44 protein-coding genes and 6 tRNA genes (2 of these 50 only partly in view) are annotated in these 57,671 nt (G+C 67.5%); 23 read left to right on the forward strand and 27 right to left on the reverse strand.

All coding sequences use genetic code 11. The features are described from left to right. On the forward strand, positions 1-172 hold the 3' portion of the coding sequence (locus ACFOPH_RS10080; RefSeq protein ID WP_379735043.1) for a PEP-CTERM sorting domain-containing protein. 602 nt of this gene lie to the left of the window's left edge; only the last 172 of its 774 coding nucleotides appear in the window; its start codon lies off the left edge, out of view; it ends in the stop codon at positions 170-172. A 331-nt stretch (positions 173-503) separates the two neighbouring features. On the opposite strand, the gene ACFOPH_RS10085 is transcribed toward ACFOPH_RS10080, so the two are convergent. The 3 genes from ACFOPH_RS10085 to clpB form a co-directional block, all read right to left on the reverse strand. Beyond that, on the reverse strand, positions 504-1,703 hold the full coding sequence (locus ACFOPH_RS10085) for an MFS transporter (protein ID WP_312552840.1): 1,200 nt from the start codon (positions 1,701-1,703) through the stop codon (positions 504-506). Between the two features lie 118 nt (positions 1,704-1,821). Further along, on the reverse strand, positions 1,822-2,715 hold the full coding sequence (locus tag ACFOPH_RS10090) for a hypothetical protein (RefSeq protein WP_379735045.1): 894 nt from the start codon (positions 2,713-2,715) through the stop codon (positions 1,822-1,824). Positions 2,716-2,877: 162 nt separating this feature from the next. Further along, positions 2,878-5,490, reverse strand: coding sequence for an ATP-dependent chaperone ClpB (gene clpB / locus ACFOPH_RS10095; RefSeq protein WP_312552843.1), 2,613 nt, complete (start codon positions 5,488-5,490; stop codon positions 2,878-2,880). A 204-nt stretch (positions 5,491-5,694) separates the two neighbouring features. Between clpB and ACFOPH_RS10100 the strand changes: the two genes are divergently transcribed. Together ACFOPH_RS10100 and ACFOPH_RS10105 are read left to right on the forward strand one after the other, a co-directional pair. Then, entirely contained in the window at positions 5,695-6,108 is a 414-nt protein-coding gene (locus tag ACFOPH_RS10100; RefSeq protein ID WP_312552845.1) for a tellurite resistance TerB family protein, read from the forward strand. A gap of 4 nt (positions 6,109-6,112) precedes the next feature. After that, positions 6,113-7,093, forward strand: coding sequence for a TerC family protein (locus ACFOPH_RS10105; protein ID WP_379735047.1), 981 nt, complete (start codon positions 6,113-6,115; stop codon positions 7,091-7,093). A gap of 135 nt (positions 7,094-7,228) precedes the next feature. Here ACFOPH_RS10105 and yiaA read toward each other — a convergent pair whose 3' ends face one another. Beyond that, positions 7,229-7,654 (reverse strand): inner membrane protein YiaA, encoded by a 426-nt coding sequence (gene yiaA, locus ACFOPH_RS10110; protein ID WP_379735049.1) that lies wholly within the window; start codon positions 7,652-7,654, stop codon positions 7,229-7,231. Between the two features lie 218 nt (positions 7,655-7,872). On the opposite strand from yiaA, the gene ACFOPH_RS10115 reads away from it, so the two are divergent. Genes ACFOPH_RS10115 through ACFOPH_RS10125 form a run of 3 tightly spaced genes read left to right on the forward strand, consistent with a single transcriptional unit; the run spans position 7,873 to position 10,642 of the window. Beyond that, positions 7,873-8,418: a PAAR domain-containing protein gene (locus tag ACFOPH_RS10115; protein ID WP_379735051.1), complete on the forward strand. Its 546-nt coding sequence runs from the start codon at positions 7,873-7,875 to the stop codon at positions 8,416-8,418. Then, on the forward strand, positions 8,419-9,474 hold the full coding sequence (locus ACFOPH_RS10120; RefSeq protein WP_379735053.1) for a DUF2515 family protein: 1,056 nt from the start codon (positions 8,419-8,421) through the stop codon (positions 9,472-9,474). Continuing rightward, positions 9,461-10,642, forward strand: coding sequence for a hypothetical protein (locus tag ACFOPH_RS10125; RefSeq protein ID WP_379735055.1), 1,182 nt, complete (start codon positions 9,461-9,463; stop codon positions 10,640-10,642). The genes ACFOPH_RS10120 and ACFOPH_RS10125 overlap by 14 nt, the downstream gene beginning before the upstream one ends. Here the strand turns inward: ACFOPH_RS10125 and crcB are convergent. The 6 genes from crcB to ACFOPH_RS10155 all read right to left on the reverse strand — a co-directional run bounded on the left by crcB (position 10,639) and on the right by ACFOPH_RS10155 (position 17,469). Then, the gene (gene crcB, locus ACFOPH_RS10130) at positions 10,639-11,013 is read right to left on the reverse strand and encodes a fluoride efflux transporter CrcB (protein WP_312552805.1); all 375 of its coding nucleotides are present in this window, start codon (positions 11,011-11,013) and stop codon (positions 10,639-10,641) included. The two genes, ACFOPH_RS10125 and crcB, sit on opposite strands and share 4 nt — an antisense overlap. 10 nt (positions 11,014-11,023) lie before the next feature. Then, positions 11,024-11,482, reverse strand: a complete 459-nt coding sequence (gene moaE / locus ACFOPH_RS10135; RefSeq protein WP_312552806.1) for a molybdopterin synthase catalytic subunit MoaE — start codon at positions 11,480-11,482, stop codon at positions 11,024-11,026. Beyond that, positions 11,479-14,130, reverse strand: a complete 2,652-nt coding sequence (locus ACFOPH_RS10140) for a DUF349 domain-containing protein (RefSeq protein WP_379735057.1) — start codon at positions 14,128-14,130, stop codon at positions 11,479-11,481. The genes moaE and ACFOPH_RS10140 overlap by 4 nt, the downstream gene beginning before the upstream one ends. A 288-nt stretch (positions 14,131-14,418) precedes the next feature. Next, positions 14,419-15,012: a hypothetical protein gene (locus ACFOPH_RS10145; protein ID WP_312552808.1), complete on the reverse strand. Its 594-nt coding sequence runs from the start codon at positions 15,010-15,012 to the stop codon at positions 14,419-14,421. A 241-nt stretch (positions 15,013-15,253) separates the two neighbouring features. Beyond that, complete coding sequence (locus ACFOPH_RS10150; protein WP_379735059.1) at positions 15,254-16,234, reverse strand: DUF2804 domain-containing protein; 981 nt, start codon at positions 16,232-16,234, stop codon at positions 15,254-15,256. Next, on the reverse strand, positions 16,231-17,469 hold the full coding sequence (locus tag ACFOPH_RS10155) for a winged helix-turn-helix domain-containing protein (protein WP_379735061.1): 1,239 nt from the start codon (positions 17,467-17,469) through the stop codon (positions 16,231-16,233). The genes ACFOPH_RS10150 and ACFOPH_RS10155 overlap by 4 nt, the downstream gene beginning before the upstream one ends. Positions 17,470-17,601: 132 nt before the next feature. Between ACFOPH_RS10155 and ACFOPH_RS10160 the strand changes: the two genes are divergently transcribed. After that, positions 17,602-18,843 (forward strand): exonuclease SbcCD subunit D C-terminal domain-containing protein, encoded by a 1,242-nt coding sequence (locus ACFOPH_RS10160; protein WP_312554031.1) that lies wholly within the window; start codon positions 17,602-17,604, stop codon positions 18,841-18,843. Continuing rightward, the gene (locus ACFOPH_RS10165) at positions 18,840-22,607 is read left to right on the forward strand and encodes an AAA family ATPase (RefSeq protein WP_379735063.1); all 3,768 of its coding nucleotides are present in this window, start codon (positions 18,840-18,842) and stop codon (positions 22,605-22,607) included. Before ACFOPH_RS10160 ends, ACFOPH_RS10165 begins: the two co-directional genes overlap by 4 nt. Positions 22,608-22,633: 26 nt before the next feature. Here ACFOPH_RS10165 and ACFOPH_RS10170 read toward each other — a convergent pair whose 3' ends face one another. Continuing rightward, a complete protein-coding gene (locus tag ACFOPH_RS10170; RefSeq protein WP_379735065.1) occupies positions 22,634-23,395 on the reverse strand; it encodes an SDR family NAD(P)-dependent oxidoreductase in 762 nt (253 codons plus the stop codon). Positions 23,396-23,621: 226 nt separating this feature from the next. On the opposite strand from ACFOPH_RS10170, the gene ACFOPH_RS10175 reads away from it, so the two are divergent. The 8 genes from ACFOPH_RS10175 to ACFOPH_RS10210 all read left to right on the forward strand — a co-directional run bounded on the left by ACFOPH_RS10175 (position 23,622) and on the right by ACFOPH_RS10210 (position 29,607). Beyond that, on the forward strand, positions 23,622-24,206 hold the full coding sequence (locus ACFOPH_RS10175) for a hypothetical protein (protein WP_379735067.1): 585 nt from the start codon (positions 23,622-23,624) through the stop codon (positions 24,204-24,206). A 98-nt stretch (positions 24,207-24,304) separates the two neighbouring features. Then, entirely contained in the window at positions 24,305-24,514 is a 210-nt protein-coding gene (locus ACFOPH_RS10180) for a hypothetical protein (protein WP_312553681.1), read from the forward strand. 7 nt (positions 24,515-24,521) lie between these two features. After that, positions 24,522-25,661: a class I SAM-dependent methyltransferase gene (locus ACFOPH_RS10185; protein ID WP_312553678.1), complete on the forward strand. Its 1,140-nt coding sequence runs from the start codon at positions 24,522-24,524 to the stop codon at positions 25,659-25,661. A gap of 73 nt (positions 25,662-25,734) precedes the next feature. Continuing rightward, positions 25,735-25,811 (forward strand) — tRNA-Met (locus ACFOPH_RS10190). A gap of 104 nt (positions 25,812-25,915) precedes the next feature. Then, positions 25,916-26,164: a hypothetical protein gene (locus tag ACFOPH_RS10195; RefSeq protein WP_379735070.1), complete on the forward strand. Its 249-nt coding sequence runs from the start codon at positions 25,916-25,918 to the stop codon at positions 26,162-26,164. An 11-nt stretch (positions 26,165-26,175) separates the two neighbouring features. Continuing rightward, positions 26,176-27,591 (forward strand): ATP-dependent RNA helicase DbpA, encoded by a 1,416-nt coding sequence (gene dbpA / locus ACFOPH_RS10200; RefSeq protein ID WP_379735072.1) that lies wholly within the window; start codon positions 26,176-26,178, stop codon positions 27,589-27,591. Positions 27,592-27,694: 103 nt separating this feature from the next. Then, positions 27,695-29,128, forward strand: a complete 1,434-nt coding sequence (locus ACFOPH_RS10205; RefSeq protein ID WP_379735074.1) for a hypothetical protein — start codon at positions 27,695-27,697, stop codon at positions 29,126-29,128. A gap of 2 nt (positions 29,129-29,130) precedes the next feature. Then, positions 29,131-29,607 (forward strand): TssQ family T6SS-associated lipoprotein, encoded by a 477-nt coding sequence (locus tag ACFOPH_RS10210; protein WP_312553625.1) that lies wholly within the window; start codon positions 29,131-29,133, stop codon positions 29,605-29,607. Positions 29,608-29,620: 13 nt separating this feature from the next. On the opposite strand, the gene ACFOPH_RS10215 is transcribed toward ACFOPH_RS10210, so the two are convergent. The 12 genes from ACFOPH_RS10215 to ACFOPH_RS10270 all read right to left on the reverse strand — a co-directional run bounded on the left by ACFOPH_RS10215 (position 29,621) and on the right by ACFOPH_RS10270 (position 43,105). Then, entirely contained in the window at positions 29,621-31,219 is a 1,599-nt protein-coding gene (locus ACFOPH_RS10215) for an amidase (protein WP_379735076.1), read from the reverse strand. A 134-nt stretch (positions 31,220-31,353) separates the two neighbouring features. Further along, positions 31,354-31,929, reverse strand: coding sequence for an elongation factor P (locus ACFOPH_RS10220; protein WP_312553630.1), 576 nt, complete (start codon positions 31,927-31,929; stop codon positions 31,354-31,356). A gap of 66 nt (positions 31,930-31,995) precedes the next feature. After that, positions 31,996-33,165, reverse strand: a complete 1,170-nt coding sequence (earP, locus tag ACFOPH_RS10225; RefSeq protein ID WP_379737897.1) for an elongation factor P maturation arginine rhamnosyltransferase EarP — start codon at positions 33,163-33,165, stop codon at positions 31,996-31,998. Positions 33,166-33,305: 140 nt separating this feature from the next. Then, positions 33,306-33,381 (reverse strand) — tRNA-Glu (locus tag ACFOPH_RS10230). 43 nt (positions 33,382-33,424) lie between these two features. After that, positions 33,425-33,500: transfer RNA gene (locus ACFOPH_RS10235), tRNA-Glu, on the reverse strand. A 44-nt stretch (positions 33,501-33,544) separates the two neighbouring features. Next, positions 33,545-33,620 (reverse strand) — tRNA-Ala (locus ACFOPH_RS10240). Positions 33,621-33,708: 88 nt separating this feature from the next. After that, a tRNA-Glu gene (locus tag ACFOPH_RS10245) sits at positions 33,709-33,784 on the reverse strand. A gap of 29 nt (positions 33,785-33,813) precedes the next feature. Continuing rightward, positions 33,814-33,889 (reverse strand) — tRNA-Ala (locus tag ACFOPH_RS10250). Between the two features lie 99 nt (positions 33,890-33,988). After that, positions 33,989-35,380 carry a glutamate--tRNA ligase gene (gene gltX / locus ACFOPH_RS10255; protein WP_379735078.1) on the reverse strand — a complete coding sequence of 464 codons (1,392 nt, stop codon included), beginning with the start codon at positions 35,378-35,380 and terminating at the stop codon, positions 33,989-33,991. Positions 35,381-35,461: 81 nt separating this feature from the next. Beyond that, the gene (locus ACFOPH_RS10260) at positions 35,462-39,148 is read right to left on the reverse strand and encodes an AMP-binding protein (RefSeq protein WP_379735080.1); all 3,687 of its coding nucleotides are present in this window, start codon (positions 39,146-39,148) and stop codon (positions 35,462-35,464) included. Then, on the reverse strand, positions 39,141-40,535 hold the full coding sequence (locus ACFOPH_RS10265) for an aminotransferase class I/II-fold pyridoxal phosphate-dependent enzyme (RefSeq protein WP_379735082.1): 1,395 nt from the start codon (positions 40,533-40,535) through the stop codon (positions 39,141-39,143). Before ACFOPH_RS10265 ends, ACFOPH_RS10260 begins: the two co-directional genes overlap by 8 nt. Positions 40,536-40,567: 32 nt before the next feature. Continuing rightward, a complete protein-coding gene (locus tag ACFOPH_RS10270) occupies positions 40,568-43,105 on the reverse strand; it encodes a bifunctional diguanylate cyclase/phosphodiesterase (protein WP_379735084.1) in 2,538 nt (845 codons plus the stop codon). A 230-nt stretch (positions 43,106-43,335) separates the two neighbouring features. On the opposite strand from ACFOPH_RS10270, the gene ACFOPH_RS10275 reads away from it, so the two are divergent. Further along, positions 43,336-46,254, forward strand: coding sequence for a response regulator (locus tag ACFOPH_RS10275; RefSeq protein ID WP_379735086.1), 2,919 nt, complete (start codon positions 43,336-43,338; stop codon positions 46,252-46,254). A 24-nt stretch (positions 46,255-46,278) separates the two neighbouring features. Here ACFOPH_RS10275 and ACFOPH_RS10280 read toward each other — a convergent pair whose 3' ends face one another. The 3 genes from ACFOPH_RS10280 to apbC all read right to left on the reverse strand — a co-directional run bounded on the left by ACFOPH_RS10280 (position 46,279) and on the right by apbC (position 49,680). Continuing rightward, positions 46,279-47,325, reverse strand: coding sequence for an SDR family oxidoreductase (locus ACFOPH_RS10280; protein WP_312553296.1), 1,047 nt, complete (start codon positions 47,323-47,325; stop codon positions 46,279-46,281). A 221-nt stretch (positions 47,326-47,546) separates the two neighbouring features. After that, a complete protein-coding gene (locus tag ACFOPH_RS10285) occupies positions 47,547-48,575 on the reverse strand; it encodes an RNA methyltransferase (protein ID WP_379735088.1) in 1,029 nt (342 codons plus the stop codon). Between the two features lie 16 nt (positions 48,576-48,591). After that, positions 48,592-49,680, reverse strand: a complete 1,089-nt coding sequence (gene apbC / locus ACFOPH_RS10290) for an iron-sulfur cluster carrier protein ApbC (RefSeq protein WP_312550566.1) — start codon at positions 49,678-49,680, stop codon at positions 48,592-48,594. 163 nt (positions 49,681-49,843) lie between these two features. Between apbC and metG the strand changes: the two genes are divergently transcribed. From metG to ACFOPH_RS10320, 6 genes are all read left to right on the forward strand, one after another. Continuing rightward, on the forward strand, positions 49,844-51,991 hold the full coding sequence (metG, locus tag ACFOPH_RS10295; RefSeq protein WP_379735090.1) for a methionine--tRNA ligase: 2,148 nt from the start codon (positions 49,844-49,846) through the stop codon (positions 51,989-51,991). 189 nt (positions 51,992-52,180) lie between these two features. After that, positions 52,181-53,497 (forward strand): enoyl ACP reductase FabMG family protein, encoded by a 1,317-nt coding sequence (locus ACFOPH_RS10300; protein ID WP_312550564.1) that lies wholly within the window; start codon positions 52,181-52,183, stop codon positions 53,495-53,497. 72 nt (positions 53,498-53,569) lie between these two features. Beyond that, positions 53,570-53,770 (forward strand): DUF3460 family protein, encoded by a 201-nt coding sequence (locus tag ACFOPH_RS10305; RefSeq protein WP_312550563.1) that lies wholly within the window; start codon positions 53,570-53,572, stop codon positions 53,768-53,770. Positions 53,771-53,782: 12 nt separating this feature from the next. After that, entirely contained in the window at positions 53,783-54,694 is a 912-nt protein-coding gene (locus tag ACFOPH_RS10310) for a segregation and condensation protein A (protein ID WP_312550562.1), read from the forward strand. A gap of 36 nt (positions 54,695-54,730) precedes the next feature. Beyond that, positions 54,731-55,570, forward strand: coding sequence for a pantoate--beta-alanine ligase (gene panC / locus ACFOPH_RS10315; RefSeq protein WP_312550561.1), 840 nt, complete (start codon positions 54,731-54,733; stop codon positions 55,568-55,570). 122 nt (positions 55,571-55,692) lie between these two features. Continuing rightward, entirely contained in the window at positions 55,693-56,457 is a 765-nt protein-coding gene (locus ACFOPH_RS10320) for a PilZ domain-containing protein (RefSeq protein ID WP_379735093.1), read from the forward strand. 206 nt (positions 56,458-56,663) lie between these two features. Here the strand turns inward: ACFOPH_RS10320 and ACFOPH_RS10325 are convergent, their stop codons facing one another. Further along, on the reverse strand, positions 56,664-57,671 hold the 3' portion of the coding sequence (locus ACFOPH_RS10325) for an EAL and HDOD domain-containing protein (RefSeq protein WP_312550559.1). Its footprint extends 198 nt past the window's final position; only the last 1,008 of its 1,206 coding nucleotides appear in the window; its start codon lies off the right edge, out of view — the gene reads right to left on this strand; the stop codon is at positions 56,664-56,666.

Here is a 57,671-nt window from a genome sequence, read left to right on the forward strand (position 1 = left end):
GCCCGACCCGGCGCTGGTGCCCGGCAGCGGCAGCGCGCCGGTGCTGGTCGACGTGTCGGCGCCCACCCTGCCGGCCACCGACACCCGCTCCGAGGTGCCCGAACCGATGAGCATCGCCCTGATGCTCGGCGGCCTGGCACTGATGTCGCTGACGCGCAATAAGCGAAAATAAGCCGCAAACAAGCAACAGGCACGCTAGCCGAGGAAGGCGATTTGGGTTTGCCTGGAGCGAGCCTTCAACGTAGGGTGGGCACGCTGTGCCCACGCGTTACGTGCGCATGCTTTTTGCGATAGCTGATACTGATTGCTCGCCGACTTCAAGCTCGGCCCCGTTGCGTCCATTGCATACTTTGCGAGCGCCCCGTCGCCGCCTTTGACGACCGGCCACGTCCGTAACGCGTAGGCACGGAGTGCCCACCCTACAGCTCTGGTCGCTGCGGACACAAAAAACGCGCACTCGCGGTGCGCGTTTTCATTCACCGAGCCTGCCGAGACCCGCCGTCTCAGGCCTTCTGCGGCACGCTGGCGCGCGCGTTGCCGGCGCCGATCGCGGTGGCGATCGCCAGGGTCTGGAACAGGGCCACGCCGATGAACACCGCGGCCGGGTGGCCGCCGTCCATCAGCGCGCCGAACAGCAGCGGGCCGACCGACATGCCGGTGTCCAGGCCGGAATAGACCACGCCGAACACGCGGCCGGTGGCGTTCGGCGGCGCCGCGGCGCGGATCAACAGGTCGCGCGAGGGACCGGCGACGCCGGTCGCCAGGCCGATCGCGCCCATCACCACCACCACCATCGGCCCCGGCACCACGGCGGCGGCCAGCAGCAGCGCCAGTGCCGCCGCGAACAGGAAGGCGACCGCGATGGTGCGGTCGTGGTTGTGGGCGCGCGCGGCCAGGAAGCCGCCGGCCACCATGCCGGCCGCCGAGGACAGCATGAAGGTGGTGTAGGCGGTCGCCGCCGTGCCCAGCGTGATGCCGTACAACGCCACCAGGCTGGTCGAGGAAAAGGCCTGGATGCCGCCCAGCGCGATCGAGGTCAGGAAAAAGAAACCGAAGCACATCCACACCGGCGGCAGGCGCAGGAAGGCAAAGGAACTGCCCTGCTGCTCGCCCGGCTTCGCAACGGTCGCCCGGTTCGGCAGCACGGCGCGGTTCAGGAACAGGACCAGCAGCATCAGGAAGGGAATCGCACTGGCCGCCAGCAGCGCCGTGCGCCAGCTCGACAGGGTGGCGACGCCGGCCAGGAAGATCGGCGCCGTCGCCCAGCCGATGTTGCCGGAAATCCCGTGCACCGAGAACGCATAGGCCAGCCGCTCCTTCGACACGCCGTGGTTCAGCAGCGTATAGCCGGCCGGGTGGAACACCGCGTTGCCGCAGCCGGCAACGAAGGAACCGGCCAGCAGCACGGCGTAGTTCGGCGCCGACGCCAGCACCAGCGCCCCCAGGCCCAGCAGCGCCTGGCCGGTAAACAGCACGCGGCGCGCCCCGACCCGGTCGACGATGAAGCCCGACAAGGCCTGGCCGATGCCCGAGACGACGAAGAACACCGTCATCAACAGGCCCAGCTCGGAATAAGAAAGCGTGAAGGCTTCCTTCAGCCAGGGAAACAAGCCGGCCAGGATCAGGTGATAGAAGTGCGACACCCCGTGCGAGGTGCCGACCAGGGCGATGACGCGGGCGTCCTGGCGCAGGCTGCTTGTCATTTTATGTTTCCCGGAAATCAAGACAGCAGCCAGTGTAGTCAAATGCGAACAAGTTTGCTGGGGACCAGCTCCCCACTTTTTCTTCCACGCAAATGCGACGGCGAGAGCGATTCAAGCGCTAGCGCTTTGACCCTGGCTTGGCAGCCCCGATTGTCTTCGCCGGTTGCTGCTTCGCTTCGGGCTGCTTGGAGCTGCCGCGTGGGCCGCGGAAGTGTTCCTTCACGAAAAGCGAGAACTCTTCCAGCAGCTCGTCCCCTTTCTTTTTTGTGTTCTTCGCTTCGTCCTCGTCCTTCGACGTCGATGAGCTTTCCACCGCAAAACTCTGAATATATGCGGCAATGGCAGGGAAGGCGTTCGCATCGATCTGTTGCGGCGTTTCAAGCATCTGCCGCTGAAGCACACCCAATTGTGCGGCGCTCAGCGCCGTGATGCCGGAATCCGGAGCGAATGCCAGCACCAGCGTGGAATTGGAAAGGGGAGCGGTCAGAAAGCCGAGCAATGCGATGGCAGCATCTTCGCTGCCGCGCAACTTGTCGCTCCTGATATATTGAAACAGGTTGCAGGCCACTTCAGCGACTTTCCCGTCTGAGCTGACGGCGCTCGGCTTGGCCAGGCCGATCTCGGACAAAGTCTGCACACACATGAAGGGGCTGAACGGCGCCGGGGTTGCGTGTGCCAGCGTCTCGACGGTATTGAACGCATAATGCACGGGAACCTTCAGTTCTTTTTCAAAAAACCGATAACTTTTCCACTGATGCTCAACCTTCTTGAACGCACCGAGGACAGTCTTCTCGGCTGACGTAGCCGCAGCCTTTACTTCGAGGATCAAGAGCGTATTGTTGGACAGCACGGCCGCCATATCGGCACAGACACGACCCGGTTTGAAGCCCTGCTGATTCGAATAAGGCAAGGTATGCCGGAAACGCAGCCGCTCCGCATAGCAGTATTCCGCCAGCGCGGCAACGATTGCGTCCTGTACCGCCGATTCTCCCTTCGCGATTGCCTGGTCCATGCTTGCTCCGCCCAAAAGAAAATGTCGTTATACCTTTCCAATAGAAAAATTTCAAAAATATTATTCAACCCGCTTGCGCCACTTGCAGAAAAAACGAGACGCCAGGCGGCCAAAGAAAAAGGGACGCAATCCGCGTCCCTTCTTGGTGAGTAAAAACCTGGCTTACTTCGCCAGCTCCACCTGCGGCTCCTCGCCGAACACCAGCTGGCCGCCGCGCACGCGCACCGGAATGGTGTCCTTCGGCCCGAACTTGCCCGCCAGGATGGCCTTCGACAGCGGATTCTCGATCTGCTGCTGGATCGCGCGCTTGAGCGGGCGTGCGCCATACACCGGATCGAAGCCGGCCTCGGCGATCTTCTGCAGGGCCGCGTCGTCGATATCCAGCGCCATTTCCATCTTCTCGAGGCGCGCTTCGAGGTTGCGCAGCTGGATGCGGGCGATGTCGCCGATGTTGCGCTCGTCCAGCGCATGGAAGACCACGATCTCGTCGATGCGGTTGATGAACTCGGGGCGGAAGTGTCCGCGCACCTCGGCCATCACGGCCAGCTTGACCACCGCCGGCTCGTCGGTGTCCATCGACTGGATCTTGTGCGACCCCAGGTTCGAGGTCATCACGATCACCGTGTTCTTGAAGTCGACGGTGCGGCCCTGGCCGTCGGTCATGCGGCCGTCGTCCAGCGCCTGCAGCAGCACATTGAACACGTCCGGGTGCGCCTTCTCGATCTCGTCGAGCAGGATCACGCTGTAGGGCTTGCGCCGCACCGCCTCGGTCAGGTAGCCGCCCTCCTCGTAGCCGACATAGCCCGGCGGCGCGCCGATCAGGCGGGCGACCGAATGCTTCTCCATGAATTCGCTCATGTCGATGCGGATCAGGGCTTCCTCGGTGTCGAACAGGAAGGCAGCCAGCGCCTTGCACAATTCCGTCTTGCCGACGCCGGTCGGGCCCAGGAACATGAAGGAACCGTAAGGACGGTTCGGGTCCGACAGGCCGGCGCGCGAACGGCGGATCGCGTCCGACACCGCCTCGATCGCCTCGTCCTGGCCGACGACACGCTCATGCAGCTTCTCTTCGATGTGCAGCAGCTTGTCGCGCTCGCCCTGCATCATGCGCGACACGGGGATGCCGGTCGCGCGCGAGACCACCTCGGCGATCTCCTCGGCGCCGACCTGGGTGCGCAGCAGCTTCGGCTTTTCGAGTTCGCCGTCCTTGCCCGCGGCCGCTTCCTCGGCATGCTTCAGTTGCGCCTCGAGTTCCGGCAGGCGGCCGTACTGCAGCTCGGAGACCTTCTGCCAGTTCGACTGGCGCTTGGCTTCCTCCATCTGGTGACGGATGCGCTCGATCTCTTCCTTGATGTGGGTGGTGCCCTGCACCGCCGCCTTTTCCGACTTGAGGATTTCCTCGTAGTCGTTGTACTCGCGCTCGAGGCGGGCGATCTCTTCGTCGAGCAGTTCGAGGCGGCGCAGCGAGCCCTCGTCGGTTTCCTTCTTCACCGCTTCGCGCTCGATCTTCAGCTGGATCAGGCGGCGCTCCAGCTTGTCCATGACTTCCGGCTTGGAGTCGATCTCGATCTTGATTTTAGATGCGGCCTCGTCGATCAGGTCGATCGCCTTGTCGGGCAGGAAGCGGTCGCTGATGTAGCGGTGCGAGAGCTCGGCCGCGGCGATGATCGCGGGATCGGTGATCTCGACCTTGTGGTGCAGCTCGTATTTCTCCTGCAGGCCGCGCAGGATGGCGATCGTCGCCTCCACGCTCGGCTCGTCGACCATGATCTTCTGGAAGCGGCGCTCGAGCGCGGCGTCCTTCTCGACGTACTTGCGGTATTCGTCCAAGGTGGTGGCGCCGACGCAGTGCAGCTCGCCGCGCGCCAGGGCCGGTTTCAGCATGTTGCCGGCGTCCATCGCGCCTTCGGCCTTGCCGGCGCCGACCATGGTGTGGATCTCGTCGATGAAGACGATGGTCTGGCCCTCGTCCTGGGCCAGCTCCTTCAGCACCGACTTCAGGCGCTCCTCGAACTCGCCGCGGTACTTGGCGCCGGCCAGCAGCGCCGCCATGTCGAGCGACAGTACGCGCTTGCCCTTGAGCGAATCGGGCACTTCGCCGTTCACGATGCGCTGGGCCAGGCCCTCGACGATGGCGGTCTTGCCGACGCCCGGTTCGCCGATCAGTACCGGGTTGTTCTTGGTGCGGCGCTGCAGCACCTGGATCGCGCGGCGGATCTCGTCGTCGCGGCCGATCACGGGGTCGAGCTTGCCCATGCGGGCGCGCTCGGTCAGGTCGAGGGTGTATTTCTTCAGCGCCTCGCGCTGGCCTTCGGCGTCCTGCGAATTCACGTTCTCGCCGCCGCGCACGGCGGAGATCGCCGACTCCAGCGACTTGCGCGCCAGGCCGTTTTCGCGCGCTAGGCGGCCGGCCTCGGATTTGTCCTCGGTCAGCGCCAGCAGCACCATTTCGCTGGACAGGAACTGGTCGCCGCGCTTCTGCGACTCGCGGTCGGCCAGGTTCAGCAGGGCCACCAGGTCGCGCCCCGGCAGCACTTCGCCGCCGGTGCCCGAGACCTTGGCCGAGCGCTCGAGCGCGCTGCGCAGGGCATTGGTCAGGCCGCCGACGTTCACGCCGGCACGCTGCAGGAGCGAGCGCGCGCCGCCGTCGTCCTGGTTCAATAGCGCGCTCAAGAGGTGGACCGATTCGATGTACTGGTTGTCGTTGCCGACCGCCAGGCTCTGGGCATCCGCCAGTGCTTCCTGGAGCTTGGTCGTCAATTTATCTTGCCGCATGTTGTTGCTCCCTAGTGAGTGTAATTTAACTGGGAAGAACATGTGGGAGATGCCCTGAATTTTCAAGATCGTCAAGGCGGCGACGCACCACCAACCTGCAATCCTTCGAAAAAACCTGAGGATTCCTCAAGGTTTTATCGGTTTCTCAATGTCCCGTGCTCGCCTAAGCTGACATTCATCAACCACCACCCAAGCGAGGACACCATGCGACTGTATGCCACCGATAGCCCCGACGCCGTTTGCCGCCTGCTGGCGCTGTCGATGATCGTCGACGGCCACCAGGCGCCGTCGGAAATGAAGGCGCTGGAGCACAGCGCGATCCTGGAGCGGCTCGGCGTCGATGCCGAGCGCTTCGACGACGCCGTCGTCGCCCTGTGCGACGACCTGCTCGACGCCGCGCGCCGCCGCGACGCCGCCGACATCGAGATCGACAACGCGACGCTCGACCGCCTGCTCGACGACGTCGCCGACCCGCTGCTGCGCATGCACGTGCTCAAGGCGATGCTCGACATCGTCCACGCCGACCGCCTGATCGACAGCCGCGAAGGCCTGCTGATCCGGCGCGCCCAGCGCCGCTGGTCGGTGCCGGCGAACGGCGAGGCCGTCACGGAGGGCTGATGCCATGGACTTCTTCAGTATCGTCTGGCTGGGCGCACCGGTGTGGATGTGGCTGGTGTTCCTGGCTGTCGTCGTCCTGCTGCTGGCCTTCGACCTGGGGGTCCTGAACCGCGATGACCACGTCATCGGCGTCAAGGAAAGCCTGAAGCTGTCGGCACTCTACCTGAGCGCCGGCCTGGCCTTTGGCCTGTGGGTCTGGCACGGCTTCGGCAGCGAAAAGGCGATGGAGTTCTACACCGGCTTCCTGATCGAGAAGAGTCTCTCGCTCGACAACATCTTCATCATCTCGTTGATTTTCGCGACGCTGGCGATCCCGCCGCTGTACCAGCACCGCGTGCTGTTCTGGGGCATCCTGGGCGTGATCGTCACCCGCGGCATCATGATCGGCGCCGGCGCGGCCCTGGTGGCCAGCTACTACTGGGTGCTCTACATCTTCGGCGCGATCCTGGTCGTCACCGGCATCAAGATGCTGTTCGTGTCCGAGAACCCGGACAGCGTGCGCGACAGCGCCCTGCTGGCCTGGCTACGGCGCCGCCTGCGGGTGAGCGAAACCACCCATGGCCACGACTTCCTGGTGCGGCTGCCGCACCCGTCGCAGCCTGGGCGCAAGCTCTGGTACGCGACCCCGCTGCTGCTGGCGCTGATCATGGTCGAGTTCACCGACGTCATCTTCGCGGTCGACAGCGTGCCGGCGATCTTCGCGATCACCAGCGACCCGTTCATCGTCTACACCTCGAACATCTTCGCGGTGCTGGGCCTGCGCGCCCTGTACTTCGCGCTGGCGGACGTGGTGCAGCGCTTCCGCTACCTGAAGTACTCGCTGGCGGCGGTGCTGGTGTTCATCGGCTCGAAGATCTTCCTGGGCGACTTCGTGTTCGGCGGCAAGGTGCCGGCCTGGCTGTCGCTGGCGGTGACGGCAATGCTGATCGCGGCCGGTATCGCGTACTCGCTGTGGCGCAGCAGGACGGACGCGGCGCCTGGGTAACGAAGATCGCGAAAGGCAAGTAGGGTGGGCGCCCCGTGCCCACGCGTAAACGATGAGCAGACGCTGCGTTTTATAGGCGCCAACACGATGCAGGCGTCACGCGTGGGCACGGGGCGCCCACCCTACGGGTATCGCTCACGCCTCGTTCGGACGAACCGTGGGCGCGGCAGCGATGGCGCCCACGTCGCGCACGTTTTTCTGCACCGCAACCACGGCAAACAGGCTGAGCAGGAAAGACATCGTGTAGAAGCCCTTCTCGCTGCGTTCGAGCGTGGCGTTCCACAGGCCCACCGTCAGCAACAACAGGGCCGCCAGCAGCGATACCCAGCACAGGCCGGCGTACAGGTTGGTCACGGGAATGCCTTCGCTGCGGTCGCGCACCATCTTTTGCAGCGAGACGGCGGCGAACAGGCCGTACATGAGCAGGGTCAGGTAATAGCCTTTCTCGTTGAGCTGCATCTGGGCGTTCCACAGGCCGATCAGGTAGGCGATCGCACCGATCAGCAGTGCACCCCAGGAAGCACCGACGAAGGCGGCGGTCGGGCGGTAGGCATCGGTCATGGCTGGCTCCGGTTATTGTCCAGCCGAAACTTTGCCAGCGAAGCTTGATGCGTCATTGAGAAATAACAGTCCGCTGCGAGCAAGCAAGGACGCTTCTTGAGGATGACCGCGCTCGCGCGTCCAGGTTTTATACGAATGTGCGGCATCAATCCGCGTACGACCAGGCACGCTACATTTTCCTTCTCGCTTGAACAGCTCATTTCAAGGCAGGAGGCGCAATGCGGCGGTATCACATTACCCTGGGGGCAAAGACAACGGTCGGCGGCGTCGTTACGACGGCGACGTCCTTCTGTTCCATCAATGGTGTCCGTATGGCACTGGAAGGCGATACCGTTGCCTGTCCTGCCTGCCACGCGGATGGCAAGATCCTCTGCGACGGACCGCGCCTTTCCGACAAGTGGAACGGCAGGCAGGCAGCGCTGGAGAACGACCTGTGCGTGTGCCGTTGCAATCCACCGCCACGCCTGATCGCAGTGCAAACGCACAGGTCGCAGCTCATCACAGCGGAGGAAGACCAATTGACCGGGCCGGCCGCGATGAAAGCGGCGCAAGCACGGCTACCGAAGAGCATGGCGACCACGGACGAGCTTCCCCTGCGTCTTGTGGACGAGGCGACCCAACAGCCGCACCGGCACCGTCCCTACCGCCTGGACTTCGCCGACAAGCAGATCGAGGGGGTGACCGATGAAGACGGACTCACCCGGCCCTTGAGCCGTGCCGACCGCGCGGCACTCCTGGCCTGGCATATCGCCGACCCGTCCTAGATGAACGGCCCCTTCATCCTGCACGGCAACGACGCGGTTCCCCTCGATTGCAACACGACGCCCCTACCCGAATGCACGATCCGGCCAGTCCTCAAGAATGGCGAAGTGATCAAGGCGGTCGAGGTTCCGGTGAAAGGCTGTGCCAGCCTGTGGCTACGCTGTCAGGCGGAGGCGGAAAAATGGCTGACCGATGCCAGAACGGGCCGTTTGGTCGACGATCCGGTCCGCATCAACCGGCGCATCAACTCCGCCTACGCGTTCCTATGGCTGACGGACCGGCGCTTCCAATGGGCGGGACTGGCGGCCTTCGCCTCCAAGCAGGTCGGCTGCGGTTTGCTGCATGCGGCGCGCACCATCGCCGACACGGGCGCCGAGATCCGAAAACGTCCCGGACAGGACAGCTTCGAATTCCTCAGCAAGAACTTGTACGAACTCGGCGCGGGGATGGGATCCGAGCAGATGTACGCGGAACTGGCGCTCGGAAACTTGCACCTCTTCCTGGATATTTATCCGCTACACCGCTTCTTCATGCTGGCAAGCGACAAGTCGGACCGGGAACGCCTCGCCCACCTCGGACGGTGCCTGAAGGACAGGCAAAGCATCGAACACAAGGTGTTATGGAAGCTGAAGCCGGGTATGCTCCGCTTCGGGACAGCGCAAGATGACATCATCAAAGGATTCACAGCACTTGTCGAAGGCAGGATCGAGGAGAGCGTGCAGGCGCTGGCACATCATGAGCAGGTGAATATCCTGCAAAAAATCATTTACGATAATCCGGCAACCCAAGCTGCCCTGGCAGGCAACCAGTTCGCCTGGGTAACCGGCCTGCCCTCAGGCCGTCATGCCGAGATCAAGCTCAGCTTGTCCGCGCACTGCAACACACAGCCCGGGCTGACAACCTGGTTCACGAAGAAAACGGCTGCGCGGCTCTGGGACAAGGACGAACGAATGCAATTCGTGCTCGCAGCGGCCAAGCAGTTCCACAAGCTGTTGCAGGGAAGGGAAAGACTGGCCGTCGAACGGTCCATTACGGAAATCTACCATGGTGGGGCCTGAGGTGAAAAAAACCTCTGTCGTCATCGTGATCTCGATCGGCGCCGTGGGCATGGGCTGGTGGCTGGACGAGCCCGATCCGACCCTGCTGTCCTTGCGGATTGGGCAGCACTACGACGAAGTGGTCAAGGGATCGACGTATCCGGTCGTGAACGGCTACGGCAATCCCCATGACGACGAGAGTGGCGCCGGATGGACATTCATCGACAAACCGGCAGTCGTCATCGAGTTCAATGATCCGCAGCACGGCTTCCTCTTGCCCCCCACAAAATTCGCGTCCGTAGCCTATGAAAGGGAAAAGGTCAGCAGCCTGACGACTTCACCCATGCTGGAAGCCCTGCCATTCGAGGAAACGGTCGACATGGTCGAGCGTTTGCAGGCCCAGTTCCGGCATCGCGGCTGGACGCCCTGGCAGGAAGACGGAAGCGACTGGTTCGACACGTCGCCGGCAGGCCGGCGCCGCTTGTCCGAACAACTGGCAGCGGACTATTCCGTGATAAACACGCTGCAGATCCCCAGCCGGTATTGGATGAGCGTGACGATCAAGTGCGCGCTGCATTGCGGCGAAACGCAAGAAGCAGCGCGCTTTCTCATCGACATAGGCGTCATTTCCGATCCCGGCATATCGAATAGCCGGCTTGGAAACAGGGGCCGCGATATTTTGGCTGAATCCACAATCCTGGCGAGCTGTGACGTTGGCGTGGATGGGGCGCGTGAAGTCAAGCTCATCAGTCAATCGGAAGCGGACGGGCAGTATTCGTTCTACCTTCAGGAGGGAAGCAAAAACAAGAGGCCGCTGTTCGACATGGATGACGCGATCGGCGACGCCGTGCACTCGAACTGCGTGGGCAACACGGTCCGGGTACTGAACGTCTTTTTACCCGGCAAGATGAAACGCGGCGTCCTGGTGTACGACGATCCTGTGCTGAAAAAGCTGACGAAGCTCGAATGGACGAACGAAACGGCGCCGCGGTACATCTATGTCGCCAAGGACACCGTCATCATGGCCTTTTCCGGCGCGGCGAAGCCCACACCCCACACCCTTCGCTACTTCTTTTACCGTATCAACGCAGGCAACGACACGATATTCCAGTACTGGGAGAGCGACGAACTCTTCCCTGGCACGGGATTCCAGGTGTTCAAACCGAGCGGAAATCCGGACGGACCCTAGCCGCGCAGCGCGCGCCAGGTCGCAAAGCCGGCGATGCACAGCAGGATGGAGCCGCCCAGGTGCAGCAGCATATGCGCCAGCGCCCAGCCGTACTCGCCGCGCTGCATCAGCGCCACCGATTCGCCCGAGAAGCTGGAGAAGGTGGTCAGGCCGCCGAGGAAACCTGTGACGACGAACAGGCGCCACTCGGGACTCAGGTGCGGATGATGCGAGAAAAAGCCGAGCGCGATGCCGATCAGGTAGCCCCCGACCAGGTTGGCCGCCAGCGTGCCGGCCTGGATCGAGGCGTGCACATTGGTCAGCCACAGGCCCAGTCCCCAACGCAGCCAGGCGCCGATCGCGGCGCCCGCCCCGACCGCGAGCCAGCTCAAGCGCGGGTCCTCATGCGCTCTTCCACTTGGCCTTGGCGCTGTCATCCGACAGGCGTGCATCGACCCAGCGCGCGCCTTCCGGGGTCTGCTCCTTCTTCCAGAACGGCGCGTCGGTCTTCAGGTAGTCGATGATGAATTCGCAGGCGGCAAAGGCTTCGCCGCGGTGGGCCGCGCTGACGGCGACCAGCACGATCTGCTCCAGCGGCGCGAGCGGGCCGACGCGGTGGATCACCAGCGCATTGTAGAGCGGCCAGCGCGCTTTCGCCTGCTCGACGATGTCTTCCAGCGCCTTTTCCGTCATGCCCGGGTAGTGTTCCAGCTCCATCTCGGAGACCGACGACCCGTCGTTCATGTCGCGCACGGTGCCGACGAAACTCACCACGGCGCCGACGCGGGCGTCTCCCTCGCGCAGGCGCGCCAGTTCCTGGCCGAGGTCGAAGTCCCCGGCCTGTACCCTCACCTGGCTCATTTGCCCTCCCGTGCGGTACGCATGACGAGCTGCTCGATGCGCAGCGCGGTGCGCCCGTCGACCAGGGCCGGCAGCGCGATCAGCTGGCGCAGTCCGCCGCCCTTGCTACCGTGGCTGTCGCCATGCTTGTGGCCGTGCCTGTCGCCGGCCTGCAGACTCGACTGCAGCGCCTCGACTTGCAGCTTCAGGCGCTCGCGCGCGAACTCGGCGCCGCTGTCGATGCCGTTTGTCACTTCCTGGCGCAGCAGTTCCTGCAGCAGCGTGGCGCGGTTCTCTTCCAGCAGGCGCGCATAGCCGGCGCGGTCGCCCTCGAGGGCGGCCAGGGCCGCCTCGAAGCGCGCGTCGAGCACGGCGTCGTCGTCGGCGCCGGCCGGCAGCAGGGCTGCCCAGCGCCTGCGCCAGTCGTCGGCGGACACCTGCTGGCCTGGCTGCGCCAGCGAATCCTCGAGTTCCTGGCAGGCGCGCAGCTTGTCGCGCAAGGCACCGGCGAGCGCCAGGCCGGCGGCGCGGCGCGTCACGTCCGCATGGTGCTGGACCCTGGCAACGGCCTCGTGGTAGCGCTTCTCGACCCGTGCCTCGTGGGCGCGCGGCACCGGGCCGATGGCGTGCCACTCGGCCGCGGCTTCGCGCAGCAGTTTGCCGGCGGTGGCGGGCGTGGCTTCGGGCGCGGCAGCTTCCAGGCGGGCGCTGATCGCTTCCTTGGCAGCCTCGTGGGCGCGGCGTTCGGCGTCCGCCGCATGCGCGCTTTCCTTGCGCCGGGCGAACAGCTCGTCGCAGGCAGCGCGGAAGCGCTGCCACAGCGCCTGCTCGGCCTTGCGCTCGAGCGGCAGCGCACGTGCATGTTCCTGCCAGCGCGCCTGGATGTCGCGCAGGCGGTCGACTGCATGGCGGTCGTGCGGGTCGATGGCGGCGACTTCGTCGATCAATTCCTCGCGGCCGGCCATCTCGCTCTTGCGCTGTTCTTCCAGCGGGCCCTGCAACGTGGTGAGTGCGGCGGCGAACTGCTGGTCGAGGCGTTTCTTGTCCTTGCGGTCGATCGCGCCCAGGTGGCTCCAGGCCAGGCGCAGGCGCTGCACGGTGCCGGCCACGTGCTTCCAGTCGGCTTCGCCCGACTCCAGGCGCGCGATCTCGGCATTGGCCTCAAGCACGATCGCCTCGCCGCGCGCGGCGTTCGCGTGGCGCTCGTCGGCCAGGTGCTTGAAGTGGGCGGCCGCCGGCGCATAGGCCACGCTGCAGGCGTGGTCGAAGCGTTCCCACAGGCTCTTCGGGGCCGCGCCGGACAGGCTGTCGAGTGCCTTCCAGCGCTCGCGCATGCTGCCGACCTTCTTGGCCAGTTCGGCCATCGGCAGGTTCTGGGTGGACAGCGCCTCGACGGTCTTGATCAGTTCCTCGCGCGAGACGTTGCCGCCCCAGCGCGCCCAGTCCGACAGCCGCTTCAGTTCGGCGCGCAGGTGGTTCAGGCGCTCGGCCTGGGCGGCACTCAGGCGCATGCCCTTGCCCTTGCTGTCCTTTAACGTCTTGTCGAGTTCGGCGGCGGTGCCGAGCGAGCCCTGCTGCAGGGCCGCTTCCAGCGCGTCCATGGTGTCGATGAAGGCCTGGTCGGCGCCCTTCGGGGCAGGTTTCGGAGCACGCGTGGACGCCGCGGCGTCCGGCGCCGACGCTTCGCGTACCTTGCGCTCGGGCTGCGGCAGGGTCGCCAGCCAGGCCTCGAAGCGTTCCTGCAGCGCGCCGGCGGCGGCGCCCTGCGGCAGCGCCGGCAGCTTCAGCCAGGACTGGCGCAGCTTGTCGGCCTGCAGTTCGGCCACCGGCTGGGCCTGCCATTCGGCGAGTGCGGCTTCGCGCGCGGCAAAGGCGGCCTGGGCCTGTTCCAGCGTCGCCAGGCTGGCGCGCAGGCGCCCCAGCTCGGTGCCGAACTCGGCCACCAGGGTGCGCGGCAGCGAGGCCTGCTCGGGCGCGGCCAGGGCGGCGTCCTGTTCCTGGGCCAGGTTTTCCAGTTGCGCGGCCAGTTCGGGGGCGGCCAGGCCGGCCGTCCCGAGTGCGCGCAGCGCGCCCAGGCGGTCGATCATGGCGCGCTGCAGCTGCACCTGGGCTTCCAGGCGCGCGCCGAGCTGGGTGCGCAGGGCCGCGAATTCCTCGGCCAGTTCGGGGGCGGCGATGACCGCCCATTTGCGGTCGAGTTCAGCCACGTGGTTGGGCGTGAGCAAGGCGTCCTGCAGCAGGCTGCGCGCCTGGGCCAGGGTAGCCTGGCCGCGCGCCAGCTCGGCGTCGTGGTGGCGGATCGCGTCCAGGCGCCCCTGCATCAGCTTGGCGACGCGGCGGTCCAGGTTGCGCATCGCCCCGTGCACGCGCTCCAGGGCCGCACGGCTGTGGACGTGCTCGGCGGCGGCCAGGCGCAGTTCGGAAAAGTCGGAGCGGAGGATGAATTCCACGGCGCGCGTTTCATCGCCGTCGAGCTGGCGCAATTGTTCGGCCTGCTGCTCGCGCACCTGCTGGGACGGCTTCGGCTGGGCCGGATTCTGCTGGGCGGCGCCCTGCCCGGCCTGCGCGTCGGCCGCGCCCTTCGCGCCCTTGCCGGCAGGCTTGGCCGCCGCCGCGGTCGGCGAATTGCCGGGCTTCTCGCCCTGGCGCTTGAATAGGAATTCGAACATGATGAAATCGCACTTCCAAAACCGCCATCATAGCAAAGAACGATGGCGGCCTTTTCGAGCGCACCCGACAGGCGCGCGCCGGTCAACGCGCCTTCGGATCGGCCTTCCGCTTAAAAACAAGGAAATCGGTAAAGGCTGCGTCGTGCTGGCGTCATGAAGCGCCGCGTCTGCGCATCTTTCTCGCATATGAAGCGCCGCGTCTGCTCATCGTTCACGCGTGGGCACGGGGTGCCCACCCTACGTTTAACATCCAGCGACAGTCCGCACGCTACAGGAAAAGCCGTCCCGCTAGTGCATGTAGGACGCCGGCACACCTTGCCGATGGGCATGCTCGGGACGTGCGGCGCGGCTGGCCGGCGGCGCCCCTGGCCGGCCGCGGTGCTCCTGGCGGTAGGCATCGTAGGCCAGCATCTGGTGCGCCATCGCGAACCAGGTTTCGCCTGCGATGGCCGCGCGCGCCACCGGGAACAGCTCGAGCTCCTCGCGTTCGAAACGCTGCATCAGCGCGGCGCAGAAGCGCTCGACGGCCGTGCAGAACGCCTCGACGCGCTCTTCGTTGTCGATGCCGCCCTGTGCCAGGCGCCGCGCGCTGCCCAGGGCTTCGGCCGCGTCGCGGCTGAGCTGGTCGAGCCCGGCCACCAGCGCCTCGGCGCCGCTGCTGGCGCGGCGCAAGGCCGGCAGCAGGAAGTTGTCGAGCTTGCGGCGCTGGCATTGCTCGTAGAGGCCGCGCAGGGTATCGCAGACGTACTCGGCCTGGCCATGGGTGAGCGCGGTCTGGCGCGCATAGCTCTTCTGGACGAGTTGCTGCACGGCGTGCAGGCTGACGCGCATATTCGTTTGCTCGACGGACAGCGCAACGAGCGTATAGGTCGCGGTTAGCATTCGGTCTCCTCTCGGCGCCCATACGCACGCCCATGCTTCGCGCGGAAGCATGCGGCCTGGCTGGACTTACTGGTTATGACAGGCTGGGCGGTGATTGCTTTGCTTCTCTTCAGCCTGAAGGAACTAGTAGTGTAAGGAGCCACTCCCGCATGGCGTTTGATCTGCCGCAAACTTGCTGGGATCGGGCCGGAGAATCCGGTCAACCGCCGCGCGGGCCATGCGTTCGGAATGCGTTAACTTTTCACCAACGCGCGCTATAGTCTTCGGCCAGTCCTGTCAGCCCGGAAATTTCACAGACTGGCGCATCGGGTGCGGCCTTGACCCAGCCGTCGAAGCGGCCCACGTGCTGGGTCAGGCGGCTTTCCGCCAGCAACAGGTTCTTGTCGTCGCGGCGCGTGCCTTCCGGCGTGAAGCGCAGGTCGAGCAGGCCGTCGCTTGTCGCCATGGTCCAGGCACCGCCGGGCTCGACGTCCGTGCGAACCGTGCCGAGGGGAACCAGTTCGCCGTCGATCCAGAGCGCATTTTCGGCGTCGCCGAAGTAGCCGCTCTGCAGGTTCAGGCCCAGCCGGCGGTCGTGCGCCGAGATCCAGCGCCAGGCGGTACGCCGCCCGAGCAGCCCGTTCGAGTAATCGAAGCTGGCCACCCCGCCGTCCAGGCCGAAACGCCGTCCGCCGGCCTCGGCGCATCCGGCCAGCAGCAGGCCGGGCGACTTCTGCGTCGTGTGCACCGTGCCGCCGTCGCGCACCTGGCCGACCGCCAGCAGGCGCGGCCCGGCGCTGCCATAGTCGGCATCGATGCGGAAGCGCCCGGCGCGCAGGCGCAGCCGATGGCCGCCGGCGCCGTCGGGCTCGATGGCGATGCGCCGTCCCGGCAGCGCGAACCAGGCGCCCTCGTCGGCCGTCGCGCCGACATGGCTCGTGAGGCCGGGCAGGCCGACCGGCGAGAAGGCGTCGACGATCGCGCCACGCGTCCGGTCGAAGGCATAGGCAAAGGCGCTGTTGCTCCAGCCGATGTCGATGATCGCCAGCCCGACGAACAGTTCGTCGGTCACGAGCGAGACGAAATGCCAGCGCTTGTGGTGCAGGCGGCGCCAGAAGCGGCCGCGCGCATGCGGCGGCGCCAGTTGCGCCCAGGCCGGCGCGCCGGGGGCGCCCTGGTAGCGCCCGAACAGGGGCTGGCCGCCGGCATCGACGAGCTGGCGCGGGGCGCTGGGCAGGCTCATGCGGCGACCTCGCTGGCCGGCGCACCCAGCGCCTGCGCCAGGCGCACACCGAGCGCCGCCGGCTCGGCGCGCCCGACCTGGACTTCCGCGCAGCCGTGCCAGCGCGCGCAGCGCAGCAGCGTTGCGGCGACCTCGCGCACCAGGGCCTCGCTGGCGCGCAAGCCCGGCTCGAACAGCGCGGCCTTGACTTCGAACACGCCGGCGCGGCGGTGCGCCTTGGCGTCGATGCGCCCGATTAGCGCGCCGCGGCGCAGGACCGGCAGCGTGAAGTAGCCGTAGCGGCGTTTCGGCGCCGGCGTGTAGCACTCGAGCCGGTAGTCGAAGCCGAACAGTTCCAGGGCGCGCCGGCGGTCCCAGACCACCGGGTCGAAAGGCGACAGGATGGTGGTGAGCGTGGGCGCCAGCAGGCCCTCGGAGGCCAGGCGCGCCTGCTCGGCATGGTCGGGATGGATGTAGACCGGCTCGCGCCAACCCTCGACCCGGGCGCGCAGCAGCAGGCCTGCGTCGACCAGCGCCTCGGGATCGACGTGGGGCCGCCGGGTGCGGTGGTAGTCGGGAATCCAGGCGGCGCGCGCCAGCCCGAGCGCGCGCACCGTGCGCAGGGCGCAGGTGCGCCTGACTTCGGGCAGCGGCGGCATGCGGGCGTCGTCCCAGCCGGGCAGCACGCGTTCGGCCAGGTCGTAGACGCGCTGGAAGTTGTGGCGGCGCGCGATCATCAGCGCACCCGAGGTGAACAGCACTTCGAGCGAGCGCTTCTCGGGCTTCCACTCCCACCAGCCGCCGACCTTGCCGTCGGTGCGCTCGAAGTCGGACGAACGCACCGGACCGTGCCCGCGGATATGCGCCAGCAGCGCCGCCACCTCGCCGGCGCGCTCGCGCATCCAGGTAGCCGAGTACTTCCAGCCCATCGCCGCCGGATCGAGCATGCGGTGCCGGTACAGGCCGTAGTCCTCGATCGGCAGGAAACAGGCTTCGTGGGCCCAGTACTCGAACAATTGCCCCTCGGCCAGCAGCTCGTCCAGCCACTCGGGCCGGTAATCGCCCAGCCGGCTCCACAGGACCAGGTAGGGACTGCGGGCGACGACGTTGATGGTGTCGATCTGCAACATGCCCATGCGGCGGATTGCCGCCAGGACGTCGTCCTTGACGGCCTTGCGCCGGCGCGGCTGCAATAACCCCTGGGCCGCCAGGTGCAGCGCACGCGCCGCGTTAATGGATAGGTGCAATTCACTCATGTAAATATTGTAATGAGATTCGAGCAAGACTTGCCGCCGGTCGTGGCGATTTTTTGCAGCCGGTTGTGAAGCTTGTCTCCAGCTGCGCTATAGTTCAGCCGATTCCCGACTTCCCTTTCCTCTCCACTCCCCATGCGGCTGTTGCACACCTCCGACTGGCATCTCGGCCAGACCCTGCACAATTACGACCGGACCTACGAACACCAGTGCTTCCTCGACTGGCTGCTCGACACCATCGTGGCCGAAGACGTCGACGCGCTCTTGATCGCGGGCGACATCTTCGACAACACGAATCCGTCGTCCGCCGCCCAGCGCCAGCTCTACGGCTTCCTGCAGCGGGCCAAGGCGCGCACGCCGCACCTGCAGGTCGTCGTCATCGCCGGCAACCACGATTCGCCGGGCCGGCTGGAAGCGCCGGGACCGCTGCTGGAAGCCCATGGCACGGTCGTGATCGGCAACGTGGTGCGCGCCAGCGACGGCGCCGTCGACCTCGAGCGCCTGCTGGTGCCGCTGCGCGACCGCGGCGGAGAGGTCAAGGCCTGGTGCCTCGGCATTCCCTTCCTGCGTCCGGGCGACGTGCCGCGCGTGGAGGTCGAGGGCGACGCCTATCTGAACGGCATCGCCGAACTCTACCGCCAGGCCTTCGCGCTGGCGCGCAGCCGCCGCGCCGAGGGCCAGGCGATCCTGGCGATGGGCCACTGCCACATGGTCGACGGCCAGTCCTCGAACGACTCCGAGCGCCGCATCGTGATCGGCGGCACCGAAGCCCTGCCCGCCTCGATGTTCGCGCCCGAGATCGCCTATGCCGCGCTGGGCCACCTGCACCTGGCCCAGCGCGTCGGCAAGAAGGAACACCTGCGCTATTGCGGCAGCCCGCTGCCGATGTCGTTCGCCGAAGTCGCTTATCAGCACCAGGTGCTGCGCATCGACCTCGAGGGCGCCATCGCGAAGGAAGTCACGCCGATTCTCGTGCCGCGCGCGGTCGAGCTGCTGCGCGTGCCGGCCAGGCCCGCGCCCCTGCCCGAGGTGCTGGCCGCGCTCGAAGCCCTGGAACTCGATCCTGACCTGCCGCCCGCCTGCCATCCCTACCTGGAGGTACGGGTGCTGCTCGACGGTCCGGAGCCGGGCCTGCGCGCCCAGGTCGAGGCGGCAATCGCCGGCAAGCCGGTGCGCCTGGCGAAGATCGAACCGACCCGCAAGAGCGTCGGTCCGGCTGAAGGTGCGGATGCGCTCACCCTCGACCAGTTGGCCGAGCTGAAGCCCGACGACATCTTCCGCCGCCTGTGGCGGCAACGCTACGGCGAGGATGCGCCGGATGAACAATTGTCTGCTTTTGCCGAACTTATGTTGAGCGACGGCAAGGAGGGCGCATGAGGATCCTGCGCATCGCCGGCCGCAACCTGGCCTCGCTGGCCGGCGACTTCAACGTCGACTTCGAGGCCGAGCCGCTGGCCTCGAGCGGCCTGTTCGCCATCAGCGGCCCGACCGGCGCCGGTAAAAGCACCCTGCTCGACGCACTCTGCCTGGCGCTCTACGGCAACACGCCGCGCCTGCCGAAGAGCGGCGGCCGCGGCGCGGGCAGCCTGCCGGACGCCGGCGGCGAGAGCGTCTCCACCTTCGATCCACGTAACCTGCTGCGGCGCGGCACCGCCGAGGGTTACGCCGAAGTCGACTTCGTCGGCAACGACGGCCTGCGCTACCGCGCGCGCTGGAGCGTGCGCCGCTCGCGCAACAAGGTCGGCGGCCTGCTGCAGCCGCCGACCATGAGCCTGCACCGCCTGCCCGAGCTGGCGCCGCTGGGCGCGACCAAGACCGAGGCGGCGCAGGAGATCGCCCAGCGCGTCGGCCTCTCCTTCGAGCAGTTCACGCGCTCGGTGCTGCTGGCGCAGAACGAATTCTCGGCCTTCCTGAAGACCGACGAGAACGAGCGCGGCGAGCTGCTCGAAACCCTGACCGGCAGCGCCGTCTACAGCGAGATTTCGAAGCGCGCCTACGAGCGCTACAAGCTCGAGCAGGAAGCCGTGCGCCGCTTGAGCGCGCGCCTGGCCGACCAGGCCCCGCTGGCGCAGGAAGCACGCGCCGAACTCGATGGCGCCCACGCGGCCGCCGAGGAAGCCCTGCAGGCGGTCGAACTGCGCCGCACCCTGCTGGAGACCCAGCTGCGCTGGCACCAGGAACGCGACCGGCTGCGCCGCGGCGAAGCCGAGGCCGAAGCCGCGCTGGCCGACGCCAGGGCCCGGCTGGAGACGGCCGGGGCACGCCGCATCCACCTGGCCACGCTCGACGAAGTGCAGACCGCGCGCCCGCTGATGACCGAACTGGCGCGGCTGGAAAAGGAACGCGTCGACACCGAGGCTGCGCTTGCCAACGGCCAGCGCGAAGTGCAGCGCGTGCAAGACGCGGCGCGCCAGGCCGTGCTCGAGGTGCAGGCGGCCCAGGATGCCCTGCAGACGCAGGAAGCGGCGCAGCTGGCGGCGGCGCCGCAGCTGGACGCGGCCAAGGCGCTCGACGCCACCATCGCCACGCTGGTCGACGCGCACCGGACAGCCACCCAGCAGCGCGACGAGGCCGCGGCGCAGTCGCAGGAAGCCCAGGCCGCGCTGGCGCAAGCGCGGGAGCGGCTCGACACCACGCGCGCGGCCGAGGCGCGCAGCGCCGCCTGGATCGACGCCCACCGCCGCCTGGAAGCGCTGGCGGCGCAATGGCCGCAATGGGACAAGCTGTTCGCCAGGGCCGAGGCAGCAGCCCAGCAGGAGCGCAGCAGCGCGGCGCGGCTGGCCCAGGCCGAGCGCACCCTGGTCGATGCCGCCGCCCGCGCAGCCGCCGCCCAGGAAGGCGTCGAGGCGGCCGCGGCGCGCATCGGGCAGCTCGACGCCGCCCGCCAGGCGGCGCAGCAGGCACTGGCCGGCTTCGACCAGGGCGCCCTGCTCGACGAGCGCGACGCCCTGGAAGGGCGGCGCGACGCCCTGTCCAGCGCCGAGAAGATCTGGCACGGACTGGCGGCCGCGCGCCAGCACCTGCAACGCATCGATGCCGAGCGCGAACGCAGCAGCGCCGCGCGCGAGACGGCCCGGGCCGCGCTGGCGGCCGCAAGCGACGCCGCGCCCGCCCTGGCCGCGGCCAGCGCCCAGGCCGAAGCGGCCCTGAGCGCCGCCGAACTGGCCTGCGCGGCCAAGGTCGAGGACCTGCGCGCCACGCTGGTTGAAGGCGACCCTTGCCCCGTGTGCGGCAGCGCTGAACACCCCTACGCCCATCCCGACGTGCGCCTGCACGCCGTGCTCGACGCCCTGCGCCAGCAGGTCGAACGGCAACGCACCGAGGTGCGCGCCAATTTGTCGGCCCAGGCCGCGCGCCGCGCCGAACTGGCCGCAAGCGAGGAACGCCTGGAAGCCCTGCTGGAAGAACGGCCGGGCCTGGCGGAAGACGCCGCCATGCTGGAACAGGCCTGGAACGACCACCCGCTGGCGCCTGAAGCACCTGGCGAAACACGGCGCGCCGACTGGTTCGGCGCCGAGCTGAACGCGGTGCGCGACGCCCTGCGCGCGATCGACCTGCGCCAGCAGGCGGCGCGCAAGGCTGCTCAGGCGCGCGACGCGGCACAGGCGGCCTTTGATGCCGGCCAGGCCGAGCACAAGCGCCAGCAGGACGGCGCCCAGGCGGCGCGCAGCGCGCACCAGGACGCGGTCCACGCACGCCAGTCGCTAGCCGAGGCGGCCGCACGCGATAGCGCCCTGCTCGCGGGACTGCTGGCCGAACTCGATCCGGTGCTGAGTGCAGCCTGCGGCGACGGCTGGCAGGACGGCTGGCGCGCCGATCCGGCCGCCTGCCACCGCGAACGCGGCGCCGAGGTGGCGGCCTGGCAGGCGCAATCCGAACAACTGGCCCGCCACCGCACCGCCCTGGCCGAACTCGACGCAGCCGCACGCGATGCCGGCCTGCGCGCGGAACACGCCGCCAAGGCCGCCGCCGCCGCGCAGGACGCCTGGGCGCGCAGCGAGGCAACGCTGGGCGAACGCCGCCGCGAACGCGCCGCGCTGTTCGAGGGCTGCCCGGTGCAGGAAGTCGAGGAAGCCCTGCGCCGCCGCCTCGCCGCCGCGCGCGACGCCCTGGCCGCGCGCCAGGGCGCTGCCAACGAAGCGGCCCAGCTGGAAACCCGCATCCGGACCGGCATCGTGCAGACCGGCGAGCGCATCGCCGCCCTGCAGGACGAGGCGCGCGATGCCGCGACGAAGCTGGCCGACTGGCTCGAGGACTACGCCGCCCACCACGACGGGCTGGAACCGGTCGAGAACCAGGCGGCGCTGGCCAGCCTGCTCGCGGTCGGCGCCCAGTGGATCGCGGCCGAGCGCACCGAACTGGCCGAGCTCGACGGGGCGGTGACAAAGGCGGCAACCGTGCTGGCCGAACGCGGCAGGGAGCGCCTGCGGCACGAGGAAAGCGCCGACCCGCAGGCGGCGGCGCGCGAACTCGACGCGGTGGCGGCCGAACTCGAGACTGTTTCGGCGGAGCGCAAGACGGCGCACGAGCAGGCCGCCGCGCTGCGCCTGCAGGTGGCCCAGGACGACGAGCGCCGGGTCAAGGCCCAGGCCATGCTGGCCGAGATCGAGCGCCAGCAGGCGATCGAGGCGCGCTGGGGCAAGTTGGCCGAGCTGATCGGCTCGGCCGACGGCAAGAAGTTCCGCAACTACGCCCAGCAGTTCACGCTGGAAGTCCTGCTCGGCTACGCCAACAGCCATTTGTCCCATCTCGCGAAGCGCTACCGCCTGGAGCGGGTCGACAATGCCGGCGCGCCGTCGCTGGCCCTGCTGGTGCGCGACCACGACATGGGCGGCGAGATCCGTTCGGTCAATTCCCTCTCCGGCGGCGAATCCTTCCTGGTCTCGCTGGCCCTGGCCCTGGGCCTGGCCTCGCTGTCCTCGAACCGGGTGCGGGTCGAGTCGCTGTTCATCGACGAAGGCTTCGGCTCGCTCGACAGCGCGACCCTGGGCGTGGCGATGGACGCGCTCGATGCCCTGCAGTCGATGGGCCGCAAGGTCGGCGTCATCTCGCACGTGCACGAGATGACGGAACGGATCGCGGCCAAGATCCAGGTGCGGCCAAACGGCGGCGGAAGCAGCGCGATCAGCGTGGGGGTGTAAGGGAGGGCGCGTGCCCGGGACGATGCTTACTGCGGCGGCTGTCCATTCGACGCCATTAACCCGGCGTCCACCGGCAGGTTGACGCCCGTGACCAGGCGCGCATCCTCGCTGGCCAGGAAGTCGATCGCCGCGGCGACGCCGGCCGCGTCTTCGGGCGCGCCGAGCGGCATGCGTTCCCTGAACTTGGCAACCAACTCGGGATCGCTCACCATGTCCTGGGTCATGCCGGTGTCCGTGAAGCTCGGATTGACCGCGTTCACCCGCACGCCGTCCTTGCCCGCATCCATCGCCATCGCGCGCACCATGTTGCTGACGGCGCCCTTCGAGGTGTTATAGGCGAACAGGTTCCAGTCCCCGCCCAGGCCCGAGACCGAAGAAGTCATGACAATCGCACCGCGCGTCTTCACCAGTTCCGGCATCGCCGCCTTGGCCATGTGAAAGTAGCCGGCCACATTTACCGACATCACGCGCGCGAAGTCTTCTTCGCTGGTCTGCATGATGTCGCCCTCGGTCGCCATGCCGGCGTTGTTGATCAAAATATGCAGGCCGCCGAAGCGCTCGACGGCCGCCTTGACGGCGGCAACGGCGGTGTCCTTGTCGGCGGTATCGCCGACCTGCACCAGCACCCGGTCCTGCGGCAGCTCCCTGCTAGCTTCCCTGAGGCTGGCTTCGTCGATGTCGAGCATCACGACGCGCGCGCCTTCGTCGAGGAAGCGGCGCGCGGCGGCCAGGCCGATGCCGGAAGCGGCGCCGGTGACGAGGACGGTCTTGTCTTTGAAACGGTTCATGCTTTCTCCTGATAGCCGCGCCGCTTCCCGCCCGCGCATCGCGTGCGGGAGACGGCATGGTGTCGATTCGCTCGTGACAGTCTGGCAACGACGATAGCACAGCCCTGCAAACGCGGTTTTCCGGTTCGGGAGCAGTAACAGATGCCCGGTCGCTTGGAATCGACTGCATCGGGAAGTTTCCGGTTTATCATGCTACTTTCGGTTTGTCTTGCTCGGGTGCGTGGCGATGGCAAAGAACATTGAATACCCTGGCGCGCACGGCGCGCGCCGCTTGCTCCAGAACGGTTTATTGGCCATGTCGATGCTGGCAAGCATCTCGCCGGCACGCGCCACCCCGGCGCCACCGCCGCTGGCGCCGCTGCTGCGCCAGGCCGACATGACGGTCACGGTGCGCCTGATCGAGGCGAAAAATGGTGTGATCAGCAAGTTCAGCACGCTGTGCAAGGTCGGCGGCAAGATTCCCGTGTATGCCGATAACGGTCCACCCGCTTCGTTCAACCCCGCGAAGATCGAGGGTTGCAGCATGCCCAGGAAGGGAGGGAACCTGGAGGTGTCGGTGTGGGGTGCAAAGGCCGTGTCCGCAAGCCGCGGCGCCTATGCGACCGCCGGCGTCGACGTCATCCCGCCCGGCGCCGCCCCAGCCTGCGCCCACCACCTGTGCGGTCCACAACCGCTCGCGGACTCCAGGGCCGAGATCCGGGTAAGCGGTACGCCAGAGCGGATGCAATTCAGCTTGCATCCGAACCCTGCGTCGGTGCTGAAAGCCAGGCCAAGCGTCTGGTTGGAGGCCGAGGTGGAGATCGTCGACTGATCCGACAGGGCCGTGCTGCCCGTCGTGAGTGTCCGGTCCGCCCGATGCCCGCCATCCTTGTACAATGCGCGCTTTGCATTCAATACGCTCGGACACCCATGAAACCCGCCCGCACTCTTACCTTCAAATGCGCCAAGTGCGCCAAGCCCGTCACCGTCTACCTGCAGAAGGTCTCGGCCTGCTCGCACATCCAGCCTTACCAGGGCATCTGCGGCTGCGGCGAAGTCAAGCTGCACGCGACCGGCAACGCGGACGCCGTGAAGTCCTTCCTGGCATCGAACGGCACCGACTGGCACCACCATCACTGATCACCAGATGACGCGCATAGAATGGACCGAAGGCGGCGAGCAGCGCTCGGCGCTGTGGCGCTCGGAGAGCGGCTGGCCGGCGCCGAAGAAAGTCGTGATCGCCGACGACACCATGGCCGCCGACACCGCTTACCGCCTGGCGCTGGACGGCACCGCCCTGCTCTGGCGCGGCGACTTCCAGAACGCGCGCCAGCTGGTGCAGGCGCTGGCGCGCCGCATCGATCACAAGGGCTCGCGCGCCAAGCGTGCCAAGGCAGGCAAGGCCCCGGCCACGCCGACCGAGCAGTTCCACCGCCATCGCCTGGCGCAACTGCAGCGCGCCCGCACGCTGGCCATGCTGCTGATTCCTTTCGACGCCGGCTACGGCATCCCGCTGCGCCGCGCGCCGGAGGTGCAGGAAGCCTGCCTGGAAGCCTGGGGGCCGTCGACCGAGCCTAGCGTCGCCTCGCTGCGCGAACTGCTGGGCCTGATCGGCGCCCACGAATGGCGCCGCAAGGGCGTGCCCATCCCGGCGCTGGACGACCGCATCCACCCCTGGTACGGCGTGTTCTCGCCGGTGCGCGGCGAATACGTCGAGCTGGTGGCGCAGGCGCCGCTGCCGCCGCATGCGAAGCTGGCCTTCGACATCGGCGCCGGCACCGGCGTGCTGTCGAGCGTGCTGGCGCGGCGCGGCCTGCCGCGCGTGGTGGCGACCGATATGGACGAGCGCGCGCTCGGCTGCGCGCGCGAGAACGTGGAGCGCCTGGGCCTGTCGAAACAGGTCGAGATCGTCAAGGCCGATTTGTTCCCGGAAGGCCAGGCCGACGTCGTGGTCTGCAATCCGCCCTGGCTGCCGGGCAAACCGAGTTCCGCCATCGAATACGCGATCTACGATCCGGACAGCCGCATGCTGCGCGGCTTCCTCGGCGGCCTGAAGGCCCACCTGGCGCCGAGCGGCGAAGGCTGGCTCATCATCTCCGACCTGGCCGAGCACCTGGGACTGCGCACGCGCGAGCAGCTGCTGGGCTGGATCGCGGCGGCGGGCCTGGCGGTGGCCGGGCGCCACGACGTGCGTCCGACCCATACGAAAGCCTTCGACGCCGAGGACCCGCTGCACGCGGCGCGCTCGGCCGAGGTGACCTCGCTATGGCGCCTGCGCGTCGCCTGAGCGATTCCTGCCAGGCGGCTTGAAGCTTCGATTTGCGTCAGGCCGCCAGACGCGGTACAATGCTTACCTCAGACGCGGGGTGGAGCAGTCTGGCAGCTCGTCGGGCTCATAACCCGAAGGTCACAGGTTCAAATCCTGTCCCCGCAACCAGACACTAGCAGTAATCAGTAAGTAACGAGTAAGAAAAACGAGCCCGACTCTTGTAGCCGGGCTTTTGTTTTCTGGGGCAGCCGCACTGCAATCCGTTGAGCCAGATGAGAGACAAGAAAGACAACGCGACGATCGACTTGCCGGGCTTCGAGCCGGCGGCACCATTGGTCGCTCCCGCTGTCGCTCCCCATCCTGAGCCCAAGCGCACTCCCCGTCCCCGTCGTGCCGCCATAAAGCAGGAGCAGCTCACCCTGCTCGAAGAAACCGACACCACCGGCCTGCCTGTCTGGCGCCGCGACGACAACCTCGATTTGACCGGCCTGCCGGTCTGGGCGCCGGCGACTCCGGCATAACGCCGGAAACCATGACCCATCCTTTCTCTTCGCTGGCGCTCGCGCCGCAATTCCTGTCCAACCTCGACATCCTCGGCTACCGCGAGATGACGCCGATCCAGGCCGAGAGCCTGCCCGCCGTCCTCGAGGGCCGCGACCTGATCGCCCAGGCCGCCACCGGCAGCGGCAAGACCGCCGCCTTCGGCATCGGCATCCTGCACAAGCTCAATCCGGCCTGGTTCGCGGTCCAGGGCCTGGTGCTGTGCCCGACACGCGAGCTGGCCGACCAGGTCGCGGGCGAACTGCGGCGCCTGGCGCGCGGCGTCGGCAACGTCAAGATCCTGACGCTGACCGGCGGCATCGCGATGCGCCCGCAGATCGCCTCGCTCGAGCATGGCGCCCACATCGTGGTCGGCACGCCGGGCCGGATCCGCGACCACCTCGGCCGCGGCACGCTCGACCTGTCGCGCGTGCAGACCCTGGTGCTGGACGAAGCGGACCGCATGACCGACATGGGCTTCTATGACGAGATCGCGAACATCGTGCGCGGCTGCCCCGAGCGCCGCCAGACCCTGCTGTTCTCGGCGACCTACCCGGACGACATCCGCCACGCCACCGCCGGCTTCCTGCGCGACCCGCTCGAAGTGGTGGTCGAGAGCCAGCACGACGATTCGACCATCGAGCAGCGCTTCTACGAAGTCGACTTCGGCGAGCGCGACGCGGCGGTGGCGCGCCTGCTGCGCCACTTCCGCCCGGTCTCGACCCTGGCCTTCTGCAACACCAAGGCGCACTGCCGCGAGCTGGCCGATTCCCTGCGCGAGCAGGGCTTCTCGGCGCTCGCCCTGTACGGCGAGCTCGAGCAGCGCGAGCGCGACGAGATCCTGGTGCTGTTCGCCAATCGCAGCTGCTCGGTGCTGGTGGCAACCGACGTCGCCGCGCGCGGCCTCGACATCGCCAACCTGGAAGCCGTGATCAACGTCGACGTCTCGAAGGACGCCGAGGTCCACGTGCACCGCATCGGCCGCACCGGCCGCGGCGGCGAGAGCGGCCTGGCGCTGTCGCTGTGCGCGCCGAACGAAAAGAAATGGGTGCGCCTGATCGAGGAATACCAGGATGCGCCGGTGACCTGGCACAAGCTGGACGAGCTTGACGATGAGGATGCAGCCGAGGCAACGCTACTTTCCGCGCCGATGGTGACCCTCGTCATCTCGGGCGGCAAGAAGGACAAGCTGCGTCCCGGCGACGTGCTCGGCGCCCTGACCGGCGACGCCGGCCTCGTCAAGGACCAGGTCGGCAAGATCAACGTCACGGAATTCCAGACCTATGTCGCGCTCGAACGCAGCGTGGCCGAGCACGCCTTCCGCCGCCTGAGCGCCGGCAACCGCCTGGGCCCGGAATTCGGCAGCTTCAAGGGCCGCAGTTTCAAGATGCGCTTCCTCGACGTGTAAACACACAAGCACACCCGGAGTCAGGGCCGCGCACGGTTGAGCCGAAAGCGGCACGCTCGCTCCAAATCTGGCATAGTTTTGCTAAAAATAAACGATTAGCAAAATGACCAGTCACAGCACAGCCATCTACACCCCGTTCGCGGACGGACGCAAGGTCCGCGATATCGTCGAGCACAGCCCTGCGCTCGTTACCGACGCGTGGTGCCGCCAGCTCCTGCGCCAGGTCCTGCAATCGCTCGAGCAGCAGTACGCCAGCGGCGCCCCGCACCGACCGATCACGCCGGACAGCGTCGTCATGCTCGATAGCGGCGAGGCCCTGCTGCTGCCGGCTGCCGACGCGCCCGAGTCCGCGACCGAAGCGACCCTCGGCGCCGACCTGCACGCGCTGGCGCTGGTGGTTCACTATGCGATCAGCGCCGAACTGCCGCCCGAAGGACCGCTCGGCCCGCGCCTGTACGACGACTACAGCGACCAGCTCACGCATACCATCGACCGCTGCCTCGGCCCGAACGGGCGCCTGCGCCCGAAGAGCATCGCCGACCTGCGCGCGATGCTGGGGATCGAGGCCGAGGCGGCGCCTGTCGCTGCCGAGACCGCGCCCGTCGGCGCGACCATGCCGGCCCCGGCCGCCGTCCACGCCGCGCCGAGCCTCGACGAGCGCGACCCGGACATCACGGCAACGCCGCAGCCCGTGGTGGAAGACGCCCTGGTCTTCCACGAAGCAGGCCGGGATGGCGCCCTGCAGCACGCCCCCGCGCCGGACGACGCCACGATCGCGCTGGACAGGGCCGCGGATGCGCCGGCCATGGCCGCGCCGGACGAGACCGCGGAGGCGCCGCCGCAGCCACAGCCGGCGCCGGATGCATACGCGCGCCCTGCCCTGGCGGCCACGCCGCTGAAACCGTCGTCCCATCCCGCCACGCCGGGCGCGGCCACGCCCACCATGCCCACCAGGCCACGCCAGCAGCCGCCGGCGCCGCGCACCAGGGGAGTACTGGAGCGCTGGGCCATGGTCGCGGGCGCCGCCGTCGTGCTGCTGGCGGCCGGCGGCGCGCTGTACGCGCACCTGAACCAGGACAAGACGACAGGGACGGCGGACGTGGCGGCCCTGTCCGGGCCGGCGCAGGAACAGGCCACGCGCGGCCTCGATGCCGGCGAAGCGCTGGTCACGTCGGCCGCCAGCCCCGCCCAGGCGGAAACGGCAGGCGAACTTGCCACGGCCGCACAAGCGTCCCGCCTCGATGCCGCGCCGCCTGGCGCACACCCGGCTGCCGCTGGCGCCGCGCGGCAGGCCGACGCCGTCGTCAACGGCACCACCTACAAATTGCTGATCAAGCCCTGGGGCATTGTCTACGTCAACGGCGTCGACCGCGGCGTCAGCCCGCCGGTCAAGCGCCTGACGCTCGGCGAGGGCCAGCACACGATCCGGATCGTCAACCCGAACTTTGCCGAGCACGTGATGACGATCACCGCCGGCGGCGCCGAGAGCGCCCTCATCGAACACGATTTCACGGCTCCGGCCGAAGGAGGCAAATAAGGATGCAGCATTTCCTGCAGCACCGTTTGTTATGGGCCGTGCTCGGCGCCAGCCTGCTTGGCGGCTGCGCCGAACTGGCGCCCCTGTTCGAACGCCAGCCCGAGCGCAACCACCCGAAGACCGATAGCCGTCCCGAAGCACGCAGCGAAAGCCGTCCGCGGGCCGAGCCGCGCAGCGAGGCATCCTCCGGGCGCGAGCAGGTCGCGCTGCGCGAAGGCATCCGCCTCTACAACGAAGGCGACTTCAACGGCGCCATCAAGCGCCTGAGCTCGAGCGACATCCGCGGCGGCGCACCGCTGCGCACCCGCACCACGGCCCTCAAGTACACGGCCTTCAGTTATTGCGTCACTTCCCGCCCGAAGCAGTGCCAGCAGGCTTTCGAAAAGGCGCTCAAGATCGACCCCGAGTTCAACCTCGAACCGGGCGAACAAGGCCACCCGCTGTGGGGCCCCGCCTTCGAGCGCGCCAAGAAGGGCTGACAGGCCTCCTCCATCAGGCCTTGACGTTGACCGAGACCGGGAAGGCCGGCGCGCGGCGGCGGCGCGAGGCCTGTTCGTAGGCGTAGGCCATGCCGATCAGGCTGGCCTCGGTGTAGGCGCCGCCGACGAAGGACAGGCCGATCGGCAGGCCATGGACCAGGCCGGCCGGCACCGTGATGTGCGGATAGCCCGCCACCGCGGCCGGCGACGAGAAGCTCATGCCGTAGTGGTCGCCCTTGATGTAGTCGGTGAGCCAGGCCAGGTCGTCGGTCGGGGCGACCAGCGCGTCGAGGCGCTCCTCGCGCAGGATGCGGTCGATCCCCTCTTCGCGCGCATAGCGCAGATTGTTGGCCAGCGCCTCGCGGTAGCTGCGGCTGTTCACTCCCGGCTTGGCCTGGGCGGCGATCAGGTGCTCCTGGCCGAAATGCGGCATCTCGCGTGCGGCGTGCTTTTCGTTGAAGGCGATGATGTCGGCCATGGTCTTTACTGGGGCGTGCGGCGCGTAGGCGGCAAGCCAGGCTTCCAGGTCGGGCCTGAACTCGTTGAGCAGCACCTCGAGCTCGGTCGCGCCGTACTTGTCGGTGTTCGGCAGCGTGACGTCGACCAGGACCGCGCCCTGGGCCCTGAGGATCTCCAGCTCCTTATTGATCACCGCGTCGACGGCCGGGTTGCCGCCAAAGAAATTGCGCGCGACACCGAGACGTTTTCCCTTCAGACCGTCCAGGCGCAGCGCCGCCGCGTAGTCGCCGACCTTGCCGGCGCTTTCCTTCGTCACCGCATCGTCGCCGTCGACGCCGGTCATGGCGGCCAGCATCAGGGCAGCGTCGGCGACGCTGCGCGTCATCGGGCCGGCGGTATCCTGCGAGTGCGCGATCGGGATGATGCCGCTGCGGCTGACCAGACCCAACGTGGGCTTGATGCCGACCACGCCGCAGATCGAGGCCGGCGAAACGATCGAGCCGTCGGTCTCGGTACCGACCGTCAGGGTCGCCAGGCTGGCCGCGACCGCCGCGCCCGAGCCGGAACTCGACCCGCTCGGATTGCGGTCGAGCGCATGGGGATTGCGGGTCTGGCCGCCACGCCCGCTCCAGCCCGACACCGAATGGGTCGAGCGTATGTTGGCCCATTCCGACAGGTTGGTCTTGCCGATGATGACGGCGCCGGCGACGCGCAGGCGCTCGGCCACGAAGGCGTCGCGGCGGGCGCGCACGCCGTCCAGCGCCAGCGAGCCGGCGCTGGTGCACATGCGGTCGCCGGTGGCGATATTGTCCTTCAACAGCACGGGAATGCCGTGCAGCGGTCCGCGCAGCTTGCCGGCGGCGCGCTCACGGTCGAGGTCGGCGGCGATCTTCAGTGCGTCCGGATTGGTTTCGATGACGGCGTTCAGGCGCGGGCCGGCCTGGTCGATGGCGGCGATGCGCGCCAGGTAGCGCCCCACCAGCGCCCGGGCGCTCAGCTTGCCGGCCGCCATCGCCGCCCCCTGCTCCCTGACGCCCGCCTCCAGGATGTCGGCCTCGGCCCGCGGCCGCGTTTTCGGCGCCACCGCCAGTGCCGGCGCGCCGGTCAAAGCGCCGGCAGCCATGCCGAGTCGAACGAAGTCCCTGCGATCCATGCCGTCTCCCTTATGCTGAATAAAACACCAGCATAGCAGTGCTTGCCGCCAGACACGCTTTGCCCTTGCTAGATGTACGGACGAAAAAAAACGCTGCCGTATGCGGGCAGCGTTCTTTTTTACAGGCAGTTCGATCAGTTACGAACGATCTTCTTGTATTCATTGGTGCGGGTGTCGATTTCGATGACGTCGTCGTTGCTGACGAACAGCGGCACTTGCACGGTGTGCTGGTGGGCTTCGATCGCGTTCTCGATCTTGGCTTCCTTCAGGACGTTGCCCGAAGTGTTGCCCTTGACTGCCGGCTCGGTGTAGATGACCTGGCGGGCGATGATGGTCGGCAGTTCGACCGAGATGGCTTTGCCGTCGTAGAACACGGCTTCGCATTCCATACCGTCTTTCAGGTAGGCCAGCGCGTCGCCCAGGTTTTCTTCTTCGATCTCGTACTGGTTGTACTCTTCATCCATGAAGACGTACAGCGGGTCGGCGAAGTACGAATAGGTGACCGGCTTCTTGTCCAGGATGACGACGTCGAACTTGTCGTCGCCGCGGAACACGTTTTCCAGCGGAGCATTGGTCAGAAGATTCTTCATCTTCCACTTGTAGGTGAAGCCCGTGCGGCTCGAGCCGTTGACGTCGGAACGCAGCACGATAAAAGGCTTCTCATCCACCATGATGATGTTGCCAACACGGATTTCTTTTGCGGGTTTCATATGGATTTATGATCGATAAAAGGGGTTGCAGTAACAGGGCATCATACCATGTAATGGACGCCGCGCCTAACGAAGTGATCCGGCGAATTCCAGCAGATTGGTCGCCAGGTCACCGTTTTCCCACATTCGCGCTTCCCACGCCAGCGTGCGCTCCAGGGCGGTCGGCAGTTCGTTTTTCAGGTCCGACCACAGGGTCGGCCAGTCCTGGCTGCACGCCGCAGCGGGACCGGCGCCGTTCCATTGCAGCGAGAAAGCCTGCAGGCTGTCGAGTCCGGGCGCATAACGGTCCAGGAAGGCGCGCAATTTCTTGTGGTGCAGATTCTCTTCCTGAAAATAGATATGCCAGACAAACGGCCGGCCAGCCCATTGCGCGCGCACCCAGGAATCCTCGCCGCGCACGAAGTTCAGGTCGCAGGCCCAGAGCAGGCGATCGTAATCGGGCTGGGCCACGAACGGCAGCACGCGCAGCGTCAGCGCACCGGTCGTCGCGCTCGCGCCGGCCCGCGCCGGGGCGCCCAGGAAAGCCTGCACCGCCTCGGCCGCGACGCCTTCGGGCACCAGGCAGGCGATCGGCTCCGCGCTGTTCTTCCAGGCCTCGAACAGTTGCGCCACCGGCGCGAACGGGTAACAGAACAGCGACACCTTGAAGGCATCGATCTCGGATTCAGACAAGCCCAGCCCGCGCAGGAAAGCGCGGTGCTGCGCCGGATCGGACTGGAAGGCGGCGCGCTCGCGGCCGAGATCGCGCTCGCGCAGCAGGCCGCCGGTCTTGCTCGTGAAGCCGGGGAAGAAGAAGTGCTTGGTCAGCTTCAGGCGCGGGTGCATCGACGGCAGGCGGTGGCAGCCCTCGACCCACTCCTCGGCGCTCAAGCCCTCGTAGTTCAGCCAAACCGGACGCGCTTCGCGCTGGGCCATCGCCTCGATGTAGCCGGGAGGAATATCGCATCCGAAGAATTCGATGACGATGTCGTCCACCTGGTCCGGCGTGTAGGCGCCGTCCTGGCCGCGCCAGCGGCGCACGGCCACGCCCTGCACCACCTGGAGATCGGACTCTGGCGCGACTTCGGGACAGATGCGGCGGAAACTCGCCAGGTCGTCGACCCACAGCGTGACGGCCACGCCGTGCTCGTGTTGCAGCTGGCGCGCCAGGCGCCAGCAGATACCGATATCGCCGTAGTTGTCGACGACCTTGCAGAAGATGGTCAGCGTCGGAGTGCGCTCTAGTTGGGAAGACATGTTCGATGAGGAGATGCGGCAGGAGAAGCGCGCCATTCTAGCCGATTTCATCGGCGCTTCCCGCTGGAGGATTGCCGAATGCAAAAAAGCAAAAAGCCGCTCAAGGCGGCTTTTGCTTTTTACTACTAATTACCATATTCTGGCGTCCCCACGGGGATTCGAACCCCGGTACTCACCGTGAAAGGGTGATGTCCTAGGCCTCTAGACGATGGGGACCTAAAACTGTTCCGATACTACTTTACTGCACCTACCAAATTCTTGGCGTCCCCACGGGGATTCGAACCCCGGTACTCACCGTGAAAGGGTGATGTCCTAGGCCTCTAGACGATGGGGACCCGGACTGTATGTCATCGCATTGCTGCGCGTTGTTTTTCCTACGTGGTGGAGGTAAGCGGGATCGAACCGCTGACCTCTTGCATGCCATGCAAGCGCTCTCCCAGCTGAGCTATACCCCCTACGGGAAAACAACATTATAACATACTGCTTTTACTTCTACTACTGCTGCCGCTGGCGCAGCTTTCTGGCAAACCTCGCCAAAAACCTTGGCGTCCCCACGGGGATTCGAACCCCGGTACTCACCGTGAAAGGGTGATGTCCTAGGCCTCTAGACGATGGGGACCCTGGAACAACCGTACTGCACTTCAGAGTTGGTGGAGGTAAGCGGGATCGAACCGCTGACCTCTTGCATGCCATGCAAGCGCTCTCCCAGCTGAGCTATACCCCCCTTTTCACTGTACTCACTGTGCTGCTGTGTTACCGTGTGCTGCTGAAGTGCGAGCATTATAGCGGGGTTCTTGCATTTCGCAAACCCCGTTTTGCGCAATCACAAACCTTTGTTCACGCGAGCCAAAACAGTGTCGCGGCCGAACAGTTCCAGCACGGCGTCGATGGCCGGGGTCTGGAGCTGGCCGGTAACGAGCAGACGCAGCGGCATGGCGATCTGCGGCATCTTCAGGCCGTGCGCGGCGAGCACTTCCTTGAGCATGGCGGCCAGGGCTGCCTTGTTCCACTCCACCGTCTGGCAACGCTCGGCGAAAGCGGCCAGCGCCGGACGCACGGCATCGGTCAAATGCTGGGCCAGCAGCGCCGCGTCCGGTTGCGGCTGGCGGTAGAACAGCATGGCCGCGTCGGCCAGTTCGTTGATGGTGTTGGTGCGCTCCTTCATCAGGGCCAGCACCGTCGGCAGCGCCGGCGCACCGTCGAACTGCGCGCCCTGCTCTTCCATCTTCGGGCGCACCAGGCCGGCCAGGCGTTCGTTGTCGGCCTGCTTGATATAGTGGTTGTTCAGCCAGGCCAGCTTTTCCGGATTGAACTGGGCGGCCGAGGCGGTCAGGTGCTCGAGGTTGAACCACTCGGTGAACTGCTCCATCGAGAAGATCTCGTCGTCGCCGTGGCTCCAGCCGAGGCGCGCCAGGTAGTTCAGCATCGCTTCCGGCAGGTAGCCCTGTTCCGGGTACTGCATCACGCTCACCGCGCCATGGCGCTTCGACAGCTTCTGGCCGTCCGGGCCCAGGATCATCGGCAGGTGGCCGTACTGCGGCAGCTCGGCGCCGAGCGCGCGCAGGATGTTGATCTGGCGCGGGGTGTTGTTGACGTGGTCGTCGCCACGCAGCACGTGGGTGATCTTCATATCCCAGTCATCGACGGAGACGCAGAAGTTGTAGGTCGGCGTGCCGTCCGGACGCGCGATGATCAGGTCGTCGAGTTCCTTGTTGGCGATCGTGATCGGGCCCTTCACGACGTCGTTCCAGGTGACTTCGCCGTCCAGCGGGTTCTTGAAGCGCACCACCGGCTTGACGCCTGCCGGCACTTCCGGAAGGGTCTTGCCCGGCTCCGGACGCCAGGTGCCGTCGTAACGCGGCTTTTCCCCTAGAGCGCGCATGCGCTCGCGCATCGCTTCGACTTCTTCCGGCGAGCAATAGCAGAGGTAGGCGGTGCCGGCCTCGAGCATGCCCTGGATGACCTCGCGGTAGCGGTCCATGCGCTGCATCTGGTAGAACGGGCCCTCGTCGTGCGACAGGCCCAGCCACTGCATGCCGTCCAGGATGGCCTGCACCGCTTCCGGCGTCGAGCGTTCGAGGTCGGTGTCCTCGATGCGCAGGATGAAGGTGCCGCCGAAGTGGCGGGCATAGGCCCAGGAGTACAGCGCGGTGCGCGCGCCGCCGAGGTGGAGATAGCCGGTCGGGCTCGGGGCAAAACGGGTACGGACGGTCATGGTAAAAAGCGAAAGGGTAAAGCGGCTATTTTACCGCGCCGGGCTCTCCGCGCGGCGCCGTCCGTGGCGAGGATGCCCTCCTTAATTTCCCGCTCCCGCCGTGGCCGGCGCGGGAGCGCCGCCGCGCTGGCTGTCGCGCTGGCTGTCGCGCTGGCTGTCGCGCTGGATGTCGCGCTGGATGTCGATATAGGCCGCCAGCTCCCGTACCGTCGGGTAGTCGTAGAGCAGCTCGGCGCCGATCGGCACGCCGCTGGCCGTCTCCAGTTCGAGCGCCAGCGGCACCGAAGCGAGCGAATCGATTCCCAGGTCGCCGAAGGACGTGTCGATCCCGACTTCGAGCACGGGCAGGCAGCGCAGGGTCCCGGTCGCCTGGTGCGGCTGCTCGCCGTCCCGCGGCTCGGCCGCGCCCTCGCGCAGCCACTTGAGCACGCAGGCGCGCACCAGTTCGACGGTGGACGGCGCCGCATCCGCGGCTCCCCCGCCTGCCTCGGCAAGCGCCGGTGCCGGTGCGGCCGGCGGCGGCAGCGGCTTGTCCACCGCACGCGCGGCTGGCGGCGCTTCGCGGCGCAGCAGCGGGTCGAGCCGGTGTTCTTCGCCCGCCAGCCCCTGCTCGACATCGCCGATCGCCAGCGCATGGGCGGCCACGCGCGCCAGCAGCGCGGCACCTGGCGAGCAGGCCTGCACCGCCGCCTGCTCCATGACGATCGCCTGGCGCAGCCGCTCCAGCCTGCGCGCGGCCCACTGCGCCGCCTCCCCGCGTGCGCCGGCGGCCAGCAGCGTCCAGGCGGCGAACTCGCCGTTGCGCCAGTCCTGCCACTGGCCGGCGCCGGCGGCGGGCAAGCGCTCCGGCGCCGCGCCAGGGGCCGCGGACAGCTCGCCGATCCAGCGCGCCAGCGGATTGCCGGGCGTGCGCGCCAGGGCGCCCAGGTGTGCATACAGGGCTTCGCTCGGGCCCTCGAGGATGCGCAGCACGCGCGCGTCGCGCAACAGCCGCGGCGCGTGGTTGTTCTCCAGGTAGCCGCGCCCGCCGAGCATCTGCATCAGCTGGTCGGCCGCTTCCCACAGCAGTTCCGACAACACGCACTTGCAGGCGCTGCAGGCATCCTGCGGCAATTCCCGGCCGTCGTCGACGGCGCGCGCCAATGCCGTCACCAGCGCTTCGCCGGCCTCGATCGCGCACCCGAGTTCGTGCAGGCGCAGCGCGGTCACGGCATTGTCCAGCAGGCGCCCGCCGGCGATGTCGCGCCGTTCGGCATAGCGCAGCATCAGCTGGGCGCACCGGCGCATGGCGCCGACGCACAGCGCGCCGATGCCGAGGCGCGAAAAGGCCATCGCATCCTGCGCCACCTCCATGCCGGCGCCCGGCATGCCCAGCACCTGGGCGTCGGGCACGAACACGTCCTCGAAGCGCACCGCGTTCTGCACCATCGCCCGCATGCCCATGGTCAGCGCTTCCGGCCCCTGCGCCAGCCCCGGCGCGTCCTCGGGCACCAGCAGCGCGACGGTTCCGAGCGCCCTGCCCGCCGCGTCGAAGGCGCGCGCGAACACGGTCAGCACGCCCGACCACGAGGCCAGGCCGATCAGGTGCTTCTCGCCGCTTACGCGCCAGCCGCCGTCGGCGCGCACCGCCCGGGTGCCGATCGCGCGCGGATTCGATCCCGCCTGCGGCTCGCTCAGCGCGAACGCGGCCAGCTGGCGGCCGGCGGCCAGCACCGGCGTCCATTGCGCGCGCAGTTCGGGCGAGCCGAAGCGCAGCAGCGGATGCAGGCCGAGGCCGTTGTGCACCCCGACCACCGTGGCCAGGGTCAGGTCGAGCGCGGCCAGCTGGGCCATCACGCGCACCAGGTCGACGGTGGCCAGCGCCTGCCCGCCCAGCTCGCGCGGCGCCTGCAGGCCGAGCAGGCCGCGGTTGCCGAGGTCGAGCACCAGGTGCGGCGCCAGCGAGCGCCGCGCGTCGTCGAGCGCCGAATTGATGCGCCGCGCGCCGTACTGGCGCAGCCAGCCGACCAGCGCATCGGCGCGCGCGGCGCTGGCCTCGAGGTCGGGGCGGCCGCGCACGCGCAGCGGCTGCAGTGCGCCGGCCGCCAGCAGGGCCTTGCAGCGCGCGCGCTGGACCTTGCCGCTGGTGGTGCGCGGGAACGTCCCCGGCGCCGCGAACAGCAGCGTGTGCAGCGGCACCCCGATGCCGGCCGCCACCGCACCGCGGATGCGCCGGCCCAGCGCCTCGACGTCGCCGCTGCGCGCCAGCGTCCGGCTGGCCTCGACCACCAGCGCCAGCCCTTCGCCGTCGGCGCCGTCGATGCCGAAGGCGGCGCAGCTGTTCGGCGCCAGCTCGTCCGCCGCGCGCTCGACCAGCTCCTCGACGTCCTGCGCGTACAGGTTGCGGCCATGGACGATGATCACGTCCTTGCGCCGTCCGGTGACGAACAGTTCGCCGTCGCGCAGGAAGCCGAGGTCGCCGCTGCGCAGGAAAGGCGCCGCCGCGCCCTCCCCCTTGTCCACCACCCGGGCGCCGAAGGCCTGGGCGCTTTCCTGCGGCCGGCCGTGGTAGCCGCGCGCGACGGCCGCTCCGGCGATCCAGATCTCGCCGACGCGGTCCTGTCCGACGCGCTCGCCGCTGGCCGGATCGACCGCAGCCGCCGTCACGCCGCACGCCAGCGGGCCGCAACTGACGATCGCGCGCCCGCTGGGGTCGCCCGGCGCCGCCAGCCGCACCTGCCCCCGTTCGAGCGCGCCGGCGTCGAGCGTCAGGATGCGCGGGCCGCGCCCGAGCGGGCCGCCGGCCACCAGCAGGGTCGCCTCGGCCATGCCGTAGCAGGGAAACAGCGCGCTGCGGCGCAGGCCGCGCTTGCCGAAGGCGGCCAGGAAGCGTTCGAGGGTCGCCGCGCGCACCGGCTCGGCGCCGCTGTAGAGCACCTCGACGCTGGACAGGTCGAGCTGCGCGGCCTGCTCGGCGCCGACCCGGCGCACGCACAGGTCCCAGGCGAAGTTCGGTGCGCCGGTGCAGGTGGCGCGGTAGCGCGTGACCGCCTCCAGCCAGAGCGCGGGACGGCGCAGGAAGGCGCCGGGCGCCATCAGCACCGAGCGAAAGCCCAGCGCCAGCGGCGCAGCCACGCTGCCGATCAGTCCCATGTCGTGGAAGGGCGGCAGCCAGCTCACCATCACGGTGTCCGGCCCGAAACCGAAGGCCTGCCCGATCGCCGCGATGTTGGCGGCCATGTTCGCATGGGTGATCTCCACGCCTTTCGGCTGGGCCGTCGATCCGGACGTGTATTGGAGGAAGGCCAGCGCCGCGCCGGCCGGCAAGGACGGCGGGCGGGCGCCGGCCGGCGCGGCATCGCAAACGGCGTCGCAAACGAGCGGCGCGCTGCAGCCGGCACGCGCCAGCGCCGCACGGGTGGGGGCCGCGTTGTCCGGCGCGGCCAGCACCAGCGCCGGCCTGGCATCGGCCAGCAGCGCCGCCAGGCGTTCGTCGTCGCGGCGCCGGTGCGCGGGCGCGGCCGGCACCGCGACCTGGCCGGCGGCCAGGCAGGCCAGGAAGGCGGTCACGAACTCGAGGCCGGTGGGATACAGCAGCAGCACGCGCTCGCCCGGCGCGGCGCGCCTCGCCAGCGCCGCCGCCAGCGCGGCCAGGTCGGCGTAGGAGACATCGAGTGCGGCGCCGTTCTCGCGCAGGAAAGTGTAGGCGATGCGCGCGGGCGTGCGCGCGGCGCGCTCGAACAGGCTGTGCAGCAGGGTCGCGCCGCCGGGGTCCATCGCCTCAGCCACGGGAGCGCTCCCCGCGTCCGGGTCCGCGCGCCGGCTCCACGCCGAGCGCCGCGCCGGCGCCGTTGACCGCCGCGCCGACCAGGCGCGCGCCATGCCGCAATTGCTCCTTCCGGTGCGCCGCCATCACCTGCAGGCGCAGCCGCGCCGCGCCCAGCGGCACGCCGGGGAATTCGACCGCGTTCACGTGCACGTTGGCGCGCGCCAGCGTACGCCCGGCCAGGCGCGCCACCGGCTCGCTGCCGATCCAGACCGGCACGATGGCCGACGGTACGCCGAGGCAGCGCATGCCGGTTTCCGCCAGGTGTGCGCGCAGCGCCAGCGCGTTGCGCAACAGGGCCGCGCGCAGCTCCTCGCCTTCGCGCCCTGCGACGATGCGCAGGGCTTCCAGCACGCAGGCGGCCTGCAGCGGCGACAGCGCGTTCGAGAACAGATGCGGTCCGGCGAACAGCTGCAGCTGGCGCTTGACCGCGCGCGAGGCGCAGGCGACGAAGCCGCCGTTCGAGGCGAGGGTTTTCGAGAACGCTCCCATCACGATGTCGACCTTGCCCAGCATCGCCTGCTCGCCGATGCTGCCGGCGCCGCCCGGCCCCAGCGCGCCGAGGTCATGGGCGACGTCGACCAGCAGCGTGGCGCCGTACTCGCGGCACAGGTGCTGCATCAGCGGCAGGTCGGGCACGTCGCTGTCCATGCTGAACAGGCCCTCGGTGACGACCAGGATGCCGTTCTCGGTGTCGCGCGCGCGGATCGCGGCCAGCAGCTCGCGCACGTGGCCGGTGTCGAGATGGCGGTGCAGCGCGACATTGCGCGTGCTTGCGGCCGCGCCCTGGCGCAGCGAGGCGTGCGCCAGCTGGTCGATCACGACGTAGTCGCGCGGCCCGACCAGTGCCGTGACGAGGCCGAAGGCGGCGCCCCAGCCGGTCGGGAACAGCGTCACGTGCTGCGCATGCAGCAGCTCGCCGAGCGCCTCCTCGAGCGCCAGCGACAGCCGGCTGTTCCCCTGCAGGACGGCCGAGCCGGCGCTGTGCGGACCGCAATCGGCCAGGGCGCGCTGCGCCGCGTCGCGTACCGCGGGGTGCGAGGCCAGCGACAGGTAGTCCTGCGAAGCGAAATTCACGCCGGGCGCAGGGTCGGCAGGCGCGGCAAGGCCGCGGGCGCCCTCCTCCCTGACCTGGGCCTCGGGCCCGGGTGCGCCGTCGACCGCGCGCGCATACTGCCAGACCCCATGCGCGGCACGCAGCGCGCACCAGGCGTCGAGCGCCTCGGTGCGGCGGATCAGGTCGGGACCGCGCGGCTGCGCGAACTGGGCGACGTTGCCGCTCAGTGCGCCGCAGCGCGAAAGCTCGGCGACGTCGTCGGCCCGCTCGAAGTGAAGCGTTTCCTCGTGCACGATGTGCTCCTCGATGGATTGGAAAGAAGGATTCAGGCCGGCAGCGGCGCCGCCAGCTGCCCGGCCTCGCGCGCCAGCAGCGTCGCCACCTGTTCGGGCGCCAGCGGCCGGTCGAACAGGTACCCCTGGGCGACGTCGCAATGCATGGCGCACAGGTCGGCCAGTTGCTCGTTCGTCTCGACGCATTCGGCGATGACTTTCAGCTCGACGCTGTGGGCCATGGAGACGATCGCCTGGGCGATCGCATACGCGCGCGAGCGGCTGTCCTGGCCAAGCCGGCGGACGAACAGGCCGTCCATCTTGAGGATGTCGACCGGCAGCTCGGACAGGTAGTTCAGGCTGGAGTAGCCGGTGCCGAAGTCGTCGATCGACACCAGCACGCCGGCCGCGCGCAGCTCGCTCATGATGCGCCGGTTGCCCTCGAGGTCGTCGATCAGGACGCCTTCGGTGATCTCGAGTTCGAGGCAGCCGCAGGGCAGCCCGGTGGCCTCGACGATTTCCAGCACGCGGGCGGCAATGCTGGGCGTGCGCAGCTGGCGCGCCGACAGGTTGACCGCCGTCTTCAGGGCCGGCAGGCCGGCATCGCGCCAGGCGCGGTTCTGGGCGCAGGCGGTGCGCAGCACCCAGTCGCCGATCGGCACGATCATGCCGGTTTCCTCGGCCAGCGGGATGAAGCGGCCCGGATCGATGCGCCCGTAGACCGGGTGCTGCCAGCGCAGCAGCGCCTCGACCCCGACCACGCGGCGCGTCGCCAGGTCGACCTGCGGCTGGTATTCGAGGAACAGCTGGCCGCGCGTCAGGGCTTCGCGCAGGCCGTTCTTCAGCGCCAGCCTTTCGCTTTGCGGCGCGCTCACCGCGCTCGAATACAGCTGCACGCTGTTCTCGCCCCAGGCGCGGGCGCTGCGCATGGCGATGTCGGCGCGCTTGAGCAGGGCATCGAGGTCGCAGTCCTCGGCCGGGTACAGCGCGACGCCGACCGACAGCGTGATGAAGCATTCGCGCCCGCTCGCCGCCAGCGGCAGGCCGAAGCGGTCGAGGATCTTCTCGGCGACCTGGCGCGCATCGGCCTCGCTGCCCAGGTCCTCCAGCAGCGCCACGAACTCGTCGCCGCTCCAGCGCGCCACGGTGTCGCAGTCGCGCAGGCAGCCGCGCAGGATGCCGCCGGCCTGCACCAGCAGCGCGTCGCCGGCTTCGAAGCCAAGGGCATCGTTCACCTCCTTGAACTTGTTGATGTTCAGGAGCAGCAGCGCGATCAGGCGCCGGTTGCGGTCGGCGCGGTCCATCGCGTGGCGCAGGCGGTCGCGCAGCAGGCGCCGGTTCAGCAGGCCGGTCAGCTGGTCGCAGTGGGCGCCGTCGAGCAGGCGCCCGACGCTCGCGCCCAGGTCGCGCGTGCCGGCCGCGTCGCCCGGGGCGCCATCGCGCAGGGTTGCCGCGACCAGGCCGTCGCCCTGCCCGTGGCACACCACCCGGTTGCGCCCGCTCGACTTGGCCAGGTACAGCGCCTCGTCGGCGCGGCCGATGGCGCTGCCGATGCTCTCGCCCATGCGGAACTCGGCGACCCCGATCGAGACCGTCAGCGAGATTTCGCTGGGACCGTCCATGCAGCGCAGCCTGGCGATCGCGGCGCGCACGCGCTCGGCCAGCACCAGCGCGTCGCAGGCTGGCGTCTCGGGCAGCATCAGCAGGAATTCCTCGCCGCCGTAGCGCCCGAAGCTGTCGCTGGCGCGCACCTGCCCCTGCACGATCCGGGCAAAGTCGCGCAGTACGGTGTCGCCGGCGCTATGGCCGTAGGTGTCGTTGATGCGCTTGAAAAAATCGATGTCGAGCAGGCACAGGCAGAATGCGCGGCTGGTGCGGTCGCTGCGCTCCTTTTCGCGCTCGATCAGGCTGATCAGGTAGCGGCGGTTGTGCACGCCCGTCAGTTCGTCGCGGATCGCCAGTTCGTTGATCGTGCCCAGCGCCTGCTCGAGCTTGACGAAGCCCTGGGTCTTGGTCAGCTCGAACAGCAGCGCGAAGACCAGCACCACGACGAACAGGCCGAGATGGCAGACCAGGTAGAGCAGCGCCATGTCGGTGACCGGGTGCTGCGGGAGCGCATGGCCGCCCACCCCCAGCATATAGATCAGGCTGGCCGCGCCGCAGCTCATCGCCAGCCAGAACAGCGCGCTCCAGATGCCGCCGAGGAAGGTCGCGACCAGGGGGCCGGTGACCAGCCAGCTGGAGGTCGGCGCGCTGATCCCGCCCAGGTTGTAGCTCAGCCAGGTGAAATTGAAGAACAGCGCGCACAGGAACAGTTCGCGCGCGGCGCCGATGCTGCCGCTGACGCGCAGCAGCACGGGCGAGGTGAGCATGAAGGCACAGCACAGCAGGATCTCGGTGGCGGCCGCGCCGAAGCCCAGCAGGTAATAGGCCAGCGCATAGAAGGGCCCGGCGGTGGCCGCCAGCAGCGCGGCGTTCACCACGTTTTCGGCGCGCGTGAGCGTCGCCGCCTGCTGTTGCAGGCCGGCGGGAATGAACCAGTGGGTCGCAGCCAGGTAACGGCCGCTCCAGCGCGCGGAGGTACTGTTCATGGAGGCAGAGGCGGCGGGCAGCCGCCTTGGCGAAGTCAGTCCAAAGGCGAGTGTATGCAGGAAATTTCCTACTGGACTTATTCTGGCGCAGACAGAAGACGCTTTTGACGGGCCGAACCCGCGCCATGTGCACCGACGGCCGGGTTGTCATTTTTAAGATTATTCTCCAGGACACCAAAGATGGTCGGATTGGCATAAAATCCGGCGTTTTCAACTTGCGGGAAATCGCGATGTCAACGGCCTCGCCTTTGCTGTCCACCCTGGAAGCCAACCTCACCTCGACGCTGGTTGCGAAAATCCGCGACTTTGCGATCTTCATGCTCTCGCCCGAAGGCCGCGTCGCCACCTGGAATGCCGGCGCCGAGCGCGCCAAGGGCTACGCGGCCGCGGACATCATCGGCCGCTCCTTCGAGTGCTTCTACACCGAGGAAGACCGGGCGGCCGGGGTGCCGCGCCAGGCCCTGGCGACCGCGCAAGCCGAAGGCATCTTCGAAACCACGGGCTGGCGCGTGCGCAAGGACGGCACGCGCTTCTGGGCCCACGTCGTCATCGATCCGCTCTACGACGACAACGGCGCCCTGATCGGTTTCGGCAAGATCACTCGCGACGTCACCCACACGCGCGACGCGCGCGAACGCGAAATGCGCGCCCAGGACGCCCTGCTCCAGGCGCGCACCGAACAGAGCCGCCACCTGCTGCGCCTGGTCGAGCAGGCCCCGGGCTTCGTCTGCTTCTTCCGCGGCCCCGGCCACGTGTACGAACTGCAGAACGAATCGCACCACCGGCTCGCCGGCTACCGCGACATCATCGGCAAGCCGGTGCGCGAGGCCCTGCCCGAACTGGAGGGCCAGGGTTTCTTCGAACTGCTCGACGGCGTCTACACTTCCGGCAAGCCGCACGTCGGCCGCGGCATGCCGCTGGCCGTGCGCGGTACCGATGGCCGCGTGGTCGACAGCTACATCGACTTCGTCTACCAGCCCATCCTCGACGAGAACGGCGAGGTGCTCGGCATCTTCTCGCAGGGCAGCGACGTCACCGAGCAGGTCCTCAACACCCGCTACCTGGCCGAGAAGCAGGCCGAGCTAGAGCAGACCATCGTCGCCCGCACCGAAGCCCTCGAGGATGCGCGCCGTGCGCTGGCGCTGGCCAACGAACTCCAGCTGAGCAATTCCTTCTTCCAGAGCCTGTTCGAACAGGCTCCCGGCTTTATCTGCGTGCTCAAGGGACCTGCGCACGTCTTCGAACTGGCCAACCACGCCTACCGCAACCTGACCGGCAACCGCGACCTGATCGGCAGGAGCGTGCGCGAAGCGCTGCCCGACGCCGACGGCCAGGGTTTCTTCGAGCTGCTGGACAAGGTATACCAGTCCGGCATTCCCGTGGTCGGACAAAGCGTCCAGCTCGAGCTGCGGGAGGGCCCCGGCAAGCTCGTGACTCGTTACATCGACTTCGTCTACCAGCCCATCTTGAACGCGCAGGGCGCGGCGGTCGGCATCTTCGTGCAGGGCACCGACGTCACCAAGCAGAAGCGGGCCCAGGACGAAGTGCAGAAATACCAGAAGGGCCTCGAGAGCCTGGTCGAAGAGCGCACCGCCGAACTGCAGACGGCGCAGGCCGCGCTGCAGCATTCGCAGAAGCTGGAGGCGATCGGCAAGCTGACCGGCGGCGTGGCCCACGACTTCAACAACATCCTCCAGGTCATCGGCGGCAACCTGCAGCTGCTGCGCGACGCCGCCGCGCACGACCAGCAGGCGCTGCGCCAGTTCGATACCGCGCTCGGCGCGGTCGAGCGCGGCGCGAAACTCGCTTCGCAGCTGCTCGCTTTTGCCCGCCGCCAGCCGCTGCAGCCGGTGGTGGTCAACCCGGCCCGCATCGTCCAGCAGATGGACGAACTGCTGCGCCGGGCCCTGGGCGAGACCGTCGCCGTCGAGACGATCCGCGGCGGCGGCCTGTGGAACACCTGCGTCGACCCCTACCAGCTCGAGAACGTCATCCTGAACCTGGCGATCAACGCGCGCGACGCGATGCCCGGTGGCGGCAAGCTGACGATCGAACTGGGCAACGCCATGCTCGACGACGAGTACGTGGCCACGCATCACGACCTCACGCCGGGCCAGTACGTCCTGATCGCGGTGTCGGACAACGGCTGCGGCATGAGCCGCGATGTGCTCGAGCGCGCCTGCGAGCCCTTCTTCACGACCAAGCCGGAAGGCCGCGGCACCGGCCTTGGGCTGTCGATGGCCTATGGCTTCGTGAAGCAGACCGGCGGCCATTTCAAGATCTACAGCGAGCCCGGTCACGGCACCACCATCAAGATGTACTTCCCGCGCTCCTGGAAGGCCGAGGTGAGCGAGCCGATCGTCAAGAGCGGTCCCGCCACCGGCGGCAGCGAGTCCATCCTGGTGGTCGAGGACGATCCCGCGGTCCAGGCGACGGTGGTGGAAATGCTGCGCAGCCTGGGCTACAAGGTGGTCAAGGCGGACAATGCGGCGGACGCGCTGGCGATCCTGAACAGCGGCATGCCGATCGACCTGCTGTTCACCGACGTCGTCATGCCGGGCGAGATGCGCAGCCCGGAACTGGCGCGCCAGGCACGCCTGATCAATCCGGGCATCGAGGTGCTGTTCACCTCGGGCTATACGCAAAATGCGATCGTCCACGGCGGCAAGCTCGACGCCGGCGTGCAGCTGCTGTCCAAGCCCTACGGGCGCGACCAGCTGGCGCGCAAGGTGCGCCAGATGCTGTCGCAACCCGCGGGCGGATCGCCTCCTGCGCCAGAGAGCGCGCCGGTCAGTCCGCTGGAACAGGTCGAGGCGACCCGGCGCGTGCTGTTCGTCGACGACGATCCGGACCTGCTCACCATGAGCTGTTCGGTCCTCGAGATGCTGAACCAGCGCGTCGACGGCGCCGCCAGCCCGGCCGAGGCCCTGGCCCTGCTCGAGCGCAATCAGTACGACGTCCTGATCACCGACTACGAGCTGCCGGGAATGAACGGCGTCGAGCTCGCGCGCCGCGCCAAGGCAGCCCGACCCCGGCTGAAGCTCGTGATCGCCTCGGGCTACGGACAGGTGGAAGGCGCCGCCGGGATCGGCGCACTCAGCGTGCCGAAGCCCTTCTCGCTCGACGACCTGAAGCGGATCCTGGATTAGCCGGCAGCAGCGCCCCCTTGCATTTCAAGGCAACTGCTTGGCGGCCCGCAGCCGCGCGATGGCACGCTCGATCGTGGCCTCGGTCTCGACCGCCTCGGTAAAGCCGGCGCGGCGGATCTTGCCCATGTCCGAGACCATGTCGAATTCGGTATTGAAGACGAAGTCGCCGAACCACCAGCCGACCAGCTTCTCGTAAGGCAGGGTCCGCAGGCCATGCCGCTCCGCGAGGCGCGACCAGGCCGCGCCCTGCAAGGGCATCTGCTTCGCCAGCGAGAAAGGCTGGACCGGGCCGGCTTCCATGCCGAAGGCCGCGGCCACCCGGCGCCAGATGCGCTCCCAGCGGAAAGGCTCGTTGACCAGGTTGAAGGCTTCGCCGCGCGCCGCCGGGTCGAGCGCGGCCCAGACGCTGGCGCGTGCCATCCAGTCGGCATCCGTGGTCTGGGCCAGCACGCCGGAATACACCTTGTGCGTGCCCGGAAAGCGCAGCGGCACGCCTGCTTCCTTGCTGAGCGCGGCGAACACGCCCATCACCATCACGATGTTCATCGGGTTGCCGGCGATGTCGCCGACCACCACGTCCGGGCGCAGGATCGCCCACTCGAAGTCGCCCGCGGCGGCGCGCTCGCGCAGCAGGTCTTCCTGCACATAATAGAAGTTCGGCGTCATGTGGCGCGGATCGTCCTCATAGAACGGCGCCTGGGTCGGGCCCAGGTGCACGCCGTAGACCTTGGCGCCCTGGTAATGCACCACCCGCTGCAGCGGCGCGCTGACCGCCTTCAGGCCGTCGAGCAGGTTGCGCAGCATGCCGCCGTTGATCCGCTCCTCGTCGAGCAGGTCGGCGCCGCCCTTGAGCGCCGCATAGAACACGTGGGTGGTGTCGCGCGCGGCCTGCAGCGCCTGCGCGGTGGCGGCAGCGTCGAGCAGGTCGACCTTGATCGTCTCGACGCCGTCCACGAAAGTGCGCGGCAAGGCGCGCACCTGCCAGTCGGGACGCCCTTTTAGTTCGCGCACGACGGCGTTGCCGATGATGCCGCTGGCGCCGACGACCAGCGCGCTGTACCTGTTGCTCATCCATGCCTCCCGGTGAAAGATCAGGGCATGAGCATAAACGCCGGGCGCGAAGCGCGCCGTCCGCTAAGTACTCGACCGGAAATAAATGTGAATTTTGGCAAACAGAACCGGATGCGGTGCAAGGCGGCGAGTGCGCCGCAGTGCGAGCACTGCAAGCGCGAGCCAACGCAGCAACGCGCCGGTTCTGGCAGCCAAAAACACATTTATTTTTGGGTGAGTACTTAGGCCGTCACGCCGCGCACGGGAATGGTCTTGCGCCCGACCCGCGCCCGCAGCTGGCCGCAGCCGCCGTCGACGTCCTGGCCGGCCGAGTCGCGCAGCTTGGTCAGCACGCCGCGCGCGTGCAGGTGGGCGGCGATCGCCCGCGCCTGGTCCCAGCTCGGACGGCGGTAGTCCAGGTCAGGGATGGTGTTGTAGGGGATCATGTTGAGGATGGCGTACTTGCCCTTCAACAGGGCGACGATGCCGTCCAGCTCGTCCTGGCTGTCGTTCACGCCTTCCAGCAGGGTCCACTGGTACTGGATCGGATAGCCGGACAGGCGCGCGTAGTATTCGCCGAATTCGACCAGTTCCTGCGGCGACAGGCGCGGCGCCCGCGGCAGCAGTTCGGCGCGCAAATCGGCCCGGGTGGTGTGCAGCGACAGCGCCAGCGCCGGTTTCACCCGGCCCTGCGGCAGGCGTTCGAAGGCGCGCGGGTCGCCGACGGTGGAAAATACGAGATTCTTGTGCGGGATGTTGGCCTCGACGCCCAGCAGCTCGATCGCTTCCAGCACGTTGTCGAGGTTATGGGCCGGTTCGCCCATGCCCATGAAGACGACTTTCTTCACCGGCCGCATGCTGCGCGCCAATACCACCTGGGCGACGATTTCGCCGCTGCCGACCTGGCGCAGCAGGCCTTCGCGCCCGGTCATGCAGAAGCGGCAGCCGACCGCGCAGCCGACCTGGCTCGACACGCACACCCCATCGCGCGGCAGCAGCACGGTCTCGACCGCCTGGCCGTCGGCCAGGCCGACCAGCAGGCGCGCCGATCCGTCCTCGGCCGGATGTTCGCTGAGCAGGCGCACCAGACCCGCCAGCTCGGCATCGAGCGCCGGCAAGGCTGCACGTACGGTCTTGGGAAGATAGTCGGCGGGCCGGCGCCGGCCGCGCTCGTGCGGCGCGCCCTGCACCCAGTCGCGCAGGACGCGCGCCTCGTGCTCCGGAAGCGCGCCGAGCGCCCGAAGGCGCTCGCGAAGTGCAGAAATACGCACTTAAAGAGAAAGGTACTTAATCGTTCTTGACGACGATGCTAGGGAACTTGCTGCTCATGTCCTTCGCTTTTTCGGCAACCTTGATGGCAACCTTGCGCGCGATGTCCTTATAGACGGCGGCGACCGGACCATCCGGATCGGCAACCACGGTCGGACGGCCCGAATCGGCCTGCTCGCGGATCGACATGGTCAGCGGCAGCGCGCCGAGGAAGTCGACGCCGAAGTCCTTGCACATCTTTTCGCCGCCGCCGTGGCCGAAGACCGCTTCGGTGTGGCCGCAGTTCGAGCAGATGTGGGTGCTCATGTTTTCCACGACGCCGATGATCGGGATGCCGACCTTCTCGAACATCTTGAGGCCCTTGCGCGCGTCCAGCAGGGCGATGTCCTGCGGGGTGGTGACGATGACGGCGCCGGTGACCGGGACGTTTTGCGACAGGGTCAGCTGGATGTCGCCGGTGCCCGGCGGCATGTCGACGATCAGGTAATCCAGGTCGCGCCAGTTGGTCTGCTGCAGCAACTGCTGCAGGGCCTGGGTGACCATCGGGCCGCGCCAGACCATGGGCTCGTCGGGGTCGATCATGAAGCCGATCGAGGACACCTGCACGCCGTGGTTCTCCAGCGGCTCCATGCTCTTGCCGTCCAGGCTTTCCGGACGAGCATTAATGCCCAGCATCATCGGCTGCGACGGGCCGTAGATGTCGGCGTCGAGCACGCCGACGCTGGCGCCTTCGGCGGCCAGGGCCAGGGCCAGGTTGACGGCGGTGGTCGACTTGCCGACGCCGCCCTTGCCGGAAGCCACCGCAATGATGTTCTTCACGTTCGGCATGACCTTCAGGCCACGCTGCACGGCGTGCGACAGGATTTTCGTCTGGACGCTGACGCTGACGTTGCCGACGCCCGGAATCGCCTTCACGCCGTTCACGGCCGACGTGCGCAGGGCTGCGACCTGGCTCTTGGCCGGGTAGCCCAGTTCGAGGTCGAAGGCGACGTCGGCGCCATCGACCTGGATATTCTTGATCGACCTGGAGGACACGAAGTCCTTGCCCGTATTCGGATCGATAACTTTTGACAATGCCGCTTTGACGTCGTCTGCTGTGATGCTCATGTGAATCTCCGGATGTGATAGCGCGCAGTGTAGCAAAAAACAGGCCCCCGCTTCGGGTGGCTGCCGGAATTGCCTGGAATACCCCCTGGGCAGGTAGGGCCATCCCCGTTAGTGCCATCCGCTGGTAAAATGTTTTCTTTTATCGTCCCGAGCGTTTCCGACCATGACCCGCAAGCTGTTCGTCACCACTGCCCTGCCCTACGCCAATGCCGCCTTCCATATCGGTCACATGATGGAGTACATCCAGGCCGACATCTGGGTCCGCTTCCAGCGAATGCAGCGCGACGGCGACCAGCAACGTCAAGTGCACTTCGTCTGCGCCGACGATACCCATGGTACGCCGATCATGATCGCCGCCGAGAAGGAAGGCATCACGCCGCAGGAATTCGTGGCAAAAATCGCCGCCGGCCGCCCGCAATACCTGAACGGCTTCCACATCGCCTTCGACAACTGGTATTCGACCGATTCGCCGGAAAACGTCGAACTCTCGCAAGCCATCTACCGCAAGCTGCGCGAGGAAGGCCTGATCGTCACCAAGACCGTCGACCGTTTCTACGATCCGGTCAAGGGCATGTTCCTGGCCGACCGCAACATCAAGGGCGAGTGCCCGACCTGCCACGCCAAGGACCAGTACGGCGACAACTGCGAAGTCTGCGGCGCCGCCTACCAGCCGACCGAGCTGATCAATCCGTTCTCGGTGTTCACCGGCTCGACCCCGATCCTGAAGCCGTCGGAACAGTATTTCTTCAAGCTGTCCGACCCGCGCTGCTTCGCCTTCCTGAAGGAATGGCTGAACACCCCGGGCCGCCTGCAGCCGGAAATGGTGAATAAAGTCTCCGAATGGCTGGGCGAAGCCGGCGAAAAGCTGGCCGACTGGGACATTTCCCGTGACGCGCCTTACTTCGGCATCCCGATTCCGGATGCGCCGGGCAAGTTCTTCTACGTCTGGCTGGACGCGCCGGTCGGCTACCTGGCCTCGCTGAAGAACTACTTCGACAAGAACGGCATGGACTTCGAGGCCTTCCTGAAGGACCCGGACGCCGAACAGGTCCACTTCATCGGCAAGGACATCGTGTCCTTCCACCTGCTGTTCTGGCCGGCGATGCTGAATTTCTCGGGTCACCCGATCATCGACAAGCTGAAGGTCGCCGTCCACGGCCACCTGACGGTCAACAACGAAAAGATGTCGAAGTCGCGCGGCACCGGCATCTCGCCGCTGCGCTACCTGGAACTGGGCATGAACCCGGAGTGGCTGCGCTACTACCTGGCGTTCAAGCTGAATGCAAAAGTCGAGGACCTGGACTTCAACGGCGACGACTTCGTGGCCCGCGTCAACAGCGACCTGATCGGCAAGTACGTGAACATCGCCAGCCGTTGCGCCGGCTTCATCGCCAAGAAATTCGACGGCAAGCTGGCGTCCGACCTGTCGGCCGGCGCGCAGGACTGGATCGCGAAGGCCCTGACGGTCGATGGCGCCGAGCGCCAGGTTTCCATCGCCGCCGCCTTCGAGGCGCGCGAATACGGCCGCGCCCTGCGCGAGATCATGGAAATCGCCGACGTCACCAACCAGTACGTCGACGAGAACAAGCCCTGGCTGCTGGCCAAGGACGAAACGAAAGTCGCCGAGCTGCACGAAGTCTGCACCGTCGCCCTGATCCTGTTCCGCCAGCTGACCGTGATGCTGTCGCCGGTGCTGCCGCAGGTGGCCGCGCGCGTCGCCGAATTCCTGGGCGACGCCGCGTTCTCCTGGGCCGACACGCAAGGCGCGGCCGTCTACGACACCATGCTGGGCCGCACCATCGGCGTCTATAGCCACCTGATGCAGCGCGTCGATGCGAAGATGATCGAGAACCTGTTCGACAAGCCTGCCCCGAACCCGGCCTCGGACGCCGTTCTCCAAGCCGAAGCAGCCAGCGACGCCACCGCCGTTGAGGCAGCTCCGGCAGGCGCCGACATCGAGGAACTCGCGCCGGAAATCTCGATCGATGATTTCGCGAAGATCGATCTGCGCGTGGCCAGGATCGTCAACTGCGAACACGTCGAAGGCGCCGGCAAGCTGCTGCGCCTGACGCTGGACGTGGGCGAAGGCCGCCACCGCAACGTGTTCTCGGGTATCAAATCGGCGTTCAAGCCGGAAGACCTGGTCGGCAAGCTGACGGTGATGGTCGCCAACCTGGCCCCGCGCAAGATGAAGTTCGGCATCTCGGAAGGCATGGTGCTGTGCGCATCGAGCGCCGACGAGAAAGCCAATCCGGGCCTGTACCTGCTCGATCCGATGCCGGGCGCGACCCCGGGCATGCGCATCCGCTAAGCAAGGTTCGGTACAACAAGAACCGGTCCGCCAGCCCGCGCAGGCGGGTTGCGCAGGACTGCGAAATCCTTCCGCCGCCTCTGAGGAAACACATTCCCCGGGCGCAAGGCGGCGTTATAATGCCGTGTTTTTCCAGAAACTTGCGCTCCAGACGCCCCCTTCAAACTCTTTTGATAGGCAGATAATAAAATGACCGAATTGAATCCCCTCCGTCATATTCCACAAGCCAATGTGTTCCGCAAGGGCGACGTCTTCGTTCTCTTCGGCGAACTGTTCGGCCGTGGCTACGTGAATGGCCTGATCGATGAGGCGCGCAAGGCGGGCATGACCATCGTCGGCATCACCGTCGGCCGCCGCGACGAGTCCGGCGCCCTGCGCGCCCTGACCGCCGAGGAACACGCGGAAGCGGAAGAAAAGCTGGGTGGCCGCATCGTCAACATCCCGCTGATGGCCGGCTTCGACATGGATGCCCCGGAGGGCGAGCAGAACCCGACCGAACTGCTGTCGGGTATCAAGCTGAAAACCTGGCAAGACGACAAGCTGGACTGGGAAAAGATCGAGCGCTGCCGCGAAGCCGGCGTGCGCCGCTTCACCACCAGCGCGGCCCAGGCCATGGCCGAGATCGATAAACTGATCCCGGAAGGCGCCAACGTCTTCTTCGCCCACACCATGGCCGGCGGCATCCCGAAGATCAAGGCTTTCCTGGCGATCGCCAACCGCATCTACAAGGGCCGCGGCGAGCGCTTCGAATCCTCGCGCGCCCTGCTCGACAGCGACCTGGGCAAGCTGATCCTGATGAACTTCGACGAAGTCACGGCCAATACGCTCAAGTACCTGATCGATGCCTCCGCGCCGATCCGCGAGCGCGTCAAGAAAGCCGGTGGCGAAGTGCGCTACACCGCCTACGGCTACCACGGCACCGAGATCCTGATCGGCGGCCAGTACGTCTGGCAGACCTACACCAACTACACCCAGGGCTACGCCAAGATGCGCCTGGAAAGCATCGCCGAAGCCGCCTGGAAGGATGGCATCGCCGCGACCGTCTTCAACTGCCCGGAAATCCGCACCAACTCGTCGGACATCTTCGTCGGCGTCGAACTCTCGCTGTTCCCGCTGCTGCTGGCCCTGAAGAAGGAAGGCGGCGGCGAATGGGCAGAGAAGCAATGGGCGATCTGCCAGGACCTGCTGGGCGAAGGCACCTCGCTGCAGTCGCTGCTCGACACCATCGAGCAATACAACAACGACGCCACCAGCGCCCAGTTCCGCAATTTCGAAGCCTGGCCGATGGACAACACCCCGGCCCTGGCCGAGGTCATGATCGGCACCTCGGAAGCCATCACCGACCTGCACAAGGACAAGAAGGCCCTGATCACCGACCACCTGTCCTCGCTGGTGCTGGAAGGCGCCGGTCCGCTGATGTTCCACGGCGCGTCGGAAAAGATCGCCCCGGTGCTGTGGCTGAACCACGACATCATCGCCCGCCAGCTGAACGCGCTGCATTCGTAAACCTTGACGCCGGGGCTGCCGGGCAGAACAATCTGCCTCGCCGTCCCGGCTTTCTTTTTATTGAGCAAGAAAATGCCTAAATTTACCGGTTACGTTTCCGACCACACCAAGTTCATCGAAGAGCTGAAGTCCAAGACCCCTGGCATGGAGCAGCGCCAGATCGAAGGCCGCAACCTGCTGTGGGACAAGGCGCCGATCTCGCTGGACGAACAGGCGCGCATCCAGGAATCGCGCCTGCGCCAGCAAGCCTACCCGTACCAGTCCAAGGTCTAAGGCACCACAGGCATGACGCCGCAGCAGGCCACGCCGGGCGCAGCGCCCGAAGCGCTGGCCGACCCCGTGCAGGAGATGGGCGTGCCGGGCGTCGCCACGCCGGGTGTCGCTACGCCGGACGCCACCGCGCTCGACGATGCGGCCGCCGCCGCCATTGCGCGGCTGTACGGCGAACCGTTGCTGCGCATGCCCAACGACCTCTACATTCCGCCCGACGCGCTCGAGATCTTCCTCGACGCCTTCGAGGGGCCGCTCGACCTGCTGCTCTACCTGATCCGCCGGCAGAACTTCAACATCCTCGATATCCCGATGGCGCAGGTGACCCTGCAATACCTGGAGTACGTGGAACAGATCCGGCAAAGCAACCTGGAGCTGGCGGCCGAGTACCTCTTGATGGCGGCCATGCTGATCGAGATCAAGTCGCGCATGTTGCTACCCAAAAGGCAGGACGACCTGGTCGAGGACGTCGGCGACCCGCGCGCCGAGCTGGTGCGCCGGCTGCTGGAATACGAGCAGATCAAGCTGGCCGCCGTACAGCTGGGCACGCTGCCGCAGGAAGGGCGCGACTTCCAGCGTCCCTCGCTGCCGGTCGAACAGGGCCTGGCGCCGGTGCTGCCGCACGTCGATCCGCACGACCTGCAGCGCGCCTGGCTCGACGTGCTACGCCGGGCAAAGCTGACCCAGCACCACCGCATCGGGCGCCAGGAACTGTCGGTGCGCGAGCACATGTCGGCCATCCTGCGTACACTGCAGTCGCAGCGCTTCGTCGAATTCGGCGAACTGTTCGCCGGCCACGCCACGGTGCCCATCGTGGTCGTGCATTTCGTCGCCCTGCTCGAGCTGGCCAAGGAAACCCTGGTCGAAATCACCCAGGCCGAACCGTTCGCGCCGATCTACGTGCGCCTGGCCTATTCGCCGGCCTGAAGGCCCGGGCGCTCTCTACTTTCGCACACACTCACCATGAAAATCATCTCCACCATTGACGAATTGCGCGACCAGCTGCGCGGCCAACTGCGCACCGCTTTCGTGCCGACGATGGGCAACCTGCACGAAGGCCACCTGTCGCTGATGCGCCTGGCGCGCAAGCACGGCGACCCAGTGGTCGCCTCCATCTTCGTCAATCGCCTGCAGTTCGGCCCGAACGAGGACTTCGACAAGTACCCGCGCACCTTCCAGGCCGACGTCGAGAAACTGGAAAAGGAAGGCGTCTACGTGCTGTTCGCGCCGACCGAGAAGGACCTGTACCCGGAGCCCCAGGAATACCGCGTGCAGCCGCCCGACACCCTCGGCAACACGCTGGAAGGCGAATTCCGTCCGGGCTTCTTCAACGGCGTGTGCACGGTGGTGACCAAGCTGTTCTCCTGCGTGCAGCCGCGCGTGGCGGTGTTCGGCAAGAAGGACTACCAGCAGTTGATGATCGTGCGTAACATGGCGCGCCAGTTCGCCCTGCCGACCGAGATCATCGGCGCCGAGACCTACCGTGCCGAAGATGGCCTGGCCCTGTCCTCGCGCAACATGTACCTGTCGCCGGAAGAACGCGCCGAAGCGCCGGCGCTGTACGCCGCGCTGAATTTCGTCGCGGGCGAGATGCGCGCCGGCCACCTCGACACATTCTCGGTCGAGCGCGACGCGATGGCCCAGCTGTCGAGCCGCGGCTGGAAGCCGGACTACATCTCGGTGCGCAAGCGCATCGACCTGCAGCCGCCTTCGGCCGGCGACCTGGCGCAGGGCACGCCGCTGGTGGTGCTGGCCGCCGCCAAGCTCGGCACCACGCGCCTGATCGACAACCTCGAAATCTGAGGACCACGGCGGCGCTGCACTTTTGCAAATAACTATTTATTTTTTGCAACATCATGCACGGCGGTTTATACTGCCGTGCACCGGCAAAACAGCCGGAGATATTCGCTGCAAGGATAGTCGCCGTGACCGATTCCCCCTCCCGTCCGCCCCGCAAAGGGCCGCCCCGTCCCGCTGACGTACTGGCGCGCATGGCGCCGAACGCGTCGCCGCACGCGATGCGCGACCCCTTCGACATCGGCGAGACCTTCACCGCCCTGGCCGACACCGGCGAGCCCCTGACCATCTATCCGGCCAACCTGCCGGAGCCGCGGCTGGCGCGCATCGCGTCGGTCGATCCGGAAGAGCCGCACTTCGTGCTCGACCTGGTCGGCGACGAGCCGCTGGCGTCCGGCCGCGCCACCTTCGTCGCCGCGCTGGGCGGCAACGCCAAGCTGCAGTTCGAGCTGGAAAGCGATTGGGCCGCCCTGCCCGGCCAGCCGAACATGGTACCTGCCGTGTTCCCGGAATCCTGCCTGGTGCTGAACCGGCGCTCGGCCCAGCGCTGCGATACGCCGCTGAACGGCAACTACGCCGCCACCTTCACCCTGCTCAACAAGCAGTACGAACTGCCGCTGTGCGACTACTCGACCGGCGGCGTCGGCCTGCGCGCCACGCCCGACCAGGCGGTGGGCCTCCACGTCGGCAAGAAGCTGAAGGGCGTGCGCCTGCAGTTGGGACCGGCGCTGGTGATCGTCGCCGACCTCGAAGTGCGCCTGCTGCGGCCTTTCCGTAGCTTCCTGCTGGGCGAGCAGGTGCAGATCGGCTGCAGTTTCGAGCAGATCGAGATGCAGATGCACCAGCAGTTGCAGCGGCTGATCGGCAGCGGGCGCGATCGCCAGCCGGCTTGAGAGATTTGAGGTTGCCGTTGTAGGGTGGGCACTCGTGCCCACGCGGTACGGCGCTTGCGATGCGCTGAAGTCCGCAGGATGGGAGAAGCCCGCTTAGGGACCTTGGATGAGGGCGCGTCAATGCATGTCGTGAGACCGCGTGGGCACAAGTGCCCACCCTACGAAAAGCATGAACCGATCACGCATGCGGGCGAAGAACCTTTCCCTTACTGTGTCACCGCCTGCGCCCAGGCCAGCGCCGACAGGTGCGCCTTGTTGACTTCCAGCGGGCTGAGGTCGAGCGCGGCGGCGAGCGAACCCACCAGGTTCGAGCTCAGTTCGCAGGCTTCGGCCAACGCCAGGTAAGGCCCGTACAGGCCGTCGCGCGCGAGCAGCGCGCGCACCACTTCCGCCGGCAGCGGCACGGTGTCGAGCACTTCCTTCATCGGCAGGCCGAGCAGGCGGTCGAGCAGCGAGAACATGCCGGCGACGAACAGGTTCTCGGCTTCGCCCTTGGCCAGGGCCTTCTGGCCAAGGAGCTCGGTCAGGCGCCCGCGCACCACCGCCGTCTCCATCAGCACCGGCGAATAGCCGCTGGTGCTGGCGCTCGCCAGCAGCAGGGTCAGCCAGCGGTAGAGCGGCGCGTAGCCCATCAGGGCGATCGCCTGGCGGAGTGATTGCACCTCGCGGCCGGCGCCGAAGCCGGCCGAGTTGATGTTGCGCAGCAGCTTGTAGGTCAGCGCCGGGTCGCGCTTGAGCACGCCCTCCAGCTTCGGGATGTCCTCGTTCTCCTGCACCATCTGCATCAGCTGCAGGATGATGGCCTGGGTCGGGTTCAGGCCCTTGACCGGGTTGCCCGGACGCGGCGTCAGGTGCAGCTTGCCGACGAAGGCTTCCAGCCCCAGTGCGGCGCAGGCATCGTAGTCGATCCAGTTGCTCACCGGCCGGCCGATCATGCGCAGCGAGGATTGCTTGGCCGCGGCATAGGTGCGGGCCTGCTCGGCCACGTCGATGCCGGCGAAGCGCATCTCGACGTGGGAAGCGTAGGGCACCAAGGCTTTGGTGAGGTTGCCGACTTCCAGGCCGCGCAGCGAAATGCCGACACCGCCGGCGCGTACCGCCTGCACGGCGGCGCGGGTGTCCGGGTCCATCAGGTAACGCGCCTGCAGGCTCAGCACGGTGCGCTCGGGCGGCAACGCGAACAGCGCGTCGGTCGAGAGCATGGCGGGAACGGC

The organism is Massilia haematophila (assembly GCF_042647645.1).
Classification (GTDB): Bacteria; Pseudomonadota; Gammaproteobacteria; order Burkholderiales; family Burkholderiaceae_D; genus Telluria; species Telluria haematophila.

Bases quoted from the DNA above. Each gene is read 5' to 3' on its own strand.
- ACFOPH_RS10085 (WP_312552840.1), bottom strand. From the start codon at position 1,703: ATGACAAGCAGCCTGCGCCAGGACGCCCGCGTCATCGCCCTGGTCGGC.
- ACFOPH_RS10090 (WP_379735045.1), bottom strand. From the start codon at position 2,715: ATGGACCAGGCAATCGCGAAGGGAGAATCGGCGGTACAGGACGCAATC.
- clpB (WP_312552843.1), bottom strand. From the start codon at position 5,490: ATGCGGCAAGATAAATTGACGACCAAGCTCCAGGAAGCACTGGCGGAT.
- ACFOPH_RS10100 (WP_312552845.1), top strand. From the start codon at position 5,695: ATGCGACTGTATGCCACCGATAGCCCCGACGCCGTTTGCCGCCTGCTG.
- ACFOPH_RS10105 (WP_379735047.1), top strand. From the start codon at position 6,113: ATGGACTTCTTCAGTATCGTCTGGCTGGGCGCACCGGTGTGGATGTGG.
- yiaA (WP_379735049.1), bottom strand. From the start codon at position 7,654: ATGACCGATGCCTACCGCCCGACCGCCGCCTTCGTCGGTGCTTCCTGG.
- ACFOPH_RS10115 (WP_379735051.1), top strand. From the start codon at position 7,873: ATGCGGCGGTATCACATTACCCTGGGGGCAAAGACAACGGTCGGCGGC.
- ACFOPH_RS10120 (WP_379735053.1), top strand. From the start codon at position 8,419: ATGAACGGCCCCTTCATCCTGCACGGCAACGACGCGGTTCCCCTCGAT.
- ACFOPH_RS10125 (WP_379735055.1), top strand. From the start codon at position 9,461: ATGGTGGGGCCTGAGGTGAAAAAAACCTCTGTCGTCATCGTGATCTCG.
- moaE (WP_312552806.1), bottom strand. From the start codon at position 11,482: ATGAGCCAGGTGAGGGTACAGGCCGGGGACTTCGACCTCGGCCAGGAA.
- ACFOPH_RS10140 (WP_379735057.1), bottom strand. From the start codon at position 14,130: ATGTTCGAATTCCTATTCAAGCGCCAGGGCGAGAAGCCCGGCAATTCG.
- ACFOPH_RS10145 (WP_312552808.1), bottom strand. From the start codon at position 15,012: ATGCTAACCGCGACCTATACGCTCGTTGCGCTGTCCGTCGAGCAAACG.
- ACFOPH_RS10150 (WP_379735059.1), bottom strand. From the start codon at position 16,234: ATGAGCCTGCCCAGCGCCCCGCGCCAGCTCGTCGATGCCGGCGGCCAG.
- ACFOPH_RS10155 (WP_379735061.1), bottom strand. From the start codon at position 17,469: ATGAGTGAATTGCACCTATCCATTAACGCGGCGCGTGCGCTGCACCTG.
- ACFOPH_RS10160 (WP_312554031.1), top strand. From the start codon at position 17,602: ATGCGGCTGTTGCACACCTCCGACTGGCATCTCGGCCAGACCCTGCAC.
- ACFOPH_RS10165 (WP_379735063.1), top strand. From the start codon at position 18,840: ATGAGGATCCTGCGCATCGCCGGCCGCAACCTGGCCTCGCTGGCCGGC.
- ACFOPH_RS10170 (WP_379735065.1), bottom strand. From the start codon at position 23,395: ATGAACCGTTTCAAAGACAAGACCGTCCTCGTCACCGGCGCCGCTTCC.
- ACFOPH_RS10175 (WP_379735067.1), top strand. From the start codon at position 23,622: ATGGCAAAGAACATTGAATACCCTGGCGCGCACGGCGCGCGCCGCTTG.
- ACFOPH_RS10180 (WP_312553681.1), top strand. From the start codon at position 24,305: ATGAAACCCGCCCGCACTCTTACCTTCAAATGCGCCAAGTGCGCCAAG.
- ACFOPH_RS10185 (WP_312553678.1), top strand. From the start codon at position 24,522: ATGACGCGCATAGAATGGACCGAAGGCGGCGAGCAGCGCTCGGCGCTG.
- ACFOPH_RS10195 (WP_379735070.1), top strand. From the start codon at position 25,916: ATGAGAGACAAGAAAGACAACGCGACGATCGACTTGCCGGGCTTCGAG.
- dbpA (WP_379735072.1), top strand. From the start codon at position 26,176: ATGACCCATCCTTTCTCTTCGCTGGCGCTCGCGCCGCAATTCCTGTCC.
- ACFOPH_RS10205 (WP_379735074.1), top strand. From the start codon at position 27,695: ATGACCAGTCACAGCACAGCCATCTACACCCCGTTCGCGGACGGACGC.
- ACFOPH_RS10210 (WP_312553625.1), top strand. From the start codon at position 29,131: ATGCAGCATTTCCTGCAGCACCGTTTGTTATGGGCCGTGCTCGGCGCC.
- ACFOPH_RS10215 (WP_379735076.1), bottom strand. From the start codon at position 31,219: ATGGATCGCAGGGACTTCGTTCGACTCGGCATGGCTGCCGGCGCTTTG.
- ACFOPH_RS10220 (WP_312553630.1), bottom strand. From the start codon at position 31,929: ATGAAACCCGCAAAAGAAATCCGTGTTGGCAACATCATCATGGTGGAT.
- earP (WP_379737897.1), bottom strand. From the start codon at position 33,165: ATGTCTTCCCAACTAGAGCGCACTCCGACGCTGACCATCTTCTGCAAG.
- gltX (WP_379735078.1), bottom strand. From the start codon at position 35,380: ATGACCGTCCGTACCCGTTTTGCCCCGAGCCCGACCGGCTATCTCCAC.
- ACFOPH_RS10270 (WP_379735084.1), bottom strand. From the start codon at position 43,105: ATGAACAGTACCTCCGCGCGCTGGAGCGGCCGTTACCTGGCTGCGACC.
- ACFOPH_RS10275 (WP_379735086.1), top strand. From the start codon at position 43,336: ATGTCAACGGCCTCGCCTTTGCTGTCCACCCTGGAAGCCAACCTCACC.
- ACFOPH_RS10280 (WP_312553296.1), bottom strand. From the start codon at position 47,325: ATGAGCAACAGGTACAGCGCGCTGGTCGTCGGCGCCAGCGGCATCATC.
- apbC (WP_312550566.1), bottom strand. From the start codon at position 49,680: ATGAGCATCACAGCAGACGACGTCAAAGCGGCATTGTCAAAAGTTATC.
- metG (WP_379735090.1), top strand. From the start codon at position 49,844: ATGACCCGCAAGCTGTTCGTCACCACTGCCCTGCCCTACGCCAATGCC.
- ACFOPH_RS10300 (WP_312550564.1), top strand. From the start codon at position 52,181: ATGACCGAATTGAATCCCCTCCGTCATATTCCACAAGCCAATGTGTTC.
- ACFOPH_RS10305 (WP_312550563.1), top strand. From the start codon at position 53,570: ATGCCTAAATTTACCGGTTACGTTTCCGACCACACCAAGTTCATCGAA.
- ACFOPH_RS10310 (WP_312550562.1), top strand. From the start codon at position 53,783: ATGACGCCGCAGCAGGCCACGCCGGGCGCAGCGCCCGAAGCGCTGGCC.
- panC (WP_312550561.1), top strand. From the start codon at position 54,731: ATGAAAATCATCTCCACCATTGACGAATTGCGCGACCAGCTGCGCGGC.